The organism is Micromonospora saelicesensis, assembly GCF_900091575.1.
Lineage (GTDB): Bacteria > Actinomycetota > Actinomycetes > Mycobacteriales > Micromonosporaceae > Micromonospora > Micromonospora saelicesensis.
Map to the genome: position 1 here is coordinate 625,202 of NZ_FMCR01000003.1, position 56,743 is coordinate 681,944.

The following is a 56,743-nucleotide window of genomic DNA, read 5'->3' on the forward strand; positions in this document are numbered from 1 at the left end:
GAGCGTCCGGGTCGGTCACCAGGCCGGTGCGCTCGTCGACGTGTTGCGGGCGCTCGACGCCGTGAACGTCCCGGTGGCGGACGTCGCGCTGCGCCGCCCAACCCTGGACGACGTGTTCCTGCATCTCACCGGGCACCGGGCGGCGACCGCCGAGGTGGCGGCATGAGCGCGGCGAGCATGTCGGCCCCGCCGGTGGATCTGACGCCCGGCCGGCCCGCCCTCCTGGCCGACAGCGGCACGCTGATCTGGCGCGGCCTGGCCCGGTGGCGACGCGATCCTGGCCCACTGATCGCCTCGCTCGGCTTCAACATCCTGATCGTGTTGATGTTCGCGTACCTGTTCGGTGGCGCGTTGCAGGTGCCCGGCGGTGGCAGCTACCGAGAGTTCCTGATGCCCGGCATGTTCGTGATGACCATGGTCTTCGGCATCAGCCTCACCACTATCGCCGTTGCCGAGGACCTGGAGCGCGGGGTGACCGACCGGCTCCGGTCGATGCCCGTCTCACCGCTGGCGCCGCTGGCGGCCCGGGCGGTGGCCGACATGCTGTTCGCGGTGGTCACCCTCGGGGTCCTGCTGCTGACCGGCCTCGCAATCGGGTGGCGGGCACACGGTGGGGTCGGTGCAACGCTGGCGGCGCTGGGATTGATCCTGCTGCTGCGCTTCGCCCTGATCTGGGTCGGCATCTTCCTCGGGTTGGTCGCCCGTGGACAGACCGCCGTGGTGGCCGTGCAGACCCTGGAGTTTCCGCTCGGCTTCCTCTCCAACGCGTTCGTCGCACCGTCCACCATGCCCGCCTGGCTCGGGGCGGTGGCCGCGTGGAACCCGCTGTCGGCGACCGTCGGCGCCACCCGTGAGCTGTTCGGTAACCCCGGTTGGGGCGGCGACTCCTGGGCGGCGCAGCACTACCCGTTGCTGGCGGTGCTCTGGCCACTCGTCCTGGTCGCGGTCTTCCTGCCGCTCTCGGTCGCCCGGTACCGACGACTGGCCGGCTGAGCCCGCGCGGAGGCGAGGTTCGACTCTCTGGGCCCGATCGGTGTCGGTGGTCGCCGTTAGGCTCACCGGCGTGGGTGTGCACCGACTCGATCGGGCCCAGGCGCGGCGGATCGCCATCCGGGCCCAGCTGCTGGCCGCTCCGCGGCCGACCGACCTGCTGACAGTGGTCCGCCAGTTGACCCTGGTGCAGATCGACCCGACCGCCGCCGTCGCGCCCAGCGCCGACCTCGTCTGCTGGAGCCGGCTCGGCTCGTCGTACCAGCCCCCGCAGATGCGCGAGGCCCTCGAACGGGACCGGACGCTCTTCGAGCACCAGGCGATGGTGCGACCGATGGACGACCTGGGGCTCTTCTTCGCGGCGATGGCGGCGTCACCGGGTCATGAGCGCCACCGCGAGTGGCTGCGCGCCAACGACTCGTTCCGGCGAGACGTCCTCGACCTGCTCGGCCGTTCCGGTCCTTTGCTCTCCCGCGACATCCCGGACACGAGCGCCGTGCCCTGGCCGTCGTCGGGCTGGACCAACAACCGCAACGTCACCCAGATGCTGGAGTTCCTGGTCCTGCGCGGCGAGGTCGCGATCGCCGGCCGCCAGGGCCGACAGCGGCTCTGGGACGTGGCCGAGCGGGTCTACCCGGCCGACGTCCCCGTCATCGAGCTGGAGCAGGCGCGCCGACTTCGCAACGAGCGACGGCTGCGGGCGCTGGGCATCGCTCGGGAGAAGGCGGTGGTCGTGCCCGGCGAGCCGGCCGAGGTCGGTGACGCCGGCGAGCCAGCGGTCATCGAGGGCGTCGCGGGGGAGTGGCGCGTGGACCCGACCGCGCTCGGTCAGCCCTTCACCGGGCGTACGGCGCTGTTGTCGCCGTTCGACCGGCTGGTGCACGACCGGGTCCGCCTCGCCGACCTCTTCGAGTACGAGTACGTGCTGGAGATGTACAAGCCCAGGGCGAGTCGGCGGTGGGGCTACTTCGCGCTGCCGATCCTGCACGGGGATCGGCTGGTCGGAAAGGTGGACGCCACGGCCGAGCGCCGGCGCGGCACGCTCACCGTGCACGCCGTCCACGAGGACGTGCCCTTCACCCCCGAGGTGACCCGGGCCGTGCACGAGGAGCTGCACGACCTTGCGTCCTGGCTCACGCTGACCGTCGAGCGCCCACGCTGACGGGTGATCGCCGAGGCCCCCGCTCCCCGACGAGCACCCGTCGCCCAGCTAGGCGATCCGGCGGACCCGACGCACAGCCAGGTAGACCAGGAGCAGGGCGAGGGCGACGAAGATGCCCGTCTCGATGCCCTGGAACAGCCAGAACCGATCCGCCGGCTGGTACAGCTCCCAGTTGTACGCGCCCGGCTTGAGGCCCAGTTCGGCGCCGCAGGCACGGCCGTCCGGGCCCTTGCCACCCGGCGGGCACTGGATCCGGGTGTCCTCCGCCACCATCGCCCCGTCGGCGTTGCGGATGCCCACGGAGAGGACCCAGTCGCCCCGGTCCCCCTCCGGTATCCCGCCCCCGTCGATCGGGAATGTCTGGGTGAGGGCCGGCTGGTAGTGCGGTCGGGCCAGGACCGCGATCGCCGCCCGAACGCCGATGAACCCGGCGAGGGTGATGCCCATGGCAGGCAGCATCCGTTTCCACACGGTGCCGGCGAAGATGCCGAGCGCCACGGCGAAGAGGGTGTAACCGATCGGGACGACACCCTGCAGGTCGAAGACGATCAGACCGAACCGGCCCTCGCGCGCGGTCTGGGTGAGCGGCTCGACCCACCAGGACATGCCCAGCCCGTAGCCGACCGCGAGGACCAGCACGCCCGCGCCGACCAGGCCGAACTTCACAAGGGCCCACTGGTTCCGGCCGACACCCTGGGTCCAGACGAACCGGTGCGTGCCCTGCTCGACCTCGCGGGCGACCAGCGGGGCTCCCCAGAACAGACCGACAAGCACCGGCAGGGTGATCAGGAGTACGGCCAGCAGGTTGAGGCTGCCGTACTGGTTGGTGAAGCGGTGGAAGCCCGCATCGCACGTCTCGCGGGTCGTCTGCGCCACGTCGGCACGGGCGAGCTGGTTGACGCAGTCCGTCAGCCCGAGGTCGGCGAAGGTGGTCCGCATCGACAAACCGATCGGCACCAGCACGGCGGCCAGCACCGCGAACCCCAGCAGGGTGTAGAGCGCCTGCTTGCGGTGTTGCCGCCAGGTCAACCAGATCATGCCGCTACCCCCCACTCGCTGTGATTGGTCTTCGTGGTGCCGTCGGCCAGATAGGCCAGCACGACGTCCTCCAGGCTGACCTCGCGGACCGTCCAGGCCGGATCGGTGACCGGCCCGTCGGTGCGGACCAGCAACGTGGACTGCCGATCGGTGTGGCTGGCCCGGACCACTGCGGCGACGCCCCCGATTGCGCCGCCGTCGTGGCGCGGCCCGACGAGTTGCCGGTGCTCGGCGACCAGGTCGTCGACCGCGCCGGTGAGCTGCACCTGGGAGGCGTTCAGCACGATCAGGTAGTCGCAGACGCGCTCCAGGTCGGCCAGCAGGTGCGAGGAGAGCAGAACGGTGGTGCCCGACTCAGCGACGCTGCCCATCAACGACTGGAGGAACTCCCGCCGAGCCAGCGGGTCGAGGCTGGCGACCGGTTCGTCGAGCAGCAGCAGCCGCGGCTGCTTGGCCAGTGCCAGAGCAAGCGCGACCTGGGCCCGTTGACCGCCGGAGAGCTTGCCGACCGGCTTGTCTGGCGGTATGCCGAGCTGGGCCAGCCGCTGGCGGGCCAACGCCGCGTCCCACCGCTTGTTCAGCTTGCCGCCGGCGATGACCAACTCGGACGCCGTGAAATCCCGGTACAGCGGGGTGTCCTGGGCGACGAACCCGATGTCGGCCAGGCCCTCCGTGTCGCCGTACGGAGACCGACCGAACACCCGGACCGTGCCCGCATCGGGTTTGAGCAGCCCGACGGCCAGGTGCAACAGCGTGCTCTTGCCCGCGCCGTTCGGCCCGACCAGCGCGGCGATCCGGCCGGCCGGCAGATGCAGCGAGCAGTCCCGCAACGCCCAGGTGCTGCCGTACCGCTTGCCGAGCCGGTCTGCTTCCAAGACCATGTCCATCCGTTGTCCTCTCGTTCCGCTCATGCGTGCTCCTTGTGCGGGGCGTCGTCGGTGAGGGTGGCGCGCAGCGTCGTCTCCACCAGGGCGATGACGTCCTCGGCCGTGAGGCCGGCAGCTTGCGCCCGGTGCAGCCAGGCGACCAGGTCGTCGCGTAGCTCGGCCTGGTTGGGCAGGGACGCGCCGGCCAGGGTGCGCTGGACGAACGTGCCCACCCCGGGTCGGCCGCCGACCAGACCCTCGATCTCCAACTCCCGGTACGCCTTCAGCACCGTGTTCGGGTTGATCGCCAGGGATTGCGCGACGTCCCGGACCTTCGGCAACTGGTCGCCCGGCGTCAGCAGGCCAACCCGCAGCGCCTGTTTCACCTGCTGCACGAGCTGCATGTAGGTGTTCACCTTCGACCGGCTGTCCAGTACAAACTCGATCACTCCCGATGATCCTTCCTGTTGTCCTACGACAGTAGGACTAATAGACAGCTTCATCGGTGGTCCACCGGCTGTCAAGCCCGACGCGGCAGGTTCTGTTCGGGTGCGGCGCGTCTCGTCCGGCGCGCCGCTTCCTGGTCGGCGGGCGCATCGGGACGGGTCCGGCGGCGGTGACCCTGGTGGCACCGGCAGGCCACCGCTTGGCACCCAAGGGTCAGCCCGCGGGGAAGGGACCGGCAGCGATCCGCGTGGACGGGGAGGTGTTCGGTGGTCACCAACGAACTGACGACGTCGAGGGCGACTCCACTACAAGCCGCTCGCGCCCGGGGCCGCGTACGTGGGCGGTTGATCCTGCTCGGCCCGGCGTTCGTCGCCGCCGTCGCGTACGTCGACCCCGGCAACTTCGCCACCAACTCCGCTGCCGGCGCCCGCTACGGCTACCTGCTGGTCTGGGTCGTGGTGGTGGCCAACCTGATGGCGATGCTGGTGCAGACGCTCACCGCGAAGCTGGGTCTGGCCACCGGGCGCAGCCTGCCCGAGTTGTGCCGGGAACGCCTACCCCGGCCGGTGAACCGGGTGATGTGGGTGCAGGCCGAGTTGGTCGCCATGGCCACCGACCTGGCCGAGGTGATCGGTGGTGCGGTCGCCCTGTACCTGCTCTTCGGCATCCCTCTACTGCCCGGCGGGATCATCATCGGCACGGCCGCGTTCGCCGTGCTCGCCCTGCGCTCGCGCGGGTACCGCGCCTTCGAGGTTGTCATCGCCGTCCTGCTCGGGGTGATCGTGCTGGCCTTCGCCGCAAACCTGCTCGCCTCCGGCTCCGACCCTGCCTCGGCCATGGCCGGTCTGGTGCCCCGCCTACAGGGCACGGACAGCGTGCTGTTGGCCGCCGGAATTCTCGGCGCGACCGTCATGCCGCACGTCATCTACGTGCACTCCGCGCTCACCCGCGACCGCATTCCCGCCGCCGACGACACCGAGCGTCGGATCCTGTTCCGCGGCCAGCGCACCGACGTGCTGCTCGCCCTGAGCGCGGCCGGCGCGGTCAACCTCGCCATGCTGCTGATCGCCGCGGCCAGCTTCCGGGGCGGCGGCCCGGGCGGTGCGGACAGCCTGGAGGGGGTGCACGCAGGGCTCGGGCAGACCATCGGGACCGCCGCCGCGTTCGGGTTCGCCGTCGCCCTGCTGGTCTCCGGGCTCGCCTCCACGAGCGTCGGCACCTACGCCGGAGAGGTGATCATGCAGGGCTTCCTGCGTCGGCGGGTACCGCTGCTGCTGCGTCGGCTGGTCACCCTGCTGCCCGCCCTGGCCGTGCTCGCCATCGGCCTCGACCCAACCCGGGCGCTCGTGCTGTCCCAGGTCATCCTCAGCTTCGGCATCCCGTTCGCGCTGATCCCGGTGGTCGCCTTCACCCGCCGACGCGACCTGATGGGCAACCTGGTCAACCACCCGCTCACCACCGCCGCCGCGTCCCTGGTGGCCGTGCTGGTGGTCGCGCTCAACGCGTTCCTCCTCTGGCAGGTCGTCGCCAGCTGAGCTGGCTGGTCGGCGTCGCTGGCTGAGCTGGCTGGTCGGCGTCGCTGGCTGAGCTGGCTGGTCGGCGTCGCTGGCTGAGCTGGCTGGTCGGCGTCGTCGGCTGAGCCGGGCAGGCTGCCTGGGACCGGACACTCTCGCGAACGTTATACCTGTGAGTCATAAAAATGACTCACAGGTATAACTCATTGAGGACCATGCCGGCCCGGAGCCCGCGTGGGTAGCCCGGATCCGTGTAAGTGGTGGCAGCTGTGTGGGTGGCCGGACCCATGTGTGGGTGACCGGACCCGCGTGGGTGGGCCGGACCCGGGTGGGTGGGCCGGGCCCTGCGGGTGGCCGGGCCCGTTCTGAGGGCAGCCGCGCCTTGGCGGCGGAGCCGCTTGGCGGCCGAAGCCGGCTTCGGCCAGGCCGGTTGGGGCGGGTGTGGTCAGGTGCGACGCCCCTCGTCTCGGGCCGGGATCTCCTGACGTTGTTCGAGGGCGTCCGCCGGGTTGGCGTCGGCCGGCAGGGACGTCACCTCCTCGAGCGTGCCCGCCGGGAAAGCGCCCTGCTCGGCCAGGTCGGCCTCGGCGGCCTCCGGGTCCACGTCACCCGACACCCGGTCCGGCGGCCCGACGTCGAACGCGTCCTGCCGTTGTTCCAGGGCGTCCGCCTCCGGCGGAGGGAACGTGCCGCCCTGTTCGTCCCGGTACGTGCTCATCGGAGCCTCCCACCCGGCGGGTGTCGACATGCCGCCGGGCCGCTGCCTACCCGCCAGCGCAGCACTCACGCCGCCACGCTGGTCGAGATCTGGGCAGTTCCCGGGACGTGCTGCCTCCGCGGTGGCGGTAGCGGCACGTCCCGGTAGTTGCGCCGATCTTGAGGCTGATCGTCATGCCGTCGGCGGCATGACGCGACGGCAGTGGGCCGCCGTCGGATTCCGCACCGTGGTGGGTGCCCCCAGGTCGACCGGGGTCGGGCCGCCGGAGCAGGCCAACGCGCCCACCTGGCCGCCGGCGAGGATGGGCGCCGATGCGGTATCGGCCAGCGCCAACGGCCCGGCCACCCGGGCCCCCACCATCGTGACGTGGTCGGTGGTGCCGGTCAGCGCCACCGCGCCGCGTACCTCGGTGTTCAGCACCTCGACGGCCGTGGCACGGGACGCCGTCAGGTTCCCCGCGATCGAGGAGCCCTGGGCGACCAGGGCCGCGCCGGCCGCGACGGTGACCGGCCCGGTCACGGTGGCCGCGCGCAGGCAGGTGACACCGGCGGTGACGGTCAGCGGGCCGGCGTGTCGGCCGCTGACCACTGTGGTGCAGGCCGGTGGCGGCGGGATCAGCGTGGCCACGAACGCGCGGGCCGACCCGATGTTGCCGACGGCGTCGATGCCCCGGTACTCGACGCGGTGCCGGCCGTACCCGGGAGACCGCTCAGCGAACGGGGACACGGACAGGCCGCCCGAGCCGAGGTTGCCGTAGACCAGGCCGTCCACGTCGGTGCCTGTGGCGGTGAACAGGAACGGCGATCGGGCATCGGTGGGCCAGCCGTAGTAGTTGTGCCACCCGTCGCCGTCGAGCCGGAACTCCGAGGTGACCTGACCGGTGCCGTCGTCGGTGCCGGTCAACCCCATGGTGAACGGGCCGTTGTACACGTACTCGGTGGGTCGGCCGGGCCGGGTGACGGTGAGCAGCGGCTCGGAGAGGTCGTACGCCACGTCGGGCCGCGTCGCGTCGACCGTCCAGGTGCGGGTCACCGCCCTCCCGGTGCCCGGCTCGTCCACCCGGGCGGTCAGCCGGTGGGTACCCCGCGACAAGCGCAGCGTGCCCAGGTCCACGTCCCGGTCGTTGCCGGTGTCGGCCACCGGCCTGCCGTCGAGCGTCCAGCGCACGCGTGGCGCCCGATCGGTGGGCTGGCTGGTCCGCACGTACACCACATCGTGCGCGCCGACCGGCCGGTCGGTCGTGGTGGACGCGGTGATCGCCAGCGGCGACTCCACAACCGGGGTACGCACCGCGGTGTCCACGGTCCAGGCGCGGGTCTGGGTCAGCGCCGGTGAGCTGCGGACCGCCGGGTCGCGGACGAACTCCGTCGGGTCGGTCACCGTGGCGGTCACCGTGTGCCGGCCGGGAGAGAGCCGTAGTTTCCGCAGGTCCAGGTGGCGGGCATTGCCGGTACGCGGCACCGCCCTGCCGTCCACCGACCACGTCACGGTCAGCGCGTGGCTCACCGGGTGCAGGGTGTCCACCCAGAGCAACCGGTCCGCGCCAACCGCCTGATCGGTGGCCGTGCCGCCCTGCACGATGCCGACCCGGGCGGCAATCCGTTGGGTCATCCGCTCCCGGCCGACCTGGTCGAAGTAGAAGCCCAGCGACTTCATCATCGAGTGCCGGCTCGGTCGCCACACCCCACGCTGGAGGTACAGGCCGCCCTCGTAGCGGCCGATCGTTCCGCCCGCCTCGCTCGGCTCACCCAGCCAGCGCCACCACTTGGCCCGGGTGTCGCGCATCTGCCGCTCGGTCAGCACGGTGTGGTGCACCGAGTCCGGTTCCGGCCCGCTGTAGGTGTCGCCCGGCACCCCACGGCCGTAGTAGTCGTACTCGTCCTGCAAGCCGCCGAGCGAGTGCCCCAGCTCGTGCGGGCTGATCAGCGCGGAGAGCGCGTTGCCGCCGGAGGCGGTGGCGTTGCTGCCACCGGCCCCACCGTAGGTGCCGCTGTTGGCCAGCGCGACCAACTGACGGTTGCCGGGGTTGGTGCCGACGGCCAGGTCGGCGTACGCGTTCGCGGCGGTGCCGTCGACAGTGAGCAGACGTTGCACGCTCGCCGGGTTGCAACCACCCCAGAAGCCCATGCCCAGCGCGGTGTCGCGTCGCGGTGCGGACAGGCCGGGGTCGCAGTCCACCCCGGACTCCGCCGAGACGATCTCCACGGCGTAGACGTTGAAGTAGCTGCGGTAGGACTTGAACGGCTCGATCGTCCACAGGGTGTTGAGGTGCCGGTCCACGTGTGCTCGGAAGGTGGGCAGGTCGGCCTCGGTGTAACCGTCGCCCAGCAGCACCAGGTTGAATCGCGTCGCCGGGTCACCGGTGACCTGGATCGGCACCACTGTGGCGCCGGCCACCGGGACGGCGGCCGGCGTGGCGGCGGCCGGTGTGCCGACCGTCAGTCCCGCCGCGACGAGCGCCGCGACACACAACCCCACTCTGATCCGCACCCTGCGCCCCTTCCATGGCCGGTCGGCCTGGCGGTGCCGGGCGCCGGGCCCGGCGGGGGCGCCGTCGTCCGGACCTGCCGTGACAGTGGACAACTCGGACCGTACCGGTCCGTGCACCGACAGGTAACCCTCGATGGGCGTCGAGGCCGGTCACACCCCCAGGAGTGCGGCCACCGCCGCGGCGGTTTCGGGGTGCCCGTTCAACAGGGCTGACAACGCGGACCGGTCGGCGGGCGGATCGGGCAACGGTTGCCACCCGCCCGGACAGCCGAGCAGCGCGGCGACAGCGTCGACCGCCTCCGGGTGGGCGGCCAGCAGTACGCCCACCGGTCGCAGCGGCGCGGCGACGTCGACCGTCCGGGCGGGTGACGAGGGTGCCATCCACGGCGGCACCCAGGAATCCAACTCGGGCAGCGCAGTCGGGAAGGTGCGCCCCGCCTCGCGGACCAGCAGTGGGACCAGCTCCGGCCCTTGATCCCGCAGGGTCGAGATCAGGGTGGGCAGCCAGGGCAGCAGGACCGGGTCGGGCAGCCGGGCGAAGGCGTTCGACATCGTCTCGACGACGAACGGCGCCAGCCCGGGCACCGGCTCCAGCGCGTGCACGAACCCGGCCAGATACTGCGGGAAGGCCGGCAGCACCAGCGGATTGCCCAACAGTTCGGCGCACCGGGCCCGCAGCTCGGCCAGCGGCAGCAGACCGAGCTGGTGCTGGCCCGCCCAGAGCAGGGCGACCTTCGCCGGCGCCGTCGGGTGCGCCTGTGCCACTGCCAGCTCCAACTGGGACCGGTCGCAACCCAGCGACAGGGCGAGGCCCTCCATGGAGAACAGGAAGCCGAGCATCGCGGCGACCTGCCGGACCTCCGTCTCCTCGGCGGCGATGGCGGTCGGCAGCAGGGTGCAGTAGTGGGCGTATCCGGTCGTCACGAACGCCTCGCACCAGGCCGGCAGGGTCGGCGAGGTGGCCCGGTAGTGGGCCAGCAGGCGGCGGACGCGGCGCAGCACGTCCGGGGCGTCGTCGACGGTGCGCTCGGCGGCGAGCAGGTCGACCGCCCGGGCACCCAACTCGTCGACCAGCCGCGGGCTGTCGAGCAGCCGGATGGCGTCCTCGACGGCGGCTAGGGCAGCGGCGGCGGTGGCGTCGGGGCCGCGTACCGCCCGGCGCAGCCGCTGCTCCAGGACCTGCTCGACGGTCACCCCCTCGTAGCCCAGCTCGATCAGCGCGCGCTGGTTGCGGCCGAGTGCCAGGTCCCAGCTCTCCTGGATCGAGCGGTGCCCGAGCCGACGCTCACCCATGATCGGACGGACCGCGTCCGGGGGCAGCAGGTGCCGAAGGATCCACAGAAGGTCCGAGCAGCGGGCCAGCTCCGGCTGGCCGGTCAGATCCAGCAACGCCCGCTGGACGGTTCGCTTCTCCAGGGCCAGGCCGAGCGGCTGAAGCCGGTCGAGCACGTCGCGGGCCAACGGCGGAAGGGCGTCGTAGCCGACCTGACCGAGCCGGTCGCCGCCCAGCAGGATCTCGCAGAGCCGCCGGACGTCGCGCCGGCCTGGTACCACGTCCTTCTCGATGCAGGTGACCGCCGCGTCGGCGAAGTCGTAGGGGGTGGGTCGGGCCCGGTTGCGCAGCCCGGCCAGCAGGACCGAGGTCTCGAAGACGGCGATGGCGTCGGCGGTGCTGGCCAGGTACCCGTTGCGCCGGGCCAACCGGACGATGTCGACGCACCAACCGCGCAGCTCCGCCTCGTCGAGGCCGTTCAGATCGGGCGGCGCGGCGAGGAAGCCGGTGAGCCGGTCACTGACCGGCCCGGCGGCGCGGGAGGGTGCCGTCGGGGCCTGGCCCCGCCACCTCTGGGTGGTCGAGGTGCGCTGGCCGTCCAGCCGGTACGGGGACAGCCCGTGCCGGCTCACCGCCTTCGTCCAGGTCGCCGCCGCGATCGACACAGAGCCGGGCGCCAGGCCGAACTGTGTTTCGATCGCGGAATGGCTGGACGGGATGAGCCCGTACCGCCAACGGGTGCCGGTGCGCGGGGTGATCTCGAAATCGTCGGCCGTGGAGCCCAACCCGAACTGCTCGACCCGGCTGGCGGCATGGAACGCGCCGCAGACGTAGAGGCAGTCGGTCGGATCGACGCCGGAGGTGGCCAGGTGCTGACGCATCCGCGTCCACATGTACCGCTCGCGGTCCTCGTCACGGTCCAGCCGGTCGGAGCCGGTCGGGCGCAGCCGCCGGAACAGGCTGCCGATCAGCACCATCACCTGCCGGTAGGTGTCGTGGTCGGCGTCAGCCAGCGGGCGTTCGATGTACTGGTCCCACCATTCCGACCAGTGCCGCACCTTGCCGTGGTGCAGCAGGTACGCCTCCAACTCCGCGAACCGGGGTCGCAGGTCACCGATCTCCACCCCGACGGCGTCGCCGTGCAGCGCGGACTCCTCGCCGGTGACCGCGGCCGTCCCGACGTCCCCGCCCTCGGCGGCTGGGCCTGCGTCGGAGGTCGGCTGGTCCCTCGGTGACCACTGGAAGACGTGGTCGGTGGAGCGGTCCACCAGCACCAGCTCCACGCCGGGGGTCTCCAGCGCGTACGCGATGGCCTGGTATTCCGCCGACGCCTCGGTCACCGGCGCGACGACGCTGAGCGGCCCCCAGTCGGCGGGGAAGCCGGACAGCTCGGAGGCGAACGCCTGCACCGCTACCGGCAGGCGGCAGTTGCGCAGCTCCCCGAGCAGCGGCTGGAGATCCTCGCACAACTCCAGGTAGATCACCCGGGGCTGCTTGGCTCGCAGCCGGCGCACCATGGCGAGCGCGGAGGCCGGCGAGTGGTGGCAGACCGGAAATATCTCCAGCCGCTCGCCGAGTGCGCGGTCGACGTCCTCGACCATCCCGGAGAGGATCGCGCCGAGCGCGTCGGGGCTGCCCGCGAAGGCGGCGGCCGCGTCGGTCAGCTGCTCGCGCAGCGCACCGAAGGCGCCGGCGACGGTGGGTGCGGTCACGACAGGGACGCGATCGCCTGGCGACCGCCGTCGAGGAAGCCCGCCCACCCGTCGTCGTCCTTGCGCGCCCGCGGCTCGACCACGCCGTGCAGGTACTTGTTGAGGATCGCCAGGTCCTCCGGGCTGCGGCGGGCCAGCGAGCCGACCAGCGACCCGGCGAGGGTCGCGGCGCGCAGGGTGCGGTCGCCGAAGAACTGGCTGTGCAGGATGGCGTCCTCCAGGACACCGATCTGCTCAGCGGTGGACAGCGCCGATTCCAGCTTCTCGTCGTCACTGGTCGCCGAGGCTGCGCCGGCTCGCAGGTCGGCGAAGCTCTGCAACAGGATGTCCAGCAGGGTGGGCGGCACGTCCAGCTCGATGCGGTGCCGGCGCAGCAGCTCCTCGGTGCGGAAGCGGACGATCTCGGCCTCGCTGCGCTTGTTGGTCACCACCGGTATGCGGACGAAGTTGAACCGTCGCTTGAGCGCCGAGGAGAGGTCGTTGACGCCCCGGTCGCGGCTGTTCGCCGTCGCGATGATCGAGAAGCCGGGCTGGGCGAAGACGATGTTGTCCTGGTCCAGCTCGGGGATGGCGACGTACTTTTCGGACAGGATCGAGATCAGCGCGTCCTGGACGTCGCTGGTGGAGCGGGTCAGCTCCTCGAAGCGGCCGACCACGCCGCGCTCCATCGCCGTCATGATCGGCGATGGGATCATCGACTCCCGGGACTGCCCCTTGGCGATCACCATGGACACGTTCCACGAGTACTTGATGTGGTCCTCGGTCGTGCCGGCGGTGCCCTGCACGACCAGGGTCGAGTTGCGGCAGATCGCGGCGGCCAGCAGCTCGGCCAGCCAACTCTTGCCGGTACCAGGGTCGCCGATCAGCAGCAGGCCACGGTCCGAGGCAAGGGTGACGATGGCGCGTTCGACGAAACTGCGGTCGCCGAACCACTTCTGCGGGATCTCCCGGGACAGGCCGTCGGCCCGTTCCGAGCCGAGGACGAACAGCCGGACCATGCGCGGACTCAGGCGCCACGAGAACGGCTTCGGGCCGGTGTCGACCGACTCGAGGAAGTCCAGTTCGTCGGCGTACGTGACCTCGGCGGGGGCGCGCAGCATCTCGGACATGAGGGATGGGTCTCCTAGGTGAGGAAGTTCTTCAGCTCGACGACGAGCTTGCGGATGTGGCCGGAGATGACCGGCGTGCCCTGGTCTTTGAGGCGCTGCCGGAACCAGGGGTTGACGCTCTGCTGCCCGGAACTGCTGACCGAGCCGACCGGGATGACCCGTGCACCGGAGCGGTGGACGGCCTGCAGACCGTCGAAGACCGCCTGGTGGTTGGCCTCGTAGAAGTCGGAGATCCACACCAGCACGGTGTTCTTCGGCTCGGCGATCTTCGGCCGGGCCAGCGCCAGCGCTGCCGTGCCGTCGGTGCCGCCCCCCAACCGGGTACGCAGCAAGACCTCGAACGGGTCGTGCACCCACGGGGTGAGATCCAGTGCCCGGGTGTCGTAAGCCACCAGATGCACGTCGACTTTCGGCAGCCCGGCGAAGATCGACGCGAGGATCGTGCAGTTGACCATCGAGTCGACCATGGAGCCGGACTGGTCGACCACGACGATGAGCCGAGCCGGCGTGGTGCGGCGGGCGGTGTGTCGGTAGTAGAGCCGGTCGACGTAGAGGCGCTCGTCCTCCGGGCTCCAGTTGGTCAGGTTCTGCCAGATGGTGCGGTCGAGGTCCAGGTTGCGGAACACCCGCTTGGGTGGCACCGAGCGGTCCAGAGCCCCCACGCTGGTTTGCTGCACCTGCGTCCGGAGCGCTTCGGCAACCTCGTCGACGAAGCGCCGGATCAGCGCCTTGGCGTTGGCCAGGGCCACCCCGGAGAGGTTGGCCTTGTCGCGCAGCAGTTGCTCGATCAGTGACATGCTCGGGGTCAGCCTGCTGGCCAGCGCCGGGTTGGCCAGCACCTCCCGCAGGTGCATCCGCCGGACCAGGTCGCCCTCCAGCCCTCCCAGGGTGGCAGCCAGTTCGCCGCCCTGGCGGCGTAGGTCGCCGGGCTCGCACCCGAGGGCCTGCTCGAACCAGCCGGCGTCGGACTGCCAACGGGCCAGTTGGGTGGCGCTGACCGGACCGGAGCCGGTGGCGAACACGTTGAGGAGCACTTTCGACACCAACGCGGCCCGGCGCACCTCGGCCGCACCGGGTCGGTAGGCCGTGCCGTCGTCATCCGGCCCGTCGTCATCCGGCCGGGCGTCGTCGGGGGTGAGCAGCCCGCGTAGCTCGGCGGTGAGCGCCGGGAACCGTTGCACGATGGTGTCCACCGAGACCGCCGGGTCCAGCAGCGCGGCCGGCAGACCGAGGTCGTCGACCACGGCCATGCTCGCCGACTCCAGGCTGGGTTGCTCGTCGCTGTCGAACAGGCGGGACAGCAATCGCCAGTAGAGGACCTGGCGGCGATTGGCGTCAGCGAGCCCGCTGGTGGGGATGGGCGCGTTCATCGGCGCAGCAACCGTCCCGCGCGTTCGCGCAGCACGGCCACGGCGTCACCCGTCCGGGCCTCCTCCTTGGCGATCTTCGGATCCGTGACGCCGCACGCCCAGTCGCCGTTGTGCGCCTGCACGACCCGCCGCTTCACGGTGGCGGACACCGCCAACGGCTGGAGCTGCCACTGACCGTCGTCCCAGCGCAGCAGGCCCAGCAGGGCCGAAGCGGCACCGAGCAGGTCGGCGTTGAGCGGACCGGCGGCCGGCAATCGGTCGACGGCCAGCGAAATCCGTTCGCCGTCCACCTCGACGGCGAGCCTGCCGTCGTCGAGGCGGACCGGGGTGCCCTCGACGAGTACCGGCTCGGCGATGCCCGCGGGGTGCCGGTCCAGCGGAGCGGTCGCCGCCGCACTCGCTGCGGGCAACACCACCCGCGCGGTGGCAAACGGGTCGGCAGGCTCGTCGAGGCGGACCCGGTCGTCGGCCCAGCCCAGGTCGCCGCCGTACAGCGGCAGGTCGGTGACGGTCAGTGCCCGCCGCTCGGCCAACGCGGTGAGTAGCGATGGGTGCCCCGACAGCAGTCGCCAGACCGCCGGGCCGATGATGGTGTCGACCTTCGCGGCGGCGACCGCGGTGCGCACCAGCCGCGTCGGTCCGCCGCCTGCCGGTTCCAGGATGGCGTGCAACTGGACCTGCACGGCCGTGTCGTGGGTGTGCACGTCCACGCCGAGCGGCAGCAGCCGCCCGGACACTCGTGGCGCTTCCTCGGGCGGCGGCACGCCCTCGGTGAGCAGCACGCCCCGGGCCCAGAGATCGGCCCAACGGCGGGCCGGCACCTGGGTCATGGTGGCGATCGGCAGGCAGGCCCGCAGCTCCGCGGCGAAACCGTCGAGCAGTACCGCGACGCGGCGAAGCTCCGGAACGGCCAGGGTGGCCTCGATCACCGTGGCGGCGGCGGAGAGCAGCTCGTCGTCGACGCCGTGCCAGCCAGTGACCGCCACCTCGTGCCACCACGCCCGCGCCCCGGCCAGGGCGGACGGCGTCTCGGCGGGCCGGATGCCCGGCGCCGTCCAAGGTGACCGGGCCCGGCCCAGCGCGGTGTCGAGCTGCCCGAGCAGGGCGTCGTGCGCCGCGCCGAACAACGCCGAACGTGCCCCGGCGAGCGCGGCGATGTGCTCCGGGGTGACCGACCCGGCGATGACCGCGTCGACCGCGGCGGCCACCGGGGCGGCGAGCGGGGTGCCGGCCAGCGCGCCGGCGAACGCGGCCAGCGTCGTCGCGCCCCGCTCGCCGACTCGGCCGAAGCCGCCTACGAGGGCGTCGTCGAAGCCGGCGACCACCTCGAGCGCGTCGACCAACCCGGCCGGAACCTCGCGCAGCTGTGCGATCTGAACGCCGCGCATCAGCGGCCCGCCCCGGTGGCCGGGAACCAGTGCAGCTCGGGCAGCGTGGCCGCAGCGCCCGGTAGCTCCAGATAGGACAGATGACGCAGGAAGCGACTGAACACCACCGCCGCCGAGGCCGGCTCGGGCTGACCGTTCAGCCGGGCCAGCAGTTCGCTGCCGCCGGACACCCCGTCGCCGACGTCGACCCGGAGGTAGCGGGCGACCCGGTCGACGCCGTACTGGAGCAGGGCCTCATCGGCGAGCGCCTGCAGGTGCTTGCACGGGTGGCCGCGCAGACCGCCGCAGGGCCGGTTGTTGTTGGTGCTGCACTGGTAGGCGTGGGTGCCGGCGGCGACCGACGAGACGTAGACCCGCTCGACGTCCGACCCGCTGGAAACCACGCCCTGCAACCGCCCGTCGGCCAGCTCGACAAAGGGCACCTTGGTCAGCTTGCGAGGCCGGGCGGGTGGCACCACCGCCAGCACGCTGCGCCGTCGCCATCCGGCGCCGTCGGCGTCCGTCACGTCACGCCCTCCCACCATCGAATCCCCAGGGTGATGCGCATGTCGGCCCCTCCGGGCGCCGCTGCGACGACACGATCATGGACCACGGGTACGACAGGTTCGGAGGCGGTGCGCCGCGGAGCGGGAACCCCTGGACCGCTCGGCGCAACCAGTCCGACGTTCGGCTCGCGCTCGTGCCGGAATCGGCCCAGCCAGAGCTGCTCATCGCTCAGCATCAATGGGTGTGTCCGGGTGTGGTAGTCGTTTTCGGCGGACGGCGTTGCCACCGACGGTCCCGGACGACCTTCGAGGAGAGGGATCAACCATGCGATGGAACGCACGACGGGCTGCCGCCGGGGCCTTCGGGCTCGTCCTCGGCGCCGTGCTGGCGCTGGCCCAGGTCGCACCCGCCCAGGCCGAGTCGAACGGTGGCGTACGCGTGATGCCACTCGGAGACTCGATCACCGACGGGTTCAACGTGCCCGGCGGGTACCGGATCAACCTGTGGCAGCGGCTGGCTGGCGGCGGCTACACAGTCGACTTCGTCGGCTCCGGGTTCAACGGGCCGGCCAGCCTCGGTGACCACGACCACGAGGGCCACTCCGGTTGGCGCATCGATCAGCTCGACGCCAACATCGTCACCTGGTTGCGGGCTACCGACCCGCGTTCGGTGCTGCTGCACATCGGCACCAACGACGTGAACCAGAACTACAACCTCGCCAGCGCTCCGGCCCGGCTCTCCGGTCTCATCGACAAGATCAGGTCGACGGCTCCGGAGGCGGATGTCTTCGTCGCCACCATCACCCCGGAGTCCGACCCGAACCTGGAGGCGCGGGTGCAGGCGTACAACGCGGCGATCCCCGGGATCGTGGCGCAGAAGGGCAGCCGGGTGCACCTGGTCGACATGCACGCCGCGCTCACCACCGCCGACCTCGCCGACGGCGTCCACCCCAACGCCGGCGGGTACGACAAGATGGCGGCCCGCTGGTACGCCGCGCTGCAGTCGGTGCCCGGCAGCCTCGTCCCGGCGGGCGGGCCGCCGGTGGGCACCGCCGTCGGCCTGCTCAACCCGGCTTCCGGGCGTTGCCTGGACGTCTCCGGCGCCAGCACCACCACCGGCACCCCCACGATCATCTGGGACTGCCACGGTGGCACCAACCAGCGCTGGACCCGCACCGCCGCAGGGGAGCTGCGGGTCTACGGCGATCGGTGCCTGGACGTGAACGGCGGGGCGAGCGCCGACGGCACGAAGGTGCAGATCTGGACCTGCAACGGCACCGCCGCGCAGCGTTTCACGTTCCGTACGGACGGCTCGATCGTGCTCACCTCCGCCGGCAAGTGCGTCGACGTGACCTCCGCCGGCACGGCCAACGGCACGACCACGCGGCTCTGGACGTGCAACAGCACCGGCGCACAGCGCTGGTCCGTCCGCTGACAGGCGCCCAGGGCCGGTCCACGTCCACCCGACGGGCCGGCCCTGGGCGGGCCGCGACCGGTCCGCCGGCGGTCAGTCGGCCGTCGCCTCGGGCGTGGCGTTCCGGCGGGTTCCGGCGGCCAGCGCCAGCGCCAGCAGCGCGCACACCGCGCCCACCAGGAAGAGCAGCGAGGCGGCCGGCTGGCCCAGCCACTCCCAGTACGGGTGCCAGGCCGGGTGTGGCTCGCCGAGGTGGTGGTGCAGCAACTGCGGTGCGGCCAGCAACACCGGCAGCCACCACAGCACCGTGGCCACACCGATCAGGCCGTTCACAGTGCCGCGGCTACGGCGTCCCTCGGTGCGTCGGCTGACCCAGCCGAAGACCAGCCAACCGGCCGCCGCGCCCAGCACCGTGCCGAGCACTCCGGCGGGGACCACCAGGAGCGGTGGCGCGCGGTGCAACTCGACCGAGAGGTAACTGGCGTCGACGGCTGTCTGCGAGGAGATCGAGGCGTTCAGGATGGTGTCGCCACGTCGGGCGGTCAGCGCGGTGTCGGTGATCGCCCGCGGGGTGGCGCACATCTTGTCCGCGCAGCTGACGCGATCGGACACCTGTGGGTCGTACACCCGCCAGCCGCCACCGGTCAGGCGCTCCCGGGCCACCGTGACGATCTGTGCGACGGGCGCCGGTGGCGCGCCGAGGGCGAAGGCGCCGGTGGCGCCCTCCTGATACTCACCGCCGTCACCGAACACCAGGGTCTTGACGGTCCCCAGGCGCAGCGCGTGCCCGTAGACGACGAAGAGCGCCGGCGGGGTGTCGATCTCGCCGAGGTCGTGGCCGGGAAAGACCTCGCTCAGGATGGCGGCGGCCTCGGCCCGGTCGGGTTGCGGTGGGGACGTCTCCCAGGCGGCCCGGCTGGCCAGCGCGCCGGTGAAGAGGCCGCAGACGACCGCGGCGAGCGGCACCCACGCGACGGCGGGGCCACCGGCCGGGCGGCCGAGGCGGCGCAGCAGCCGCCGACCGAACCGGGTGGCCGGCGCGGTGTCGCTCACGGACATGTCCACCCTCCGGCTTGAAGATCAGGCGGAGCGACAGTACATCGGCCGGGGCTCCCGGCGCGTCCCCCCGATGACCGCCGACCGTGGCCGGGATCGGCCAGGATGGGCGGGTGGCCGGTCACGGCCGCGACGAGGAGGGTGGGCGATGCGGGGACGTGGACGGTTGACCTGGGGGCGGCGTGCTCGTGCGGGGGCGGTGGTGACCGCGTTGCTCGCGGGCGTGGTGCCGCCGGCCGTGGTGCTGGTGCCGGGCGCTGCCACGGCGGGCGCGGCGGCGGCGGGGACGCCGGTCTGCCAGGTGCGCGACGACCGGCTGCGCGAGATCTCCGGGATGGTCGCCACCGACGACGGGTACGTGGTGATCAACGACGGGGCCGACGACGAGGCCCGCCGCCGGATCTTCTTCCTCGACCAGCGCTGCGCGGTGGTGCGCACCGTCTCCTTCCCGTCCCGTCCCCGCGACACGGAGGACCTGGCCATCGGCCGGGACGGCACGGTCTGGGTCGCCGACATCGGTGACAACGACCGCTCCCGGCCGACGGTCGGCGTATGGCGGCTGGCGCCCGGGGCGAAGCAGCCGGTGCTGCACCGGATGACCTACCCGGATCGTCCGCACGACGCCGAGGCGCTGCTGCTCGACGCGTCCGGTCGGCCGCTGATCGTCACCAAGGGCGGCAGTGGCACGGTCTTCCTGTACGCGCCGGCCACCGCGCTGCGGTCGGACGCGACGACGCCGCTGACCGCACTCGGCCAGGTGACGGTGCCCTCGACCACTACCAGCAACCCGTTCTCTTTTCTGGGGCGCGGGGTGATCACCGGCGCGGCGAGCGCGCCGGACGGACGGCGGGTGGTGCTGCGCAGCTACGCCGACGCCTTCGAGTACGACGTGCCCGACGGCGACGTGGTCCGCGCGTTGACAACCGGCACCCCGCGGATCACCCCGCTGCCGGACGAGCCCCAGGGCGAGTCGATCACCTACAGTCGCGACGGCCGGTCGTTGCTCACCGTTTCCGAGTCCGCCGGTCAACCAGCAGGCACCCGCTCGACGATCCTGCGCTACCCGGCCACCGCCAGCACGGCCACCGCTGCGCCCTCCACGGAGTCCGTCGACCCGGTGTCGCCCACGGCGGTCCGTCCGGCTGCCGGGGAGATCGGCGGCGGGGCTGGGCGGACCTGGCCGCTGGCCCTCGGCGCGGGAACACTGCTTGTCCTGCTCGGGTTGGCCGGCGTGCTGTGGTGGAGGCACACCGCGCGCCGGTGAGCGGGCCGGGCCTGCGGCAGGATGGGGGGATGTCCGTCCTGTCCACGTTGCGCCACCCGATCATCGCCGCCCCGATGGCTGGTGGCCCGTCCACACCCGCGCTGGTGGCCGCCGTGTCCGCCGCGGGTGGGCTGGGCTTCCTCGCCGCCGGGATGATCGACACCGGCCGGCTGGTCGCCGACGTCGCCGAGGTCCGTGCGCGTACCGATCGGCCGTTCGGTGTGAACCTCTTCCTGCCCGACCCCGGCGGCGTCGACGAGGCCGCCGTCCGGGCGTACGCCGAACGGCTCGCCCCGCAGGCCGCGCAGCACGGCGTGAGCCTGGGCGAGCCGGTGGGCGGCGACGACGCGTACCCGGAGAAGCTGGCCGCACTGCTCGCGGACCCGGTCCCGGTCGTGTCCTTCGTGTTCGGGCTGCCCGACCGGGCGGCGGTGACCGCCCTGCGCGAGCGGGGCACCGAGGTATGGGCCACCGTCACCCGTCCGGACGCCGCGACCGCCGCCGCCGACCTGGGTGTGGACGCGGTGGTGGTACAGGGCACCGAGGCCGGCGGGCACCGCGGCGGCCTGCCGGACGACGACGACTACGGGTTGCTGCCGCTGCTCCGGCTGACCGCCGCCCGCTGTGACCGGCCGTTGGTGGCCGCGGGTGGCCTCGTCGACGGCCCCTCGGTGGCCGCCGTGCTGGCTGCCGGCGCTGCCGCCGCGCAACTCGGCACGGCCTTCCTGCGCTGCCCGGAGGCGGGCAGTTCGCCGATGCACCGGGCGGCGGTGGCCAGTGCCGCGCCGACAGCGTTGACCCGGGCGTACACCGGTAAGCGGGCCCGTGGCGTGGCCAACGACTTCCTGCGCCAGCACGACGCGGTGGCACCGAGCGGTTACCCCCAGGTGCTGCACCTGACGCGTCCACTGCTCGCCGCCGCCCGGCGCGACGCGGACGCATCGGTGGCCAACCTGTGGGCCGGGCAGGCGCACCCGCTGGCCCGGGACGTGCCGGCGGCGCAGGTGGTCGCCGAGGTGAGCGCCGAGGCTCGGACCGCGCTGGCCACAGTGGTCGAGCGGTCCAGCCGCTGGGGCTGAGCAGGACACCGGCAACCGGCTCGGGCGGGTGGGACAGGGCCAGGCGGGCACCCGTTAGAGTCTCGCCGTGATCGAGATCGGTGCGCAGGTCGACCTGTCCCACCCGGCTGAGCGGGTCTGGCGCGCTCTGACCGATCGGGAGTTGCTCGGCCGGTGGTTCGCCGAGGCCGAGATGGTCGAGGGCGTACCGGACCGGATGCTGCTGCACACCGCCGGCCTGCCCGGCTTCGAGGCCAACGTCGAGGTCGAGGTGACCGAGCGGCAGGAGCCGGACCTCCTCGTGCTGGCGTGCGACGAGGCCGGGCGGCTCAGCGAGCTGACCTGCGCGGTCACGACCACGAAGCAGGGCTGCCGACTGGAGCTACGGGAGGTCAGCACGCACGGCGCGTGGTCCGCCGAGCAGCACGAGCCGCGCGAGCAACAGCTCCGACAGGCGCTGACGGTACGGCTGCCGGCCATCCTGGACTGGCTCGCCTTCCAGCAGGTGGACCTGCGCCGGGCCGACGGTGGGATGACCGCGGAACTGCCGCTGATCGGCGTACGCGGCCGGGCCGGCCGCAAACCCCGCCGGCGTCGTACCGTGGTCGCCGTGGTCGCCGGGGCCGTCCTGCTGGCGGGGACGGCGGCATGGGTGACGTTGCCGCCCGACTCGAAGCCGGCCGCCGTGCCCGCACCGACCGCGACCGCGTCGCCGACAGTGACGGCCGGCAGGACCACCGTCGCTCCCACGGCGACCGCCTCGGCGCGTCCCTCGCGGACCACCGCGTCGGCGACCACCCGGCCGAGCCGGACCCCGTCGGCAAAGCCCTCGCGGACGCCCGCGTCGGCTGCCCCACCGCCGCCATCGGCGCCGTCCATCACGGCCCGCTACCAGACCGAATCCGACCGACTGTTCGGCTACACCGGCGAGATCGTGGTCGGCAACCCCGGCGGCGTACCGGTGGCGGACTGGGCCGTGGTGGTCACCCTCGCCGAAGGCACCACCGTCGACGACGTCGACGGCGCGAACTGGCGACAGGACAGACGGGTGATCACCTTTACCGGAGCCGCGGTGGCGGCCGGGGGATCCCAGACGATCACCTTCGACGTCCGCGACAGCCGGCCGAAGGCCCGGGAGCCGGAGAGCTGCACCATCGGCGGGCAACAGTGCGCGGGCCTCTGACTAGGCTGCCGTCATGGCACTGCTGCACAGGGCGACCCTGCACCCCACGAAGCTGGACCTGCTGACGGCCTGGCTGCCCGACCGACAGTGGTTCGCCGGACCGACCGGCGTCGAGGTGGTGAGCCGGGGCGCCTACCGCTTCGACGACCCGGCCGGCGAGGTCGGCATCGAGACGATGCTGGTCGGCGCCCCGGACGGGCCGGTCCACCATGTTCCGCTCACCTACCGCGCCGCACCCCTCGACGGTGCGGACGCCTGGCTGGTCGGCACCACCGAGCACTCGGTGCTCGGCCGGCGCTGGGTGTACGACGGCTGCGCCGACCCGGTGTACGCGGCCGCGCTCGCCCACGCGATCCTCACCGGCAGCGGCCAGGCGGAGCAGTACTTCGAGGTCGACGGCCGGCGCGAGGTGCGTGAGCCGACCATGACGGTCGTCGTCGACGGCGTCGCGGATGCCCAGGCACCGACCGTCGGCGCGGTGCGACGGGTGGTCGACGAGGACCGCACGCTCATCGACACCGACACCGTCGAGCTGGTCGTCGTGCGTCGGCCGGGGGCCGGAGCCGACGGGCCGGCCGGGGGCACGCTGAGCGGCAGATGGGACGGTCGGTCCACGGCCGTGCCGCTGGCGTACGCCAGGACGCGCTGATCTGTGCGGTGGGCGGCCCGATCGCTCGGGCCGCCCACCGCTGTCACCACTGCGCCGGAGGCGGGGGCGGCGACACGGGCGGCCGGTCGTCGCAGGTGATGGTGTTGGGCAGCAGCCACGGCGCGAGCCACCCGCCGTCGTTACCGCCGAGGTCGGTCAGCGTGAACTCCGAACCGGCCGGGGTGAAGTGGAACGATCCGCAGTTGTTGACACCGACCGCGCCGACGTTGCGGGCGTCCACATTGGCGAACGAGGCGGACCCGGCCGCGCGGGCACTGACCACCGAGGTGCCGGTGCCGTCGACCCGGACGTCCCGGAACCGCGCATCGGAGATCGAGTAGAGATCCTTCACCGGCCAGTCGCTGACCAGCATGATCGCGTTGTACGTGTTGTCCAGGTACGCGTCGCCGGTCACCTCGATGGGCGCCTCGATGCTGCGATCCAGGGCGAAGACCCAGATCGCGCCCAGCCCGATGTTCCAGTTCAGCTCGTACGTGCCGGCGCGGGCGGTGGTGTTGTTGGTGAACCGCAGGTGCCCGGTGAACGGCTCCGCGCCGAATCGGGCACCGGCGTGCAGGCCGCTGCCCTCGCGTACCGGGTCGGCGACCAGGTTGTGCGAGACCGTGGTGTCGGTGCCGCCGTAGATGGCGATGCCGTTGGCCAGGGTCGGTGACTGAACGGTGTTGTGGTCGAACGTGTTCCGTGCGTTGGCCGTCTTCTCCGACCACATCGCCAGGCCGTCGTCGCCGGTGTTGCGGACGAAGTTGTGCGACACGAGGGAGTCGGTCACGCCGGTGTGGAAGTTGAGCGCGTCGGCGATCTGGTCGACGATGATGTTGTTGGTGACCCGGACGTTGCGCATCGGGCCGTCGAACCACAGGCCCGCCTTGGTGTGGTGCAGGTAGAGCCCGTCGATGGTGGAGTCGCTCATCGCCCCACCGATCGCGTTGACCTGGTCGGTGTCGATGCGCTCCCGCACGTCGCCCTCGATGGCGAAGCCGGAGAGGTGAACCTTACGGCTTCCGCCGTCGGCGGCGTCCCGCCCGTAGAACCCGACGCCGGTGTGCACCGAGCCGTCCGGCGCGGGCGTCGGCAGGGCGACCTCGCGGCCCTTGATGGTGGTGTACCAGTTGCCGGCGCCCTCGATGGTCACGTCGTCGACGATGATGTGCCGGTTGACCTGGTAGGCGCCCGGTGGGATGTACACCTTGAGGTGGGCGCGCCGAGCGAAGGCGATGGCCCGGTCCAGCGCGTCGGCGGAATCCCGCCGGCCGGTGGGGTCGGCGCCGAACGCGAGCACGTTCGCGACGAGCAGCCGGACGTGCGGCGGCGCGACCAACTCGGAGTCGAGAAGGTCGATGACGGTCCAGGCGGCGGCGCTACCGGGCGGCGCGGTGAGCCGGACCTTGTCGCCGGCCCGGTAGGTACGTCCGAGCAGCAGCCGCTGCTCGTCGTAGAAGTGGGTGGGCCGGAACGGCTTGTCGATGCTCGGGTACGGCGTGGTGGCCGACGGCACGCACTGGCACTCGGTGATCCACCAGTCCGGGTGCAGCAGCCCGGCCTGCGGGTCGTTGGTGAACGGGTACTGGTTGTAGAGCCACGAGTACTGCGACGTGAGCGTCATGGTGCGCAGGTGCTTGCCGTTGACGGCGACCCGCAGCGGCGCGGTGATCCCACCACCCTGCGGCGCGTCCGGGATGCTGTACCGCACGGTGATCCCGTTCGCCGCGCTGGGCAGGACGAACTCCACGTACTCCCCGGGAGTGAGCCGGACCGCCCGGCGGCCGGAAGCCTCCGCGGGCAACGTGTAGGCGGTCCGGTCGGGCCCGATGATCTCGCCGTTGGTACGGGCGTTCTCCGCTTCCTGCTCGAGAAAGTCGACGTCCGCGCCGCGTCCGGCAACCAGCGCCGGATCGAGGGCGGCCCGGGTGACCACCGGCTGCGCGCCGGCGGACGCGGGTGGACTGGCGGCGGCCGCGGTGGGCCCGGCGACCAGCACGGCGAGACCGGCCGCGAGCGCGACGACGGTGCCGCTGGGCCGGCCGGGGCGTCCCCGCGCCGGCGTGAGGCTGCGAAACATCGGTGACCCTCCTGGGTGGGTGGTGGTGGAGGTCCGCCCGGCGTTCCCCCGACGCCTGACATTGATCGTCATGATGCAGCACCAGACAGGGCACTGCAAGACACCTATCGAACAACGAAAATAAACGACTATCAGGCCGCAAGAAATGGACGGTCGTCGAGTTGAGGTGTCGCGCGTCGCCCGCCCCGAGCAGCTCACGCCCGGCGTAGGCTGGTCCGCGTGGATCAAGAAGACCGGATTGCCCTCTTCCTCGACTACGAGAACCTCGCGTTGGGCGCGCGCGACCATCGCGGCGGCGCGGCCTTCGACTTCCGGCCCATCGCCGACGCGCTGGCCGAACGAGGCCGGGTGGTGGTCCGCCGGGCGTACGCCGACTGGTCCTACTTCGACGAGGACCGCCGAATGCTCACCCGGTCCCACGTCGAGCTGATCGAGATCCCGCAGCGGATGGGCGCGTCCCGTAAGAACGCCGCGGACATCAAGATGGCCGTCGACGCGATCGAGTTGGCGTTCGAACGCGACTACATCTCCACCTTCGTGATCTGTAGTGGTGACAGCGACTTCACCCCGCTGGTGCACAAGCTGCGCGAGCTGAACAAGCGGGTCATCGGCGTCGGGGTCGAGGGGTCCACCTCGGGGCTGCTTCCCCCGGCGTGCGACGAGTTCCTGTACTACGACCGCTTGGAGGGCGTGGACATCCCGCCGGCGCGTGGCCGGCGCGCTCGTCCCACCACCCGGCAGGCCGGCGCGGAGCAACGCCCACCCGAGCCGGAGCGGGAGCACGAGCCGGAGGTGGACCGTCGGCCGACGGGGGAGGAGCCCGGCCGCGACGTGGACGCCCTCGCCGTGTTCGTCGCCCAGTCGGTCGCCGGGTTGCAGGGCAGCGCCAACGGTGAGGTCACCGCCTCCCGGCTCAAGCGCACCCTGCTGCGCAAGGACCCCACGTTCAGTGAGTCCGACTACGGCTTCCGTACCTTCGGCGAACTGCTGCGCCACCTCGCCGAGCGCAACGTGATCGAGCTGGGCGAGGGCCCGGCGAAGGGTGACCCCGAGGTCTCGCTGCCCGAGCACGGCGACCGCGAGGTGGCGTTCGGCCTACTCCGGGGCGTCGTGGCGGACCTGGGTAGCGGCGGGAACCCGGTGGCGTTGTCCGGGTTGAAGAACCAGGTGCGCCGGGCCCGTCCCGACTTCAGCGAGAAGAAGCTCGGCTACCGCAGCTTCCTGCAGTTCTGCAAGGCGGCCGCGACCGCAGGCGTACTGGACCTGCGCTGGAGCCCTGAAGCCGACGACTACCTCCTGACAACCCAGACCTGACCGCCCCGCCCCGCCTCGTGTGTCCCACGCGTTGATCAAGAGGTTTGCGTCACCGGGAACGCGATTCGTGACGCGAACCTCTTGATCAACATCGGCTGGGGGTGGGAGTTGCGGGGAGGGTGCAGAGTGGGGCGGGGTTCCTGATTCGCAAGTCAGGAGCGGGAGAACCGCCCGTTATGGTTTCGAACCGTCAACGGTTGGCCCGAAATGCGCCTGGATTGTCGCCCTTGCCCCGGTCCGGGCATACCTGCGCCGTACCCTCGGCGCGGGAATTGCTATACGGTCGGCGAATGAAGGTGGAGGAGCACTGGTGGAACGGAGACACGACCCCGCGCGGGCGCCGGGACGTGTACATCCGTACTGACGGGCAGGGTTGGGAGGTCCGCGCCCAGATCGGTGGGGCGTCGGGTCGTGAGCGGGTGCAGCAGTGCCCAAGCCGGGCCTCGGCGGCCATCCTCGCCGACGCCTGGCGCGGCACCCACCCATCCTGGCGCGAGCTAAAGCAGCGCTGATCCGGCACCGGGCCGGGTCGGCAACGCTCCCGGGCTCCAGCCCGGCGCGCCCGCCGACCGGCCCGGCGCTCGGTACGTCGGTCCGCCGAAAGCGCTCAGCGGTACAGCCGCCGAATCCGTCCAACTCGCACGTCACCGCTTCTGAAGCATGACGGAAGCAACGTCCGCCAGAAGCGCCAATGCCCAATCCAGTTGCGAGCAGTTGTCGCGACCTTGGCACTCAAGGCAGCCGCCAGCTCGCCGCTCGGATCAAGAGCGGCGAGTACGCGGCAGGGGAGCGTCTGCCCACCTACAGCGAACTATCGAACCTCTATGACGTCAGTGTGACCACCGTCTTGATCACTTGATGAAGGGCAGTTCCTGGCGGCTCGATTCAACTACTCCTCATCAAGTGATCAGGAGATATGACGGACCTTCGTGTCTCCGCCCTCAGGTCGGGTATACGTAGGGCTGCTGGTCGCGCCAGATGGAGGTCGCCCATGTCGCAGGGCCCTGACGAGGAGAACCCCAGGATCGACGATGAGGCCCGGGAGGCCGAGCGTCGGCTCGCCAACCTGCCCAGGACGGTGGACGACGCGCTGACCGACGACGACGCCCGGGTGCCGGACAAGGCCCCCTCCGAGCAGGACGCCGACTAGGGGCCTGCCCGGCGTCCTGCCGGACAGGCCCCGTTGGCGGGGGTCAGCGCTTCAGCGTGAAGGTGAAGTCCCCGGTGAGCTTGCCGCTCAACCGGAACGCCGAAACGATCTTCCCCTCCGCGATCAGTCGGTCGACCTCGCCCCGCGACACACCGCAACCCTCCGCGATCAGTCGAGTCGGCCGGACCGGGATCCGTGCCGCGTTGCGGACCGCGACGTCGATCACGTCGAGGTCCAGGTGATCCGATCCGCCGGTGTCGAGACGCCACGCGTCGGTCCAGTCCAGGGCGAGTCGGTTCTGGTGCTGGACGGCCGGATCCTGAAGCAGCTCGGCGATCAGGCCGGGATCGTTGGCATGGAGCCGGTCCAGCAGTTCGGGTGGGATGGAGCGCACCGTCATCCGCTCCAGGACGGTGAGCTTGGCCGTCTCCCCGCAGGCGCTGCAGAGCGCGAGCAGCCAGACGTCGAGGAGCTTGTGGTTGGCGTTGACACGGAACTTGCCGCTCGCCCGGAGGCGTTGGGACGGGCATGCGTGGCAACGGCGGCGAACGATGGGCAGGCAGGTAGGCACGACGGCCCAAATTATGAGCACAGAAGTACACCGGTTTCAGTGAGAAGTCCGCAGCAAAAAGGAGCGCGGCGCAACTGCGCAACGCGCGACAGATCAGCTCTCGGGAGGTCTCACAGGGTGTACAACGGCACGTCCTTGCCTAGACGACCTGGTTGCGCAGCACGGTAACGGCGCACGGCGGCGCCGCTCCACTGGTTTTCGCGTACGCGTCAGGAGCCCGGGTGGCGGGAGGTGCGACCGGTCGGGTGTCCGCCCCGGTCAGGCGGTCGGGACCGGCAGGACCACGCCCTCGGCCGCCGACCGGTGGGCCAGCTCGATCAACTCGACAGTGTGGACGGAGTCCCGGGGGTCCACCGGCATCGGCGCGCCGTCGCGCAGCGCAGCCGCCACCTGTGCGTAGAAGCTCTGGTAGGCGCCGGGTTCGGTCGGCACCGGCCGCAGGTCACCGTCGACGCCGAGCAGGCCGTAGCGGTCCGACGGGACCTCGCCCCAGCCCGGCTGGTCCGGTCGGCCACCGTCGTGCAGCGCCGCCTCCTGCACGTCCAGCCCGTAGCTGGTGTAGCCGGCCCGGTCGCCCAGCACCCGCAGGCGCGGCCCGAGCTGAGCGGTCACCGCACCCATCCACAGGTGCGAGTGCACCCCGTTGGCGTGGGTCAACGCCACGAAGGCATCGTCGTCGACGGCCGCGCCCGCGCGGCGACGGTCCACCTCCGCGTAGACCCGGTCGACAGGGCCGAACAGCTGCACCGCCTGGTCGACGAGGTGGGCGCCGAGGTCGAAGAGGGCGCCGCCGGCCTCCTCTGGACCGGCAAGTTCCCGCCAGCCCGGCTTGATCGTCGGACGGAACCGCTCGAACCGGGACTCGAAGCGCAGCACCTGCCCCAACTCGCCCTGCTCGACCAGGCGGCGGACGGTCAGGAAGTCGCCGTCCCAGCGCCGGTTCTGGAAGACCGTCAGCGGCACCCCACGCTCGGTCGCCTCGTCGACCAGCACGCGGCCCTCCGCGGCGGTCGGGGAGAGGGGCTTGTCGACGACGACCGGCAGGCCGGCGGCGAGCGCCGCGCGCGCCATCGGCACGTGCTGCCGGTTCGGCGTCGCCACCACGACCAGGTCCAGGGCGTCCGGGGTACGCCACAGCTCGTCGGCGTCGTCGACCAGGCGGGCGTCCGGGAAGTGCTGGCGGGCCTGCTCGCGTCGCTGCGGATCACGGGTCACGATGGCGTCGAGCCGCAGCCCGGGAGTCGCGGCGATCAGCGGCGCGTGGAACACCCGGCCCGCCAGCCCGTACCCCAGCAGACCAACCCGCAGCGCCTTCGCCATGCCGTTCCCCCGTCTCCCTGGTCCGCGCCCTGACCTGGCGCCGGTACCGCTGAGAAGAATCTACGCCGGGGGCGGTCGGGCCCGATCTCGGCCCGTCAGCTCACCGGGTCGGCGCGCAGGTAGGTGAGGACCGCGAGCACCCGACGGTTGGTGTCGTCGCTGGGCGGCAGGTCGAGCTTCAGCAGGATGTTGCCGACGTGCTTGCCGACCGCCGCCTCGCTGACGTGCAACCGGCCGGCGATCGACGCGTTGGACCGCCCCTCGGCGAGCAGCGCCAACACCTCGCGTTCGCGGGCGGAGAGCGCGGCGAGCGGGTCACGGGGGCGGTGCAGAAGTTGCCGGACCACGTCCGGGTCGATGGCGGTGCCGCCCCCGGCGACCCGGCGCAGCGTGTCGACGAACTCGGTGACCTCGGCGACCCGGTCCTTGAGCAGATAGCCGACGCGTTGGCCGTCGCCACTGTCCAGCAGCGCCGCCGCGTACCCGGTCTGCACGTACTGGCTGAGCACCACGACCGGGAGGTCAGGTCGCTCGGTGCGCAGCGTGACGGCCGCGCGCAGCCCGTCGTCGCGGCGACCCGGCGGCATCCGGATGTCGGTCAGCACCAGGTCCGGTCGGTGGTCGCGGGCCGCCGCCAGCAGGTCCGGTGCGGAGCCGACGGCCGCGCACACCGTGAAGTCGAAGCGGGTCAGCAGCGCGACCAGACCCTCCCGCAGCAGCACCTCGTCCTCGGCGAGCACCACCCGCGTCACCGACGACATGGCAGCTCCACCCGGACCACTGTAGGCCCGCCGGGCGGGCTGGACAGCAGCAGCCGGCCGTCCACGGCGGCGACCCGGTCGGCGAGCCCGGTCAGGCCGGTACCCCGGGCCGGATCGGCGCCGCCGTGACCGTCGTCGGTCACCTCGACGACGAGGTCGCCGCCGGCCCGGGTGAGGCGTACGTCGGCGCGGGTCGCCCGGGCGTGCCGGGCCACGTTGCCCAGCGCCTCGGAGACCACGAAGTAGGCAGTGGTCTCCACGATCTCCGGCAGCTCGTCGTGCAGGTCGGCATGCACGGCGACCGGGATGGTGGCGGCGTCGGCCAGCTCGCGCACGGCGCCGGCCAGGCCGAGGTCGGTGAGGCTCTGCGGGCGGATGCCGTGCACCAGTTGCCGCAGCATCACCATCAGACCCCGGGCCTGGTCGTGCGCCACGGCGAGCGGTCGGGAGGCGGGGGAGTCCTCGGGTACGTCCAGCCGGGCCAGCCCCAGCTGGAGGGTGAGGCTGGTGAGCCGGGGCTGTGCGCCGTCGTGCAGGTCGCGCTCGATGCGGCGGCGTTCGGCCTCGTACGCGCCGACCAGTCGGGTGCGGGAACGGGTGACCTCGCGCAGCGCCGCCGCGTCCACCGGGTGGGCCAGCAGCCACCGGGCCACGGCTGCCTGGACGGCGGCGAGCAGACCGATGGCGTACCAGAGCACCGGGATCAGCAGCACCCCCACGATCGCGTACGGAACGGCTTCGCCGGTGCTGTCGATCGGCTGCCAGATCACCACCGGCTGGTTGGCGTCGCCGGCCAGCCAGGGGCTGGAGATCATTCCGAGGTCGAGCAGTACCAGCACCAGGAACACCCAGTACGCGACCGGCGTGAACCCGCCCAGCCAGAACAGGTACGCCACCTCCCGCCAGGTCGCGGCGCTGCGGTAGCGGGCGACGAGGCCCGGCCACGGCGACGAGGCCAGCGGACGACCGTCGACGAGCCCGGCCCGCCACCGCTCGACGACGGCCACCGGGAAGCTCACGAGCGGGGCCAACGCCAACAGGGTGAGGCTGCCGGTCGCCAGGAACAGCATCAGCGCGATGCTCGGCGGTCGGCCGTGCTGTCGGAGCCCGTTGACGGCGGCCAGCAGGGGCGCGCCGATGACGAGCAGCCCGACGCCGAGGACGCCGGCGATCGGCACTGTGGTCACCAGGTAGGCCAGCGCGCGCCAGGGCCACGCGGAGATCAGCCAGCGGCGGCGGCGTAGCGCCTCGGCCAGGTGCGAAGGGTGTTCCGTGGTCATGCAGCAGACGCTAATCGGGAGCGACCTGGTGCCCCAGCCGTCCAGATCCACTCTTCGGGGTATGCCCAGCACTACCGGCGAACGGGTGTGCGGGGTTCGGAAACGGGAAGAACGCGCCGTCGCGCGGCCCGCGTGACCTGTGCTGTCAAGCGGCTGGAGAGACATGGGTGCCAGAACCTTCGTGGTGGTCGGCGGGACCAGCGGCCTCGGCCTCGCGGTGGCCCGACTGCTCGTCGACGAGCATCAGGTCGTGGTGTTCGGCAATGAGCGGGCCGAGGTCGCCGCCGTGACCGACGAGCTGGGTTGCGACGGCGCGGTCTGCGACATCTCCTCCTACGAGCAGGTCCGCGACGGGTTCGCCGAGGTGGTCGAGCGCTACGGCACCATCGACGGGGTGGCGGCCTGCGCCTCGATGTGGGCGGGCGGCGAGCTGGGGGACCTGTCGGTGGAGCACATCCGCCGGGCTGTGGAGATCAACGTCCTGGGCATCACGTACCTGCTGCGGGAGGCCGTGCAGCACCTGCACCGGCAGGGCCACGGGAACGTCGTGTACATCGGCGCGCTGGCGCTGGCGGCTCCCCGGCCCGGCATCCCCGTCTACCGGGCCACCAAGAGCTACGGCAACAGCCTTGTCGACTCGCTGGCCGAGGCCCAGCACAGCAATCGGGTCAAGGTGATGCAGCTGCACCCCGGGCCGATGCCGACGCGGCTACAGGAACGGGTGGGTGCCGAGTTCCTGGACGAGGTGTACGCCATGCCCGAACAGGTCGCCACCGAGGTCGTCCGGTTGCTGCTGCTCGCACCCGACGACCTCTACGTCTCCGGTGAGCGCGTGCTGCGCGCGGACGGGCGGTGGTGACGGCCGCAGCCGGACCGGCCGACCGTCCGGCCTCGGCGTGGGCGCCGCTGCGGACGGCGGTCTACCGCAACCTGTGGCTGGCCCTGCTCGCCGCCAACATCGGCACCTGGATGCAGACCGTCGGCGCGCAGTGGCTGCTGATCAACCATTCCAACGCCTCTACGCTTGTCGCGTTGGTGCAGACCGCCAGTCTGCTGCCGGTGCTTCTGCTGGCGTTGCCCGCCGGGGTGCTGGCCGACAGCTTCGACCGCCGGCACCTGCTGATCGCCGTGCAGCTGTTCCTGGTGGCGGTGGCGGTGGCGTTGACGCTGCTCACCCTGACCGGCCGGATGCCGCCGGCGCTGCTGCTGACCCTCACCTTCGCGTTCGGGGTCGGGCAGGCGCTGACCCTGCCGGCCTGGGCGGCGGTGATCCCGGAGCTGGTGCCGCAGGACCAACTGCGGTCGGCGTCCGCGCTCGGTTCGATAAGCGTGAACGTGGCGAGAGCGGTCGGGCCCGCGGTGGCCGGCGTGCTGATCGCCCGTACCGGCGTCGCCCCGGTCTTCGGCATCAACGCGGTCGCCTTCGGGATCTTCGCGTACGCGCTGTGGCGCTGGCGGCCCGGCAACGCCCGCGCGGTCGAGGTGCCCGAGCGGTTCACCGCCGCGCTGCGGGCCGGCAGCCGCTACGTACGCCACTCGCCGACGGTCCGCCGGCTGTTGCGCCGGGCGCTGGTCTTCGTGGTCCCGGCCAGCGCGCTCTGGGCGCTGCTGCCGTTGGTCGCGAACCGGCGGCTGGGGCTGGGCTCCGGCGGGTACGGGGTGCTGCTGGCCGCCCTCGGCGTGGGCGCCATCGCCGGTGGTGTGCTGCTGGCCGTGATCCGCACGCGACTGTCGGCGAACCAGTTGCTGCTGATCGCCGGGGCGCTGTTCACCGTGGCGCTGACAGTGGTCGGCACCGTGCGGGCGGTGCCGCTGGTGCTGCTCGCCCTGCTGCCCGCCGGGATGGCCTGGGTGACGGTGCTGGCCAACGTCAACGCCGAGATGCAGCTCTTCCTGCCCAGCTGGGTGCGGGCTCGGGGCCTGGCCGTCTACCAGGTGTGCTTCGCCGGTGGGCAGGCGGTCGGCGCGCTGCTCTGGGGGTTGGTGGCCGACATGGCCGGGCTGGTCCTCGCGTACCTGGCGGCGGCGGCGCTGATGCTGGTCGGCACCGTGACGAGTCGGATCTGGCCGCTGCCGGACCTGCGGTCGGTGGACCGGGAACCGGCGGCCTACTGGCCGCAACTGCACCTGGCGCACGAGCCGGACCCGGGGGTGGGGCCGGTGCTGGTGACAGTTCAGTACACCGTCCGGCCGGAGCTGACCCAACGGTTCCTGGCGGCGATGGACCTGGTGCGTGGTGCGCGGCAGCGGACCGGCGCGATGCGCTGGGGGCTGTTCCGCCCGGCCGAGACGGTGGACCGGTTCGTCGAGGTGTATCTGGTGCCGTCCTGGGGTGAGCACCTGCGCCAGCACGGTGGCCGGTTGACCGGTGAGGACCGCGCGGCCGAGCAACGGGCCCGGGAGCTGACCGACGGGGAGCCGGAGGTCCGACACCTGGTGCCCGCCGCCGCCGGTCCGACGCTGTCCGACGACCGCGAGGCGCTCTGACAGCGTGCGGGGGCGCGCGAGAGCCGGCCGGCGCGGTCGTACGGCGTACGGCCTCGTTGTTAGGATGGCCGCACCATGGCGAGTGAGCGCAAGGCGACCGCGGACCCGGCCCGCAGCCTGGCCCTTCTCTGGCGCACCCGGGAGCCGACCAGCCGCAGCGCCGGTCCGGCGCTCAGCGTCGACCGGATCGTCCGGGTCGCGATCGACATCGCCGACGCCGAGGGGCTCGACGCGCTGACCATGCGCCGGGTCGGTGAGGCGCTGGGGGTCGGCACGATGTCGGTCTACACCTACGTGCCGGGCAAGGCCGAACTCGTCGCCGTCATGATCGACACCGCGTACGGCGAGATGCCGCGCCCCGTCGTCGAGGGCGACTGGCGGACCAGGCTGGAACGGATCGCCCGCGACAATCTGGCGCTCTACCAGCGGCATCCCTGGATGCTGCGGGCCGAGACGACCCGACCGGTGCTCGGTCCGCACCTGATGGCCAAGTACGACTACGAGCTCGGCGCAATCGTCGACATCGGGCTCACCGACGTCGAGGTCGACGCGGTGCTCACCCTCGTGCTGGGTCACGTGAAGAGCGCCGCCCGGGCCGCCTCCGAGGTGGTCGACCTGGAGCGCGAGACCGGCATGACCGACGGTCAGTGGTGGCAGTCGCACGCGCCCTGGCTGGAGACCTTCCTGAAGCCCGGCGCCTACCCGACCGCGTCCCGGGTCGGCACCGCGGCCGGCCAGCAGCACGGTGCCGCGTACGGCCCGGAGTACGCGTTCGAGTTCGGCCTGCAACGCGTCCTCGACGGGATCGCGGTGGTGGTCGCCGAGCGGGCGGCCAGCCGATAGCCGGCCCGCGGTGACCTAGCGCGGTGCCGCCCGTCGGGCCAGCCGGGCCAGCGAGCGCGCCGACGGGCTGCCCGGCTCGGCGTGATAGACGACCAGCGACTGGGTGGTGCCGCTGATCGCGAGCTTCTCGTAGCGCAGCGCCAACTCGCCCAGCTCCGGGTGCTGGAACACCCGCACCCCGCCGCCCGCGCGGGCCGTGACGTCGTGCCGGGCCCACAACCGCCGGAACCGCTCGCTGCCGGCCGTCAGCTCCTCCACCAGCTCGATGAGGCGGGGGTCGTCCACCTCCGGCCCGACCTGTGCGCGCAGGCCGGCCACCGCGTTGGCCGCGACCGCCGTCAGAGCCGGGTAGAGCGCCGGCACGCTCGGGTCCAGGAAGACCGCGCGCAGCAGGTTCACCCCGGCGGTGAAGATCGGCGCCAGCGCGGTCGCGGCGGGGTTGGCGAAGAGCACGTCCAGGTGTCGACCGTGCACGAAGGCGGGCGTCTCGGCCCACGAACCGACCAACTGCCGGATGCCCACCGGCACCCGCTCCGAGGGTCGCGCCGCCCGGCGGGCCGGCACCGGCCGGGCCAGGCCGTGCAGGTGTGCCGCGGCGTCCGCGTCCAACCTCAGCGCGCGGGCCAGCGCCTCGACCACCTGCGTCGACGGGTGCCGGTCACGCCCCTGCTCCAACCGCAGGTAGTAGTCGGCGCTGATGCCGGCGAGCAGGGCCGCCTCCTCGCGTCGCAGGCCGGGCACCCGCCGACGGCCGTGCGCGGGCAGGCCGACGTCACCCGGCCCGATCAGCTCACGCCGGGCACGCAGGTATTCGCCCAGCGGGCCGGCCGTGCTCACCCGCCCATCGTAGGAGCCGCCACCGACCGCCCAGCCTGGTCCTGCCACTACCAGGAAAAACAGGGAACCGGCTAGCGCCTGCCACCGGGGTGACAGTGTCGGAGTAAGGGTGATCGAGAGACGGGACAGCAATGACAGAGCGCATCACGACCCCCTTCGGGTTCGCCTCGACCGCCGACGAGGTCATCGCCGGGGTGGACCTGAGCGGCAAGCGGGCCATCATCACCGGCGGTGCCGCCGGTATCGGCATCGAGACGGCCCGTTCGCTCGCCGCCGCCGGCGCCGAGGTCGTGCTCGGGGTCCGCCGGGTCGCGGCGGGTGAGCAGGCCGCCGCCGACATCGCGGCCAGCATCGGCGCGGAGCGGGTCACCGTCCGCGCGCTGGACCTGGCCGACCAGACCTCGGTACGCCAGTTCGTCGCCGGCTGGGACCAGCCGCTGCACATCCTCGTCAACAACGCGGGGATCATGGCGCTGCCCGAGCTGGAGCGCACCGCCGAGGGCTGGGAGATGCAGTTCGCCACCAACTTCATGGGCCACTTCGCGTTGACCGTCGGCCTGCACGACGCCCTCGCCGCGGCCGACGGCGCCCGGGTGGTGTCGGTCAGCTCCAGCGGCAACCTCTTCTCCCCGGTGATCTTCGACGACCTGCACTTCGCGTTCCGGCCCTACGACCCGCTGCTGGCCTACGGGCAGTCCAAGAGCGCCGAGGCCCTGCTCGCCGTGGAAGTCACCCGCCGCTGGGCCGACGAGGGGATCTACTCCAACGCGCTGAACCCGGGCGCGATCGCCACTGGGTTGCAGAAGCACACCGGTGGGCTCAAGTCGCCCAGGGAGATGCACAAGACCCCGCAACAGGGTGCGGCGACCTCGGTGCTGCTCGCGGGATCCCCGTTGCTGGACGGCATCGGCGGTCGCTACTTCGAGGACTGCGCCGAGGCCCCGGTCGTCACCGAGCGACCCGCCGACTACAGCGGCGTGGCCGCGTACGCGGTCGACCCGGGCAACGCCGAGCGGCTCTGGACCGTGGCGTCCGACCTGATCTCCTAGCGCGGCGTCACCGCCGGCCGCCGACCACAACCGCCCGGCTCGGCGGAACCGACCCGGGCCCGGTGGTCCGGGTGGTACGACTGGGGCGGCGATGGCCGCTGCGGGCCGGGGAAGGATGGCGATGGCCGGCGACCAGCCGCGACGACACGACGTGGTGGAGTTGCGGGTGCACGGCGTGTCCGGGGCGGACCCGACGGTCATCCTCGACCAGCCGCAGGTCCGGCAGGTCGCCGGCGACGGCAGCGGTGGCTTCCACCGTGCCACCCGGTCGGACGGCGACGGCCCGGACGGGCTGACGCTGGAGGCGTACCGCTGGGGTGACCTGCCCTCGGGCACCGTCGGACGGACCCTCGCCATGGTCTTCCTGCTGCCGTTCATGCTCAGCAACGTGGCCGTGTGGATGCGCCCCACCGGCCGCCGCCGCGCCGTCGCGGTCAGCGTGCTGTGTCGGCTCCTCGCGCTCAACCTGACAGTGCTGTACGTGGTGTCCATCGCCGGAGTCGCCCTCGACCTGCTCGCCTGGCGGTGTCTCGGTGCAGCCCGCTGCCGCCCGCCCTTCGACACCATGGCCGGGCTCGACGACCGGCACGTCGGGCTGCGGCTGGCCGTGCTGGCGCTCCTGCCGATCGCCGCCATAGGCCTCCTGCGCCTCCTCGGCACCCGTCGGTCCGGCCCGGCCGACAATCCATTGTGGGCAGTGGAGCCGCTGGTACACCGGCTGCGCGCGATCCACGTCGCCGCGGCTCTCGCCGTACTCGATGTCGTGCTGCTCACGGCCCGTCGCGCCGGCGGCGCGACGTTCTCCACGACACTGCTGCTGGCGCTCAGCGCGGCGGTGCTGCTGACCTGCGTCGGCCTGCTCGCCGCTCCGGGGATGATCGACCGGGCGGCGACCGCCCGAACGGCGACCTGGACCGCCCGCACGGCGGGCGCGGTGTCGGCCGTCCTGAGCGTGGCGACCCTCGTCACCGTGGCGGGCGATCGGCGCGCCTGGTCCTCGGCGGTCGGGCTGCCCGGCTACGGCGGGATCGCGGCTTGGGCGCTGTTCGGCCAGATGGTGTTGCTGGTGGTGCTCAGCGTGGTGGTGCTGTGGCAGCGCGGTCGGGTGGGCGGCCGGTCCGCGCTGCCGGGTGGCCTGGGCGCGGCGGTCCTCGCCGCCCTCGCGGTCGGCCTGACCGGCGCACTCTCCGCCGGCCTCGTCTACCAGACGGGGGAGTTGCTCGGCGGCTACCGCGGTGACGGCGGGCCACCGTCGCCGTACCGCTGGACGCTGCTGGCCTTCTTCCTGCACGTGGTCGCGGCGGTGCTGCTGTGCGGCGCGTTGACCGTCGTGTCGCGGCGGCGCCGGCTGCGTGCGGCGGCGGCGATCACCGCCCGTGACTTCCCGGTCGTGCCACCGGAGGCGGTCGGCAGGTTACGGCTGACGACGAAGACCATCGCCCGGGCGCGGTTCACCGAGTGGTTGGGTCTGCTGGCCGCCGCGTACGCGGCGCTCGCGGTGGTCGGGCTGGCCACGAGTCTGGTGGGGCGTACCGGGCGCGAACCGGAGGAGTTGACCCGACAACTGCTCGGGCTGCCGGCCGGAGCCGTCCAGATGGGGCTCAGCGGCGGCAGCTACCTTCTCGCCGCGTTGCTGCTCGCGCTGGTGACCGGCGGCGTGTTCGCCTATCGGACCGCGTGGTTTCGCCGGTACGTCGGCATCCTGTGGGACCTGGGCACCTTCTGGCCGCGGGCCGCGCATCCGTTCGCCCCGCCGAGCTACGCCGACCGCGCGGTGCCGGAACTGGCCGACCGGATCAGCCAACTGGCCGAGCGGCACGTCGGGGTTCTGCTCTGTGGGCACAGCCACGGGTCCGCGCTGCTCGCTCTCGCGGTGCTGCGGTTGCCCTCGCGCGTACGTCAACGGGTCGCGCTGCTCACCTACGGGTCACCGCTGGACCGCCTGTACGCCCGGCTCTTTCCGGCCTACCTCAACGAGGAGGTGCTGCGCCAGGTGGGGGAGCGGGTCGAGTGGAGGTGGCTCAACCTCTGGCGGGACACCGACCCGGTCGGCGGCTGGGTCTTCGCCGCACACCGCCCCGGCGACCCGGCCCCGGATCCGGCCGATCCGGCCGACCAGGTCGACAGGCGGTTGCGGGACCCGGCACACCTGCTGCCCGCACCGGGGGAGCGGTCCGCGCCGCCGCTACGGGGGCACCATCCGGGCGAAGCCGACCCCGAGTTCCGGGAGGCGGTGCGCGAACTCACCGAACGCCTCCGTGGTGCCGGCTGAGCCTGCCGGCCGTGCGGCGGGCAGTGCGGGGACCCGACGCCGGTCAACGGTCCATCTCGGGAATCCGGTCGGACTCCGCCACCGTCGCACGGACCTTGCGCAGGGTGGCGTCCGGGGCACGGATCGCGGCACGCCAGCGGTCCAGGGTCCGGGTGAGCACCCGGACCACGAACTGCAACTGGTTGACCTGCTCGCGGAGCATGCCCAGCTCGGACCGGGCGCTGAACGCCTCGCCCTCCAACTGGGTTATCCGCGTCTGCAACGGCTGCACGAGCGTGAGGGCGGCCTCGGTGAGCGTGTCGGCGGCATCGGCCTTGAACTTGCCCCGCTGCACCACGACGGTGGCGATAGCGGCGAGGCCGGTGCCTCCGCCGAGGATGCCGAGCACGCTGAGCGCCACCTGCACCCAGTGCGGGGCGGCTGGCGCGGGTGCGGTATTCACGCGACACCTGCCTCCAGTTGTTCGTAGGGCACCAATTCACACGCTCGGGCCAGGCGACGCAGGTCGATGCCGATCTGCGCGGCCCGCCAGAGCGACCCGACCGTCACCGCCATCACGAACGACGTGGCGACGATGGAAGTGCGGCCCGACATGACCAACACGGCTACCGCGTACATGCCGGTGATCGTGCCGAGTACCAGCACCGACGCGAGTTCGAGGCCGAGCCCGGTGGAGAGCCGGCCGGGCCAGAGGATGCCCAGTAGTCCACCCACGCCCACCGCGATCAGCCCCAGTTCCCAGGCGACCTGAATGGGCCCCGGCATCGACGTCTGAACGGACGTCGGCCGGACATTCAGAGTCATCATCAGAATGCCGCAGAGCGGCGCTGCGGCCAGGACAGCGATCTCGTACGGCTGGTGGCGGGACCGGATTCGTAGGTTTCCCACGGCAACTCCTTGATCGAGGACCGGCGTCCGGCAGCGCCCGGTGGACCAGTGCCGTTCGGTGGGTCGCGACTGTCGAGCTGCGGTCCGTGCGGCGGAGCCCAGTGGTGCGTTGCCTGTGGACGTGGTGGGCGAGAGGGTGGAGCGACTCGACGTCGTTGGCTGCCGTTATCTGCCTGTGTATCACCGCTGACCGGTTGACGTCCACCTGGTGTAACGTCGCGTTCCCGCAGGTCAAAGCCCGTTACTGGCTGGTTTCCGGGCCCTGGAAGGGGTGGAGCGCGGCGACCCGGCCCTGCGGCCATCCGTGACAAACAGTGTCGGATATCTTGCCCAGGGCGACGGTGGGCCGGGTCGCCGATCGATCAACGGGCGAGCAGGGCGCGCAGCGCCCGGAGCACCTCGGCCGGGGCCTCCTCCGCCATGAAGTGCCCGCAGGTGACCGTCTGGTGGTCCAGATCGGGTGCCCAGGCCCGCCACACCGCCGCCGCGTCGTAGCCCAGCGCCGCGCCCCAGTCCTGCTGGAGCACAGTCACCGGCATCCGCAGCCGGTTGCCGGCCGCCCGGTCAGCGGCATCGTGGGCCACGTCGATCCCGGCGGACGCCCGATAGTCGGCGACGATCGAGGGAACGGCGTCGCAGGACGCGCGCAGGTACGCGGCCCGCACCTCCGCCGGCAGGGCCTCCGGATCACGGGTCCAGACGTCCAGGAAGTGACCGAAGAAGGCGTCCGGGCTGCCGGCGATCAGCTCCTCGGGCAGGCCGGGCGGCTGCGCCATCAGGTACAGGTGGAACGCCACAGCGGCGCTGGCGCCGTGCAGCACGTCCCACATGTCGAGGGTGGGTAGCACGTCGAGCAGTGCCAGTTGACTGACCGCCGTCGGATGGTCGAGGCCGGCGCGGAACGCGACCAGGGCGCCCCGGTCGTGCCCGGCCAACGCGAACCGATCGTGACCGAGCGCGCCGGCCAGCGCCACGATGTCGGCGGCCATGGTGCGCTTGGCGTACCCGGTGCCGTCGGTGTCGAGGGGCTTGTCGCTGTCGCCGTAACCGCGCAGGTCGGGGCAGATGACCGTGTGGTCGGCGGCCAGATCGGCGGCGACGTGCCGCCACATCAGGTGGGTCTGCGGAAAGCCGTGCAACAGCACGATCGCCGGCCCGGAACCGCCCACGGCGGCGTTGAGCGTCACCCCGTCGGCGACGGTGACGCGTCGGTAGTCGAATCCGTTGATCTTCGGGTCCACGGGGAACCTTCCTGGTGAGCAGTGCCGGCGGGGGCGGTGGCCCGTCGCCGTCGTACCTCACCGAGCCTGCCCGGCGGTGATCAGCAGCCGGTCAGCGTCGGATCAGTGCCGGTCGGGCCACGGGCCTAGATTGGTGCCATGACCAGGCAGCTGACGGCACCCGTCGCGGTGACCTTCGGCGTACTCGGGCCGGTGATCGCCGCGACCGAGCGCGGCCCGGTCCTCCTGCGGGGACACCGGCAGCGCCTGGTGCTGGGCCGGCTGTTGATCGCCCACGGTCGGGTGGTGCCGGTGGATCGTCTCGTCGACGACCTGTGGGAGGTCGCACCGGACGGCGCGGTGGGCGCTATCCGGACCTTCGTCGCCGACCTGCGCCGGGCCCTGGAGCCCGACAGACCACCCCGGCAGCCGCCCCGGATCCTGGTCACCGAGCCGCCCGGGTACGCGCTGAAGGCCGCCCCGGACGCGGTCGACGCCGGACAGTTCGAGGCGGCCGTCGGCGAGGCGGGCCGGCTGCTGGCGGCCGGGCGTCCCGCGCCGGCCCTGGCCGCACTGGAGTCGGCGCTCGGGCTCTGGCGCGGGCCCGCGTACGCCGACTGCGCCAACGAGTCCTGGGCGGTCGCGGAGATCAACCGGCTGGACGAGCTGCGGATGCTTGCCGTCGAGCGGCGGGCCGAGGCGCTCCTGGCGGTGGGCCGACCGGACGAGGCCGCCGCGGACCTACCGGCACACCTGGCCAGCCATCCGCTGCGCGAGGACGCCTGGCGGCTGCTCGCGACGGCCCGGTACCGCGCCGGCCGGCAGGGCGACGCGCTGGCAGCGCTGCGGGAGGCCCGCCACGTCCTGGTGACCGAGTTGGGCGTGGACCCGGGGCCCGAGCTGCGACGGCTGGAAGCCGACATCCTGGCCCAGGCGCCGCACCTCGCCCCGGCCCTCGACCGGGCCGCCACCCCCGGCCTCGCGGAACCCGTTCGACAGGTCCAGGCAGAGCAGCGCCCGTTCGTCGGCCGCGACGCGGAGCTGGAGCGGCTGCGGCGCGCCGCCGAGGCCGCGTCCCGCCGCCGCCAGCCCACACTCGCCCTGCTCAGCGGCGACCCGGGCGCCGGCAAGACGGCACTGGCCGAGGCCCTGACCCGGCGACTCGCCGCCGATGGCTGGACCACGGCGTGGGGACGCAGCCCGGAGTACGAGGGCGCTCCGCCAGCGTGGCCGTGGACCCAGATCACCGACGCGCTTGCCGGGCCGGCCGCCCCCGTCGTCGCCCCCGCCCCCGCCGACGCCGACCCGGAAGACGGCGCGGCTGACGACTCGGCTGACCCCGCCACCGTGCGGTTCCGTCGACACCGCGCGGTGGCCTCGCTGATCTCGGCGGCCGCCGACCGGGAGCCGGTCCTGCTGGTACTCGACGACCTGCACCGCGCCGACGGCGACACCCTGGACCTGCTGACCGCACTGCTCACCGGCCCGCAGCCGGCCGGCGGACCGGTGCTGATCCTCGGCACCTACCGGGCCACCGAGATCAGCCCGGAGCTGACCGCCACCCTGGCCCGTGCCGCCGGGCTGGAGCCGGTCCGGGAGTATCTTGCCGGCCTGCCCGCGCCGGCGACCGGTGAGCTGGCCGGCGCCATCGTCGGTGCGGAACTGGACCAGGCCACCGCCCGGTCGATCCACCAGCGCAGCGGCGGTAACCCGTTCTTCGTCCGCGAACTGGCCCAGCTGTACGCGAGCACGGGGCAGGCGGGGTTGGCCGCCGTGCCGCCCGGGGTACGCGACGTGATCCGGCACCGGTTGGCGCAGCTGCCGGCCTCGACCCGTACCGTGCTGCGGCAGGCGGCCGTGCTCGGCCGGGACCTCGACCCGGACGTGCTGGGCGTGTTGGCCGGTGACCCGACGACAGCGCTGGACGCCGTGGACCGCGCCCTGGCGGCCGGGTTCCTCACCGAACGGGAGTCCGACGGGCGGCTGCGCTTCACCCACATCCTGGTCCGCGACACGCTCTACGCCGACCTGTCCGCGCCGCGCCGCGCCGCCTGGCACGCGGCCGTCGCCGAGGTGCTGCGACAGCGGGAACCCGTCGAACCGGCGGCCCTCGCGTACCACCTGCTGCGCGCCGGCGGGCCGGTCCACGCCGCCGAGGCGTCGACGTACGCCCGGGTGGCGGCGGAGTGGGCCGAACGGGGCGGCAACCCCCACGAGGCGGCCCGCCTGTGGGGCCAGGCGATCGACGCGTACGACCGCGCCGGCGGGGTCGAGCCGCGTGGGCGCGTGACCGCGCTGCTCGGCCTGGGGCGGGCGCTGGCCGTGACGGGCCGGCTGGCCGAGGCGCGGCTACGGCGTGCCGAGGCGATCACCGTCGCCGAGTCCACCGGCGACCCCCTGCTGATCCAGGAGGCCCTGGCTGGCTTCGACGTGCCCGCCAGTTGGACGCGCAACGACGACGACCTGCTCTCCGGGCACATCGTCCGAGCCGCCGAACACGCCCTGACCGCGCTCGGCCCCATCGCCTCGACGCAGCGCAGTCGGCTGCTGAGCACCCTCGCGCTGGAGCTGCGCGGCACCACCACCGATCGTGGCCGCCGCGCCGCCGTCGAGGCCGAGACGATCGCCCGCGACATCGGCGATCCCGGGCTGTTGGCCTTCGCTCTCAACGCCCGCTTCATGCACGCCTTCCACCGCGTCGGTCTGGCCGACACGCGGGCCCGGATCGGCGAGGAACTGGTCGAGCTGGCCGCCCGGCACCACCTGGTGACCTTCGAGGTGCTCGGCCATCTCATCCTGGTCCAGGCCAACTGCGCGCTGGCCGACCGGCCCGCCGCCGACGCGCACGCCCGCGCCGCCGACCGGCTCGCCGAACGGTACGAGCTGCCGTTGGTCGGTGTCTTCACCCGGTGGTACGCCGCACTGCGCCTGGCCCTCGACGGCGAGTCGGACGCGGCGGCGCGGGCGTACCGCTCGGCGGCCGAGGGCGTGAGCGCCGACGGCATGCCGGGGCTGACCCAGGGGTTGCTCCCGCTGGCCCTGCTCGGCCTGCGGCTGGCCGACACCATTGGCGCCGACCGGCCGACCAACGGGCTCGGAGCTGGCGACCGACTGACCACCGGGCTCGGCGTTGCCGACTGGACGGACCTGGACTGGGGTCCGCACGAGCCGTGGGTCCGACCGGTGCTGCTGGTCGCCGCCGACGACCGGGACGCCGCCGCGACCGCGCTGCGGGCGCTTCCCGAGGGGCCGCACGATCTGCTGCGTGAGGTGCGGCTCTGCCTCGTCGGTCGGGCGGCGCGCGCCCTCGACGACCGGGCCACGATGACCCGGGTCCACGCCGAGCTGCTGCCGGCCGCCGACGAGCTGGCCGCCGGCAGCGGGGTGCTCACCGTCGGCCCGGTGGCCGGGCACCTCGCCGACCTGGCCGCCGCGCTGGGCCGGCCCGAGGAGGCGGCCGAACACCGTCGTACGGCCCGTGCGGTGACAGCGCGCGCCCGCGCCACCGCCTGACCCTCGCTCGCGGGCACCGCGACTTGCCGGTTTCCGCCGGAACCCACCGGCCGGTGGGGTCAGATGGAACCACCGGCGCGTGCACCGTCGGCCATGGTCCGAGGGGGGTGTACGCGTGGAGGCGCTCATCCTGATCGTGGTGCTCGGCGTCACCGTCCTGGTCGGCACCACCGTCGGCGGTCGGTACCGGGTCGCCCCGCCGGTCCTGCTCATCGCGTTGGGCGTGCTGCTCGGGCTCACGCCGCCACTGTCCGAGGTCACCCTGGAACCTGACCTGGTCCTGCTGATCTTCCTGCCGGCGATCCTGTACCGGGAGAGCCTCACCATCAGCCTGCGGGAGATCCGGGCCAACCTGCCGGTGATCGGGCTGCTCGCCGTGGTGCTGGTGGTGCTCACCATGGTCACGGTGTCGTTCGCCGCGCAGGCGCTCGGGGTGAACCCCGCCGCCGCCTGGGTGCTCGGCGCGGTCCTCGCGCCGACCGACGCCGCCGCGGTCACCGGCCTGGCCAAGCGGCTGCCCCGGAAGCTGCTCACCACCCTGCACGCGGAGAGCCTGGTCAACGACGGCACCGCGCTGGTGATCTTTGCGGTGGCAGTGGCTCTGCTCAGCCACAGCGCCGAGCCGGGCGTCCTGGGCATCGGCGAGGAGTTCGTCGGCGCCAGTGTGGGCGGCGTGGTCGCCGGTCTGCTGGTGGGGGCCGCCGTGGTGCTGATCCGCAAGCGGCTCGACGATCCGCTGCGCGAGGGCGCGCTCAGCGTGCTGACCCCGTTCGGCGCCTTCCTGCTCGCCGACTCGGTGCACGCCAGCGGTGTGCTGGCGGTGGTGGTCGCCGGCCTGGTGCTGGCCTACGCCGGCCCACGGGTGATCCGTGCCCGGTCCCGGGTGCTGGCGTACGCGTTCTGGGACCTCACCACGTTCCTGATCAACGGCGGGTTGTTCGTCCTGCTCGGTACGCAGATTCCCCGCTCGGTGCGGAGCATCACCAGCACCTCGCCCGAGCGGGCGCTGCTGATCGTGCTGGTGGTCACAGTGGTCGTGATCGGCACCCGCCTGCTCTTCGTCTACCTGACCGCGCAGTCGGCGCGGCTGCGGCGCCGCCGGATAACGGACCCGAGCCAGGGGCCGTCCGCCTGGCGGGTGGGGACCGTCGCGGGCTGGTCCGGTTTCCGGGGCGCGGTCTCGCTCGCCGCCGCCCTGGCCGTCCCGACGGTGATGGTCAACGGTCAACCGGTGGTCGAACGGGATCTGATCATCTTCGTCACCGCGCTGGTGATCGTGCTGATCATGCTGCTTCAGGGCACCACCCTGCCGTTGGTCGTCCGCTGGGCCGGGCTGAGCGGGGACCCGGAGCGCGTCGACGAGGCCCGCAACGCCCGGCGGCGGGCCACCGAGGTGGGCCTGGCGGCTCTTCCCCAGGTCGCCGCAGAGATCGGCGCCCAGGATGAATCGGTGCGTCGGCTGGAAGCCGAGTACCGGCGGCATCTGGAGGACCTCGACGAGAGCGGTGGGAACACCGCCGAGGAGCGCCGGCTGGAACGCCGACTGCGCCTCGGCGTTCTCGCCCACAAGAGGCGGGAGGTCACCCGGCTGCGCGACAACCGGGAGATCGACGACCTGGTGCTCCAGGAACTTCAATCCGCGCTGGACAACGAGGAGATCCGGCTGCTGGGGCGCGGGCCCAACGAGTGATTCCCGGTGGCCGTCCGACCGTCCGGCTCAGAGCACCTGGTCGAGGAAACGGCGAAGCCGCGGATGCTCGGCCCGCTCGAAGATCGCCTCGGGTGGGCCGGCCTCCAGCACCACGCCCCGGTCCATGAAGGCGACGGTGTCGGCGACCTGCCGGGCGAAGCCCATCTCGTGGGTCACCACCACCATGGTCTTGCCGGCGGCGGACAGGTCGGCCATCACCCCGAGGACGCCCTTGACCAACTCCGGGTCGAGCGCCGAGGTGGCCTCGTCGAAGAGCATCACCTCGGGCCGCAGCGCCAGCGCGCGGGCGATCGCCACCCGCTGCTGCTGGCCACCGGAGAGCTGCGCCGGCCGGGAGTTCGCCTTGCCGGCCAGCCCCACCAGCTCCAACTGGGCCCGGGCGACGGTCTCCGCCTCGTCCGCACCGAGCTTGCGCAGCCGCCGCAGCGCCAGCGTGACGTTGCGCAGCACGCTCATGTGCGGAAACAGGTTGAACTGCTGGAACACCATGCCCACCCGCTGCCGCAGCGCGTCCGGGTCGTCGCCCAGCACGCTGCGCCCGTCCAGCAGCACGTCGCCCCGGTCCGGTTCGATCAGCCGGTTGATGGTGCGCAGCAGGGTGGACTTGCCCGACCCGGACGGCCCGATGACGCAGGCCGTCGCGCCCCGCGGCACCGAGAGGTCGACGCCGCGCAGCACCCGGTTCGGTCCGAAGGCGAGGTGCACGTCGCGTACGTCGAGGCTGACCGAGGTCGTCGTGGCGGTGGTCATCGCCGATCTCCTTCCGTCGCGGCGTACGACGCGATGTCGTCGTCGTCCTCTTCGGTCGACGCAGTGGCCGGCCGGCCGTTGCGCAGCCGCCTGTCGATCCAGTTGACGACGTGCGTCAGCGGTACGGTCAACGCCAGATAGCAGAGCCCCGCCAGCAGCAGCGCCGACTCGTTGCCGGTGGTGGCCGCGTAGTCCTGCCCGATCCGGAACAGCTCCCGCTGGCTGGCCACCAGGCCGAGGAAGTAGACCAGGCTGGAGTCCTTGATCAGTGCGATGAGCTGGTTCACCCAGGCCGGCAGCACCCGCCGGATGCCCTGCGGAATGATCACCAGCCGCATCGCGTCGGCCCAGGAGAAGCCGAGCGCCCGGGCGCCCTCCAACTGGGCGGCCTCCACGGACTGGATGCCCGAGCGGAAGATCTCCCCGATGTACGCGGCGGCGATGAGCGACAGCGCCAGGATGCCCAACGGGTAGGGATCCGGCCCCCAGACCTGCATGCCCAGCGGGGCCAGCCCGACGCCGATCAGCAGGATCGTCGCCGCGGCCGGCAGCCCCCGGAACACGTCGGTGTAGACCCGCGCCGGCCAGCGCAGCCAGCGGCTGCGGGAGATCCCGGCAACGGCCAGCAGCAGGCCCAGCACCGAGCCGAGCAGGGCGGCGGAGACCGCCAGGATCAGCGTGTTGGGCAACCCGACGGTCAGCATCTCGGGCAGCGCCTCGCGCATCGCGTCCCAGTCGAAGAAGGTCTCCCACAGGGTGCTCAACGGATCCATCGGTCGCTCCTCCTACCGCCCTGCTCGCTCGTCACCGGCTCAGGACGCCGTCGACGCGGACGCCGACGGCACGGCCGTAGCGGACGCCGACGGCGCGGCCGACGCGGACGGGGCCTTCACCGTGCCGCTGCCCGGCGTGAAGTCCGCCGGGATCGGCCGGCCCGGGTAGTACTGCGCCTGCAACCGGCTCCAGGTGCCATCGGCGATGACCTCGTCGAGGCCCTTGTTCAGTGCCTCGCGCAGCTTGTCGTTCCCCTTGGCCACGGCGTACGCGGTAGGTGCCGGGCTGAGCTGCTTGGCCGCCACGGTGATCTTGCCGTTGCTGTCGGTGGCCGACTTCTCGCCGATCTCCGCCGGGGCGATCCAGGCGTCGGCGGTGCCCGCCTTGAGCTGGTTGATCGCGCCGTTGTAGTCGGGCACCCGCACCGGGTTGAGCTGCTTGCCGGTGGCGTAGTCGTCCTGGACGGTGCCCTGCACCACCACGACCCGCTTGCCGGCGAGCTGGTCGAAGCCGGTGATCGGCGAGCCGGCCGGGACGTCCAGGCCGAAGTAGCCGAAGTCGTAGCCGTTGCCGAAGTCGACGGTCTTCCTGCGGGCCTCGGTGATGGTGATCGAGGAGCTGCCCACGTCGAACTTGCGGTTGTTGACCTGGCTGAGCAGCGCGGAGAAGTCGGTGCCGACGAACTCGACAGTCAGACCGAGCTTGCCGGCCACGGCGGTCAGCAGGTCGTTGTCGAAGCCGGTGAACTTGCCGTCCTTGAGGTACACGTTCGGCGGGGCGTCGGTCAGCGTTCCGGCGCGCAGCACGCCCGACTGAGCGAGGCCGTACGGGTTGGCGGTGGCGTCGGACGAGCTGTCGTCGCCGCAGGCGGTGAGGGCGGTGGCGGCCAGGATCGTGGCCGCGCCCAGGGCAGCGGCGCGGGTCAGGGCAGGAAGGAATCGCACGGGTGTCTCCGAAGGGTGGTGTCTCGGCGCGCACGGACGTGCGCCACCGACGGCGCGCCCGATGGGCGTGCCGGTGGGAAAGGAGCTCGGGAAGGTGGTGCTAGAGCGCGATGCCGCGACGACAGGCGGCGCTGCACATTCGCATCATGTCCACGTGCCGTCGCCGGATCAGTGCGGGCGAGGGTCGGCCGGTGCGGGAGTCCGCGACGTCGGTCGGTGGGGTGGTGCTGAGGATGCGCATGGTTCTCCCGGGTCTGTGCTGACCTGGGTGCCAGGCCACGCTTGCACCGACGTGCTGCCGGTGCCTGGTCTTCACCCGGGGCACCCCACCGCGGAGGAGGGTTGCCGGCCAGCGAGCCGGGGCTTCGCGCTGGCACTCATGACCTGCGCCGAGGCTAGCAGCAGGAGCGGGTGGATCGTCCAGTCGTTATGACCACGCTCACGGTGCGCGACGGACTGTCGGCTCGCAGGTCAGCCGGCGTGCACGTGCGGCCGGCGGTGCGGGTCGGGCTCCTGGCGGCGCAGGATCTCCCGGGTCACCGAGGCGATGGCGCCCTGTCCGAACGCCAGGTAGCGCAGGAAGTTGCGGGTCGGGCCGCCCTCGGACCACTCGAAGTAGATGTGGGGGCGCCGACGGCTGCGGTCGCGGATCTCCAGCAACAGGGCGGCCAGCGCGGTGGGCACCGACGAACTGGCCAGGCTGAGCACCGGGAAGCGGCCGTCGACCACCCCGCCGCGGACCAGCAGCTCCGTCTCGAAGTCGGAGGGGTCGGTGACAGTGACCTCGACGAAGATGACGTCGTCGTCGTCGGGAAAGTCGTTGTCCGCCATGGTCTGCGCCAGCTTGGCGCGGTACTCCGCCTCGTCGCGCCGGTCGGGTTCGTGCGCGATGAGGCGGATCCGTCGTCCGGCGCGTTCGTCGATCATCCGGGCCGCGACGTGATCCAGTTCGACGTGGTCGACGCGCAGCTCGTAGGCCCGCATCAGCCGGGACAGCACCGACACCAGGATGATCCCGCCGATGAAACAGGCCGCGATCTTGACGCCGCTCGGGCGCTCCACCACGTTGGCCACTGTGGTGTAGACGAAGATCACCGCGATGATTCCGAATGCGATGGTGCGACCGCGCTGACGCTGCCGGAGCGCCGCGAGCGTCACCGCCGTCGCGGCCGAGGTGATCAACACCAGGACCCCGGTGGCGTACGCGCCGCCCTGCGCGTCCACGCTGGCCTCGAAGACGATCGTGATCAGGAACGCCACGGCGGTGAAGACCAGCACCAGCGGCCGGACGGCTCGCGCCCAGGTCGGCGCCATGCCGTAGCGGGGCAGGTAGCGCGGCACGAGGTTGAGCAGACCAGCCATCGCCGATGCCCCGGCGAACCAGAGGATTCCGATGGTGGACAGGTCGTAGACGGTGCCGAACACCTCGCCGAGGTGGGCGTGCGCCAGGTAGGCCAGCGCGCGCCCGTTCGCCGGCCCGCCCGGTTGGAAGGCCTCCGGCGGGATGAGCACGGTGGTCGTCACGCTGCTGGTGATCAGGAAGACGCTCATGATCACCGCTGCGGTGGTGAGCAGCCGGCGGGCGCCACGGATCCGGCCCAGCGGTCGTGCCTCCGAGTCCTGCGGGTCACCCCGTACGCTCGGCATGACCGCCACCCCCGTCTCGAAGCCGGACAGCCCCAACGCCAGCTTCGGAAAGACCAGCAGCGACAGCCCGACCACCAGCCACGGATCGCCGTGCCCGGTGGTCAGCGTGGTGGTCCAGTCGCCGACCGCGCTCGGATGCGTCGCCACCCGCCACAGCGCGTCGGCCACCACCACGGCGTTCAGCGTCAGATAGACCGCGACCAGGACGACGGCGATCCCGATGGCCTCGGTGAATCCCTTGAGGAACACCGCGCCCAGCAGCGACACCAGCAGCAGCGTGACCAGCACCTCGCGACCCTTGAGCCCGCTCGGCCAGAACGGGTTCTCGTCGATGTGCGCCGTCGCGTCGGCGGCCGAGAGGGTGATGGTGATGATGAAGTCGGTGGCCGCGAAACCGAGCAGCACCAGCACCAGCAACTTGCCCGGCCAGTAGCTCAGCAGGCGTACCAACATTGCGATGGAACCCTCACCGTGCGGGCTCTCCACCGCCACCCGCCGGTAGACCGGCAGCGCACCCAGCAGGGTCACCAGCACCAGCACCAGGGTCGCCACCGGTGAGAGCGCCCCGGCGGCCAGCGCCGCGATGCCCGGCTGATAACCCAGCGTGGAGAAGTAGTCGACCCCGGTCAGGCACATCACCTTCCACCACGGGTGGTGCCGGTCCTCCGGCGGGCGCCCGTGCGGCCCCGGGTGCTGCACGGCCTGGTCCGAGCCGGCGTCGAGCAGCCACCCCCGCAACCGGCCGGCGAGTCTGTCGACAGTCACCGGCGCGTCCCCCGTCATCCCGCTCACGGTCACCGTGAGTATCCGCCCGACGGGCCGGCCCCGTCCGCCGGTGCGCGGAACCCAGCCGACGCCACGGCGGGTTTCAGGGCCCAGGACAGGGGGGAAGCAGCGCCCCGGGCTGGATGGGCGGCACCGGGGGAGGGGACAGGGCATGGTCGGCGGCCGTCGCTTCCGCCCGGGTGGTGGCTTCGGCCGCCAACTCGACGAGTACGAGACGAGGGTCGGTGTGGCGCCGTCCACGGAGTCGCCCGCCGCCTCCCACGGCGGCCTGGTGGACAGCGCGGTCTACATCCGGGGGCACCGGTTCGCCTCGCCGTCCGGCCTCGCCGAGACGTACCGCTGCCTCCAGGAGCAGGATGGCGCGATGGCCTGGATCGGGTTGTACCGGCCGGACATCGAGCAGATCACCTCGCTGGCCCGGGAGTTCCGGCTGCACGACCTGGCGGTCGAGGACGCGATCAACGCTCACCAGCGTCCCAAACTGGAGCGGTACGGGCACACACTGTTCGTGGTGCTGCGCGCCGCCCGCTACAACGACCTCCGGGAGGAGGTCGAGTTCTCCGAACTGCACCTGTTCATCGGGCCGGGCTTCGTGGTCACCGTCCGACACGGCGAGGCGCCCGACCTGGCCGCGGTGCGGCGGCGGCTGGAGACCGAGGCGCAGATGCTCGCCCGGGGGCCGGAGGCGGTCCTGTACGCGATCCTCGACCAGGTCGTCGACGGGTACGCGCCGGTGGTGGCCGGACTGGAGAACGACATCGACGAGATCGAGACCCAGGTGTTCGGTGGCGACCCGAACGCCAGCCGCCGCATCTACGGGCTCAGCCGCGAGGTCATCCAGTTCCAGCGGGCCGCCCGCCCGCTGCTCAGCGTGCTCGACGCGCTGGCCGACGGCGCCGGCAGCGCCAGCGCCGACGAGGAGCTGCGCCGCTACCTGCGCGACGTGACCGACCACCTGACCCAGGTGGTGGAGCGGGTGGACGGTTTCCGGCACCTGTTGCAGAACATCCTCACCGTCAACGCCACCCTCGTCTCACAGCAGCAGAACGAGGAGATGCGCAGCCTCACCGCGGCCAGCTACAGCCAGAACGAGGAGCTGAAGAAGGTCTCCTCCTGGGCGGCGATCCTCTTCGCTCCCACGCTCATCGGCACCGTGTACGGCATGAACTTCGTCCACATGCCGGAGCTGAACTGGCGCTTCGGCTACCTCTTCGCGCTGCTGTTGATGCTGCTGGTCTGCGGCACCCTCTATGTGATCTTCAAGCGGCGCGGCTGGCTCTGAGCCGCGCGGCCGAGATTCACTCGATGCCGCGCAGGATGTGCCGTTCGTCCTCGACGTCGTCGTCGCCGGCACCGATCCGGCCGAGCAGTACGGCGGCCGCCCAGATCGTCAGTGGCGTGGCCGCCCCGGTCATTCCGCCGCCGGTCCGGTCGTCCCGGGTCTGGCTCCGCTCCGTGCGCGGTGGCCTGCGCTGAGCCTGCATGGGCCCTGCCTCTCCTCGTCGAAGCCGCCGTGGGTGGCGCGGGGTGACCCCGCGCCACACCGGGTCGGGCGGACCGCCTGTGAGCAGCCCACCACCGGTACGACAGCCACTCGAACCTTCCCACGCCCGGCCGCATCCGCACCGCTTGTTTTCGGGTTTCCGACTGTCGCCCGCCAAACCGGACATTACGCCTCGACGGTCGAGGCGCGGTCAAGGCAGCGGGTGGGCGATGCCGCGCGCGTGGTCGGTGAGCGCCGCGCCGACCACTGTCGCGGCCAGCGGCAACACCTCCAGGCAGCGGCGCACCGCGGCGGCCATCAGCGTGTTCGGCACCCGCATGGAGAGCGTGCAGTGCGGCACCCACCGCCCCGGCTGGTAGTGCTCGGCGAGGGCGATGCCGGCGGCGGTGAGCCGGTCGTGCACCAGCCGGTGGTGCGCCAGCAACTCCGGGGTGGGCGCCGGGCCGAGCCAGAGCACCCGACCGACGAACTGGCCGACGTGCTGGAAGTCGAGCCGCAGCGGGGCGGCCACCACCGTCCCCTGTAGCGCCTCGGCGACCTGCTCCCTGTCGAAACGGGGTGCCACCATGAGCGAGACGTGCGGACGGTGGCGCTGCTCCAGCAGCGAGCGCATGCTCTGCACCCCCTCGGCCTCCAGCGCGTCCCAGAGCACCCGGATCCGGCGGGTGGCGTCCGGATCCAGGTACAACTCCACCGCGGCGACCATTCGATCACCGTAGCCGCCGAGGTTTGCGCGCCCTGGTCCGGCGGTACCTGTTCGGAAACCGACCAGGAAGGCGTACCCGTGGACGTGAGTGACCTGCTGACCGAGGCGTACGACCGGCTGCCCGACCTCGTCCGCGCTGCCGTCGACGGCCTCAGCCCCGAGCAACTGCGCCACCAGCCCGGGCCGGGCGCCAACTCGGTCGGCTGGCTGGTCTGGCACCTCACCCGGGTGCAGGACCACCACGTCGCCGACCTGCTCGACGCCGAGCAGATCTGGGTGAGCGGCGACTGGGCGGGTCGGTTCGGGCTCGCCGCCGACCCCGACAACACCGGCTACGGGCACTCGCCCGCTCAGGTCGCCGCGGTGCGGCCGGAGAGCGCGCAGGCGCTGATCGACTACTACCAGGCGGTCGCGGCGCGTACCGGAAGGTTCCTGGCCGGCCTGGCCCCGGCGGACCTGGACCGCGTGGTCGACGAGGGGTGGGACCCGCCGGTCACCCTCGGCGTCCGGTTGGTCAGCATCGTCGACGACGACCTGCAACACGCGGGCCAGGCCGCCTACGTGCGCGGCCTCATCGCGGCCGACTGAACGACGGGCTCACGGCACGATCACCGCCCGGCCCTCCAGGGTGCCGTCGCGCATCTGGCGGTACGCGTCCAGCGCGTCTTCCAGCGCGAAGGTGGTGGTCTTCGGACGGACCAGGCCCCGGGCACCCAGGTCGAGCACCTCCACCAGCTCGGGCCGGCTGCCCCAGTAGGTGGTCGCGATACTCACCTCGTACGGCACGGAGAAGAACGAGACTCCCACGGTGCCGCCGCCGATCCCCACGATGGTCAGGTCGCCCACCGTGCGCGCCGTCGCCACGCCCAGCGCCAGGGTGGCGTCCGTGCCCACGAAGTCCAGCACCACGTCGGCACCTCGACCGCCGGTGGCATCCCGGATCTCCTCGGCGGCGGTCGGACCCGAGAGCACGGCGTGCTCGGCGCCGCACTCCTCGGCCAGCCGCAGCGCCTCAGCTCGGGTGTCCACCGCGATCACTCGCGCGGCTGTGGTGGCCTTGAGGATCTGCACACCCACATGCCCCAGCCCGCCCACCCCGATCACCACGGCCGTGCTGCCCGGTGGCAGCTTTGGCCAGGAGCGTCGGATGGCGTGGTACGGGGTAAGTCCCGCGTCGGTCAGCGGTGCGGCGTCCACCGGATCCAGCCCTTCCGGAAGGGGCACGACGTGCCGCGCGTCCGGGACCAGCTCGAACTCGGCCATGCCGCCGTCCAGTCCGAGCCCGCCGCCTCCGCTCGGTACCGGCGCAGCGGACGGGTTCTCGCAGTACGGGTCGATCCCGACCCGACATCGGGCGCAGGTGCCACAACCCCATGCGCCGAACACAGCGACCGGTTGCCCGACGGACAGTCCGGTCACACCGTCGCCGAGGGCGTGCACCCAGCCGGCGTTCTCGTGCCCGAGGGTGAACGGTGGGTTCCAGGGCATGGTGCCGGGCTCGAACTCGTCCATCAGGTGCAGGTCGGAATGGCAGGCACCGGCACCGCCGATCCGGACCACCACCTGACCTGGCCCCGGCGTCGGATCGGGAACCTCGACCAACTCCGGTTCCGACTTCCACTCCTTCAACCGCAGCGCGCGCATACCGGTGCTCCCGTCCGTCTCGGCTGAACCACTGGGGCCTGCCCACCTCGTCCCGGAGCAAACGGCCGAGGCCACGGCAGATCTGGCACCTCACCTGTTTCGGGTGAACCGCGCTCACCCCGGCGCGGGTGATCCTGCGGGAAAGCGTGGGGAGGGGACCTGATGGGCGCGACGGTGGAGCAGTATCTGCGACAGCTGGACACCGGTCGGCGGCCCGACCTGCCGGAGACCACTGCGGGGACGCTGCGGCTGGACGTCCGCGACGACGGCAGCACCGATCACTGGTACCTGACCATCGCCGACCAGCACGTCCGGGTGACCCGCTCGGCCGACGACGCCGAGCTGGTGCTGCGGGCCGATCGGGCGGTCTTCGACCGGATGGCCCGCGGCGAGCTGCACCCGGGCGCGGGCCTGCTGCGCAACGAGCTGACCGTGCAGGGCAACATGCAACTGCTGATGCTGCTGCGGCGGATCTTCTCCGGGCCGGACGGCGCCCGCCATCCGCACGAGCTGGGCCGAGCCGCGCTGGTTGGCCGGACCGCGAGGACCGCTCGGAATGAGACGACCGCTCGGAATGAGCGGCCGTGAAGCAGGAACTGGTGCACGTCATCGCCGGCAACCTGTTCGCGATCAGCGACGCCCAGGGCGACATCGAGGTCGACCCGCAGACCCCGGTCGGACTCTTCGCGTACGACACCCGGTTTTTGTCCCACTGGGTGCTCAGGATCGACGGCGAGCGGATCAACGCACTCGCCCGCGACGACCTCACGTACTTCGAGACCCGGTTCTTCCTGGTCCCCGGTGCGGCGAGCCACTACGTCGACGCCGACATGTCGATCATCAGGCACCGCTCGGTGCACGACTGCTTCCACGAGAACATCACAGTGCTCAACCACTCGTCGCAGCCCGCCGAGTACACCGTCCGGATGGAGATGGCCAGCGACTTCACCGACATCGTCGAGGTCGGGCAGCTCCGGCAGCGGGCCGTCGAGGTCAGCGCCGACTCGGCGGACCAGCAGCTCGTGCTGCGCTACCAGCGGGACCGGTTCGTCCGCAAGACCACCGTGCGCAGTACCGTCCCCGCCGAGGTGGACGAGAAGGGAATGACGTTCCGGATCCGGATCGCACCCGAGGGGAAATGGGAGACCGACCTGCACGTCAGCGTGACCATGGGCGGCGAGGAAGGCCGGGATCTCCGCGCCGACCTCCAGTCGCACCAGCAGATTGTGCGGACAGGGATGCGCGAGGACCTGGTGCGGTGGCTGGACCGGGCACCGCAGCTGGTGGCCGAACGCAAGGGCCTGGAGGAGCTCTACCAGGGCAGCCTCGCGGACCTGGCGGCGCTGCGCTACAGGCCGCTGTCGCACCGCGAGCGGGTGCCGATCGGTGGTCTGCCGTGGGCGATGGGGTTGTGTGGACGGGACGCCCTGATCACCTGCCTCCAGACGATGGCCTTCACCCCCGAACTTGCTCCGGCGACGCTACGGATGCTGGCGCTCATGCAGG

At 72.2% G+C, this 56,743-nt stretch carries 52 protein-coding genes and 1 riboswitch (2 of these 53 cut by a window edge); of the genes, 24 read left to right on the forward strand and 28 right to left on the reverse strand.

All coding sequences use genetic code 11. The features are described from left to right. The 3 genes from GA0070561_RS15920 to GA0070561_RS15930 form a co-directional block, all read left to right on the forward strand. On the forward strand, positions 1-166 hold the final stretch of the coding sequence (locus GA0070561_RS15920) for an ATP-binding cassette domain-containing protein (RefSeq protein ID WP_091401246.1). 800 nt of this gene lie to the left of the window's left edge; the window shows 166 of its 966 coding nt (coding positions 801-966); its start codon lies beyond the left edge, outside the window; the stop codon is at positions 164-166. Continuing rightward, positions 163-993 carry an ABC transporter permease gene (locus GA0070561_RS15925; RefSeq protein WP_091401248.1) on the forward strand — a complete coding sequence of 277 codons (831 nt, stop codon included), beginning with the start codon at positions 163-165 and terminating at the stop codon, positions 991-993. The genes GA0070561_RS15920 and GA0070561_RS15925 overlap by 4 nt, the downstream gene beginning before the upstream one ends. A 70-nt stretch (positions 994-1,063) precedes the next feature. Continuing rightward, positions 1,064-2,152 (forward strand): DNA glycosylase AlkZ-like family protein, encoded by a 1,089-nt coding sequence (locus GA0070561_RS15930; protein WP_091401250.1) that lies wholly within the window; start codon positions 1,064-1,066, stop codon positions 2,150-2,152. A 48-nt stretch (positions 2,153-2,200) separates the two neighbouring features. Here GA0070561_RS15930 and GA0070561_RS15935 read toward each other — a convergent pair whose 3' ends face one another. Genes GA0070561_RS15935 through GA0070561_RS15945 form a run of 3 tightly spaced genes read right to left on the reverse strand, consistent with a single transcriptional unit; the run spans position 2,201 to position 4,505 of the window. Then, a complete protein-coding gene (locus GA0070561_RS15935; protein WP_091401252.1) occupies positions 2,201-3,190 on the reverse strand; it encodes an ABC transporter permease in 990 nt (329 codons plus the stop codon). Then, positions 3,187-4,077, reverse strand: coding sequence for an ABC transporter ATP-binding protein (locus tag GA0070561_RS15940; protein ID WP_091401255.1), 891 nt, complete (start codon positions 4,075-4,077; stop codon positions 3,187-3,189). Before GA0070561_RS15940 ends, GA0070561_RS15935 begins: the two co-directional genes overlap by 4 nt. 20 nt (positions 4,078-4,097) lie before the next feature. Further along, positions 4,098-4,505 (reverse strand): GntR family transcriptional regulator, encoded by a 408-nt coding sequence (locus GA0070561_RS15945; RefSeq protein WP_091401257.1) that lies wholly within the window; start codon positions 4,503-4,505, stop codon positions 4,098-4,100. Positions 4,506-4,769: 264 nt separating this feature from the next. Here GA0070561_RS15945 and GA0070561_RS15950 point away from each other — a divergent pair, with 264 nt between their 5' ends. After that, complete coding sequence (locus GA0070561_RS15950) at positions 4,770-6,038, forward strand: Nramp family divalent metal transporter (RefSeq protein WP_091401259.1); 1,269 nt, start codon at positions 4,770-4,772, stop codon at positions 6,036-6,038. A gap of 424 nt (positions 6,039-6,462) precedes the next feature. On the opposite strand, the gene GA0070561_RS15955 is transcribed toward GA0070561_RS15950, so the two are convergent. From GA0070561_RS15955 to GA0070561_RS15985, 7 genes are all read right to left on the reverse strand, one after another. Next, positions 6,463-6,735 carry a hypothetical protein gene (locus GA0070561_RS15955; protein ID WP_091401262.1) on the reverse strand — a complete coding sequence of 91 codons (273 nt, stop codon included), beginning with the start codon at positions 6,733-6,735 and terminating at the stop codon, positions 6,463-6,465. Between the two features lie 171 nt (positions 6,736-6,906). Then, entirely contained in the window at positions 6,907-9,225 is a 2,319-nt protein-coding gene (locus GA0070561_RS15960; protein ID WP_091401264.1) for a M64 family metallopeptidase, read from the reverse strand. A 150-nt stretch (positions 9,226-9,375) separates the two neighbouring features. Next, a complete protein-coding gene (locus tag GA0070561_RS15965; RefSeq protein WP_091401266.1) occupies positions 9,376-12,210 on the reverse strand; it encodes a DUF5682 family protein in 2,835 nt (944 codons plus the stop codon). Further along, the gene (locus tag GA0070561_RS15970) at positions 12,207-13,319 is read right to left on the reverse strand and encodes an ATP-binding protein (RefSeq protein WP_091401268.1); all 1,113 of its coding nucleotides are present in this window, start codon (positions 13,317-13,319) and stop codon (positions 12,207-12,209) included. Before GA0070561_RS15970 ends, GA0070561_RS15965 begins: the two co-directional genes overlap by 4 nt. Positions 13,320-13,333: 14 nt before the next feature. After that, positions 13,334-14,689: a VWA domain-containing protein gene (locus tag GA0070561_RS15975; protein WP_091401270.1), complete on the reverse strand. Its 1,356-nt coding sequence runs from the start codon at positions 14,687-14,689 to the stop codon at positions 13,334-13,336. Continuing rightward, positions 14,686-16,077 (reverse strand): hypothetical protein, encoded by a 1,392-nt coding sequence (locus GA0070561_RS15980; protein ID WP_091401272.1) that lies wholly within the window; start codon positions 16,075-16,077, stop codon positions 14,686-14,688. Before GA0070561_RS15980 ends, GA0070561_RS15975 begins: the two co-directional genes overlap by 4 nt. Continuing rightward, positions 16,077-16,544: a hypothetical protein gene (locus GA0070561_RS15985; RefSeq protein WP_181539427.1), complete on the reverse strand. Its 468-nt coding sequence runs from the start codon at positions 16,542-16,544 to the stop codon at positions 16,077-16,079. Before GA0070561_RS15985 ends, GA0070561_RS15980 begins: the two co-directional genes overlap by 1 nt. Positions 16,545-16,887: 343 nt before the next feature. On the opposite strand from GA0070561_RS15985, the gene GA0070561_RS15990 reads away from it, so the two are divergent. Next, the gene (locus GA0070561_RS15990; RefSeq protein WP_091401276.1) at positions 16,888-17,997 is read left to right on the forward strand and encodes an RICIN domain-containing protein; all 1,110 of its coding nucleotides are present in this window, start codon (positions 16,888-16,890) and stop codon (positions 17,995-17,997) included. A gap of 72 nt (positions 17,998-18,069) precedes the next feature. Here GA0070561_RS15990 and GA0070561_RS15995 read toward each other — a convergent pair whose 3' ends face one another. After that, complete coding sequence (locus tag GA0070561_RS15995; RefSeq protein WP_141710384.1) at positions 18,070-19,029, reverse strand: hypothetical protein; 960 nt, start codon at positions 19,027-19,029, stop codon at positions 18,070-18,072. A 151-nt stretch (positions 19,030-19,180) separates the two neighbouring features. Between GA0070561_RS15995 and GA0070561_RS16000 the strand changes: the two genes are divergently transcribed. The 4 genes from GA0070561_RS16000 to GA0070561_RS16015 all read left to right on the forward strand — a co-directional run bounded on the left by GA0070561_RS16000 (position 19,181) and on the right by GA0070561_RS16015 (position 23,186). Beyond that, positions 19,181-20,296: an NHL repeat-containing protein gene (locus GA0070561_RS16000; protein WP_244166260.1), complete on the forward strand. Its 1,116-nt coding sequence runs from the start codon at positions 19,181-19,183 to the stop codon at positions 20,294-20,296. Positions 20,297-20,325: 29 nt separating this feature from the next. Beyond that, positions 20,326-21,375: an NAD(P)H-dependent flavin oxidoreductase gene (locus GA0070561_RS16005; RefSeq protein ID WP_091401281.1), complete on the forward strand. Its 1,050-nt coding sequence runs from the start codon at positions 20,326-20,328 to the stop codon at positions 21,373-21,375. Positions 21,376-21,442: 67 nt separating this feature from the next. Beyond that, positions 21,443-22,537 carry an SRPBCC domain-containing protein gene (locus tag GA0070561_RS16010; protein WP_091401283.1) on the forward strand — a complete coding sequence of 365 codons (1,095 nt, stop codon included), beginning with the start codon at positions 21,443-21,445 and terminating at the stop codon, positions 22,535-22,537. A 13-nt stretch (positions 22,538-22,550) separates the two neighbouring features. Beyond that, the gene (locus GA0070561_RS16015) at positions 22,551-23,186 is read left to right on the forward strand and encodes a CG0192-related protein (RefSeq protein ID WP_091401286.1); all 636 of its coding nucleotides are present in this window, start codon (positions 22,551-22,553) and stop codon (positions 23,184-23,186) included. 43 nt (positions 23,187-23,229) lie between these two features. On the opposite strand, the gene GA0070561_RS16020 is transcribed toward GA0070561_RS16015, so the two are convergent. Then, positions 23,230-25,266, reverse strand: a complete 2,037-nt coding sequence (locus GA0070561_RS16020; protein ID WP_091401288.1) for a glycosyl hydrolase family 28-related protein — start codon at positions 25,264-25,266, stop codon at positions 23,230-23,232. A gap of 219 nt (positions 25,267-25,485) precedes the next feature. On the opposite strand from GA0070561_RS16020, the gene GA0070561_RS16025 reads away from it, so the two are divergent. The 4 genes from GA0070561_RS16025 to GA0070561_RS33610 all read left to right on the forward strand — a co-directional run bounded on the left by GA0070561_RS16025 (position 25,486) and on the right by GA0070561_RS33610 (position 27,730). Then, positions 25,486-26,580, forward strand: coding sequence for a PIN domain-containing protein (locus tag GA0070561_RS16025; protein ID WP_091401290.1), 1,095 nt, complete (start codon positions 25,486-25,488; stop codon positions 26,578-26,580). Between the two features lie 290 nt (positions 26,581-26,870). Beyond that, positions 26,871-27,092: a hypothetical protein gene (locus GA0070561_RS16030; RefSeq protein ID WP_030335934.1), complete on the forward strand. Its 222-nt coding sequence runs from the start codon at positions 26,871-26,873 to the stop codon at positions 27,090-27,092. Between the two features lie 179 nt (positions 27,093-27,271). Continuing rightward, complete coding sequence (locus tag GA0070561_RS16035; protein WP_091401292.1) at positions 27,272-27,439, forward strand: GntR family transcriptional regulator; 168 nt, start codon at positions 27,272-27,274, stop codon at positions 27,437-27,439. A gap of 132 nt (positions 27,440-27,571) precedes the next feature. Continuing rightward, positions 27,572-27,730, forward strand: a complete 159-nt coding sequence (locus GA0070561_RS33610; protein WP_167362418.1) for a hypothetical protein — start codon at positions 27,572-27,574, stop codon at positions 27,728-27,730. Positions 27,731-27,773: 43 nt separating this feature from the next. Here GA0070561_RS33610 and GA0070561_RS16040 read toward each other — a convergent pair whose 3' ends face one another. The 4 genes from GA0070561_RS16040 to GA0070561_RS16055 all read right to left on the reverse strand — a co-directional run bounded on the left by GA0070561_RS16040 (position 27,774) and on the right by GA0070561_RS16055 (position 31,662). Beyond that, positions 27,774-28,301: a DUF1062 domain-containing protein gene (locus GA0070561_RS16040; RefSeq protein WP_244166261.1), complete on the reverse strand. Its 528-nt coding sequence runs from the start codon at positions 28,299-28,301 to the stop codon at positions 27,774-27,776. Between the two features lie 258 nt (positions 28,302-28,559). Further along, positions 28,560-29,621 carry a Gfo/Idh/MocA family oxidoreductase gene (locus GA0070561_RS16045; RefSeq protein ID WP_091401297.1) on the reverse strand — a complete coding sequence of 354 codons (1,062 nt, stop codon included), beginning with the start codon at positions 29,619-29,621 and terminating at the stop codon, positions 28,560-28,562. 95 nt (positions 29,622-29,716) lie between these two features. After that, a complete protein-coding gene (locus GA0070561_RS16050; protein WP_091401299.1) occupies positions 29,717-30,382 on the reverse strand; it encodes a response regulator transcription factor in 666 nt (221 codons plus the stop codon). Next, on the reverse strand, positions 30,370-31,662 hold the full coding sequence (locus tag GA0070561_RS16055; protein ID WP_091401302.1) for a sensor histidine kinase: 1,293 nt from the start codon (positions 31,660-31,662) through the stop codon (positions 30,370-30,372). The genes GA0070561_RS16050 and GA0070561_RS16055 overlap by 13 nt, the downstream gene beginning before the upstream one ends. A gap of 163 nt (positions 31,663-31,825) precedes the next feature. Here GA0070561_RS16055 and GA0070561_RS16060 point away from each other — a divergent pair, with 163 nt between their 5' ends. From GA0070561_RS16060 to GA0070561_RS16070, 3 genes are all read left to right on the forward strand, one after another. Continuing rightward, positions 31,826-32,521, forward strand: coding sequence for an SDR family NAD(P)-dependent oxidoreductase (locus GA0070561_RS16060; RefSeq protein WP_091401304.1), 696 nt, complete (start codon positions 31,826-31,828; stop codon positions 32,519-32,521). Next, a complete protein-coding gene (locus GA0070561_RS16065; RefSeq protein WP_091401307.1) occupies positions 32,515-34,149 on the forward strand; it encodes an MFS transporter in 1,635 nt (544 codons plus the stop codon). Before GA0070561_RS16060 ends, GA0070561_RS16065 begins: the two co-directional genes overlap by 7 nt. A 75-nt stretch (positions 34,150-34,224) precedes the next feature. Then, positions 34,225-34,992 (forward strand): TetR/AcrR family transcriptional regulator, encoded by a 768-nt coding sequence (locus GA0070561_RS16070; RefSeq protein ID WP_091401310.1) that lies wholly within the window; start codon positions 34,225-34,227, stop codon positions 34,990-34,992. A 15-nt stretch (positions 34,993-35,007) separates the two neighbouring features. Here GA0070561_RS16070 and GA0070561_RS16075 read toward each other — a convergent pair whose 3' ends face one another. Beyond that, positions 35,008-35,829: a helix-turn-helix transcriptional regulator gene (locus GA0070561_RS16075; RefSeq protein WP_091401313.1), complete on the reverse strand. Its 822-nt coding sequence runs from the start codon at positions 35,827-35,829 to the stop codon at positions 35,008-35,010. Positions 35,830-35,960: 131 nt separating this feature from the next. On the opposite strand from GA0070561_RS16075, the gene GA0070561_RS16080 reads away from it, so the two are divergent. Next, a complete protein-coding gene (locus GA0070561_RS16080) occupies positions 35,961-36,878 on the forward strand; it encodes an SDR family NAD(P)-dependent oxidoreductase (protein WP_091401315.1) in 918 nt (305 codons plus the stop codon). A 121-nt stretch (positions 36,879-36,999) separates the two neighbouring features. Next, positions 37,000-39,150 carry a hypothetical protein gene (locus tag GA0070561_RS16085; protein WP_244166263.1) on the forward strand — a complete coding sequence of 717 codons (2,151 nt, stop codon included), beginning with the start codon at positions 37,000-37,002 and terminating at the stop codon, positions 39,148-39,150. A 43-nt stretch (positions 39,151-39,193) separates the two neighbouring features. Here the strand turns inward: GA0070561_RS16085 and GA0070561_RS16090 are convergent, their stop codons facing one another. The 3 genes from GA0070561_RS16090 to GA0070561_RS16100 all read right to left on the reverse strand — a co-directional run bounded on the left by GA0070561_RS16090 (position 39,194) and on the right by GA0070561_RS16100 (position 41,279). Next, a complete protein-coding gene (locus GA0070561_RS16090; protein WP_091401320.1) occupies positions 39,194-39,592 on the reverse strand; it encodes a hypothetical protein in 399 nt (132 codons plus the stop codon). Continuing rightward, the gene (locus GA0070561_RS16095) at positions 39,589-40,038 is read right to left on the reverse strand and encodes a hypothetical protein (protein ID WP_091401323.1); all 450 of its coding nucleotides are present in this window, start codon (positions 40,036-40,038) and stop codon (positions 39,589-39,591) included. Before GA0070561_RS16095 ends, GA0070561_RS16090 begins: the two co-directional genes overlap by 4 nt. A 362-nt stretch (positions 40,039-40,400) precedes the next feature. Beyond that, a complete protein-coding gene (locus tag GA0070561_RS16100) occupies positions 40,401-41,279 on the reverse strand; it encodes an alpha/beta fold hydrolase (protein ID WP_091401325.1) in 879 nt (292 codons plus the stop codon). A 138-nt stretch (positions 41,280-41,417) separates the two neighbouring features. On the opposite strand from GA0070561_RS16100, the gene GA0070561_RS34530 reads away from it, so the two are divergent. Together GA0070561_RS34530 and GA0070561_RS16110 are read left to right on the forward strand one after the other, a co-directional pair. Then, a complete protein-coding gene (locus GA0070561_RS34530; protein WP_208603777.1) occupies positions 41,418-44,771 on the forward strand; it encodes an ATP-binding protein in 3,354 nt (1,117 codons plus the stop codon). 115 nt (positions 44,772-44,886) lie between these two features. Further along, complete coding sequence (locus GA0070561_RS16110) at positions 44,887-46,461, forward strand: Na+/H+ antiporter (protein WP_181541053.1); 1,575 nt, start codon at positions 44,887-44,889, stop codon at positions 46,459-46,461. Positions 46,462-46,488: 27 nt separating this feature from the next. On the opposite strand, the gene GA0070561_RS16115 is transcribed toward GA0070561_RS16110, so the two are convergent. The 5 genes from GA0070561_RS16115 to GA0070561_RS16130 form a co-directional block, all read right to left on the reverse strand. Beyond that, positions 46,489-47,232 carry an amino acid ABC transporter ATP-binding protein gene (locus GA0070561_RS16115; protein ID WP_091401328.1) on the reverse strand — a complete coding sequence of 248 codons (744 nt, stop codon included), beginning with the start codon at positions 47,230-47,232 and terminating at the stop codon, positions 46,489-46,491. Next, entirely contained in the window at positions 47,229-48,005 is a 777-nt protein-coding gene (locus GA0070561_RS16120) for an amino acid ABC transporter permease (protein ID WP_091401330.1), read from the reverse strand. Before GA0070561_RS16120 ends, GA0070561_RS16115 begins: the two co-directional genes overlap by 4 nt. A 39-nt stretch (positions 48,006-48,044) precedes the next feature. Continuing rightward, positions 48,045-48,950, reverse strand: a complete 906-nt coding sequence (locus GA0070561_RS16125; RefSeq protein WP_091401332.1) for an ABC transporter substrate-binding protein — start codon at positions 48,948-48,950, stop codon at positions 48,045-48,047. A gap of 100 nt (positions 48,951-49,050) precedes the next feature. Continuing rightward, positions 49,051-49,191 (reverse strand): hypothetical protein, encoded by a 141-nt coding sequence (locus GA0070561_RS33615; RefSeq protein ID WP_167362419.1) that lies wholly within the window; start codon positions 49,189-49,191, stop codon positions 49,051-49,053. Between the two features lie 32 nt (positions 49,192-49,223). After that, a riboswitch (SAM riboswitch) is annotated at positions 49,224-49,335 on the reverse strand. A gap of 86 nt (positions 49,336-49,421) precedes the next feature. Continuing rightward, on the reverse strand, positions 49,422-51,362 hold the full coding sequence (locus GA0070561_RS16130; protein WP_482194120.1) for an amino acid transporter: 1,941 nt from the start codon (positions 51,360-51,362) through the stop codon (positions 49,422-49,424). Between the two features lie 172 nt (positions 51,363-51,534). Between GA0070561_RS16130 and corA the strand changes: the two genes are divergently transcribed. Further along, a complete protein-coding gene (gene corA, locus GA0070561_RS16135) occupies positions 51,535-52,665 on the forward strand; it encodes a magnesium/cobalt transporter CorA (protein ID WP_091401334.1) in 1,131 nt (376 codons plus the stop codon). Positions 52,666-52,681: 16 nt separating this feature from the next. Here the strand turns inward: corA and GA0070561_RS16140 are convergent, their stop codons facing one another. Together GA0070561_RS16140 and GA0070561_RS16145 are read right to left on the reverse strand one after the other, a co-directional pair. Beyond that, on the reverse strand, positions 52,682-52,867 hold the full coding sequence (locus GA0070561_RS16140) for a hypothetical protein (RefSeq protein ID WP_091401337.1): 186 nt from the start codon (positions 52,865-52,867) through the stop codon (positions 52,682-52,684). 210 nt (positions 52,868-53,077) lie between these two features. Then, a complete protein-coding gene (locus tag GA0070561_RS16145; RefSeq protein ID WP_091401339.1) occupies positions 53,078-53,593 on the reverse strand; it encodes a 2'-5' RNA ligase family protein in 516 nt (171 codons plus the stop codon). A gap of 78 nt (positions 53,594-53,671) precedes the next feature. Here GA0070561_RS16145 and GA0070561_RS16150 point away from each other — a divergent pair, with 78 nt between their 5' ends. Beyond that, positions 53,672-54,181: a mycothiol transferase gene (locus GA0070561_RS16150; RefSeq protein WP_091401341.1), complete on the forward strand. Its 510-nt coding sequence runs from the start codon at positions 53,672-53,674 to the stop codon at positions 54,179-54,181. 9 nt (positions 54,182-54,190) lie between these two features. On the opposite strand, the gene GA0070561_RS16155 is transcribed toward GA0070561_RS16150, so the two are convergent. Next, on the reverse strand, positions 54,191-55,237 hold the full coding sequence (locus GA0070561_RS16155) for an NAD(P)-dependent alcohol dehydrogenase (protein ID WP_091401343.1): 1,047 nt from the start codon (positions 55,235-55,237) through the stop codon (positions 54,191-54,193). Between the two features lie 162 nt (positions 55,238-55,399). On the opposite strand from GA0070561_RS16155, the gene GA0070561_RS16160 reads away from it, so the two are divergent. Further along, positions 55,400-55,825, forward strand: coding sequence for an SCP2 sterol-binding domain-containing protein (locus GA0070561_RS16160; RefSeq protein WP_091401345.1), 426 nt, complete (start codon positions 55,400-55,402; stop codon positions 55,823-55,825). Beyond that, a protein-coding gene (locus tag GA0070561_RS16165) for an amylo-alpha-1,6-glucosidase (RefSeq protein ID WP_091401348.1) crosses the window boundary here: on the forward strand, positions 55,822-56,743 show its start. It continues 1,136 nt past the right edge of the window; 922 of the gene's 2,058 nt are visible here — the first part of the coding sequence; its start codon is at positions 55,822-55,824; the stop codon falls past the right edge of the window. Before GA0070561_RS16160 ends, GA0070561_RS16165 begins: the two co-directional genes overlap by 4 nt.

Bases quoted from the DNA above. Each gene is read 5' to 3' on its own strand.
- GA0070561_RS16035 (WP_091401292.1), top strand. From the start codon at position 27,272: ATGCCCAATCCAGTTGCGAGCAGTTGTCGCGACCTTGGCACTCAAGGC.
- GA0070561_RS16155 (WP_091401343.1), bottom strand. From the start codon at position 55,237: ATGCGCGCGCTGCGGTTGAAGGAGTGGAAGTCGGAACCGGAGTTGGTC.
- GA0070561_RS16015 (WP_091401286.1), top strand. From the start codon at position 22,551: ATGGCACTGCTGCACAGGGCGACCCTGCACCCCACGAAGCTGGACCTG.
- GA0070561_RS16070 (WP_091401310.1), top strand. From the start codon at position 34,225: ATGGCGAGTGAGCGCAAGGCGACCGCGGACCCGGCCCGCAGCCTGGCC.
- GA0070561_RS16060 (WP_091401304.1), top strand. From the start codon at position 31,826: ATGGGTGCCAGAACCTTCGTGGTGGTCGGCGGGACCAGCGGCCTCGGC.
- GA0070561_RS16085 (WP_244166263.1), top strand. From the start codon at position 37,000: ATGGCCGGCGACCAGCCGCGACGACACGACGTGGTGGAGTTGCGGGTG.
- GA0070561_RS16115 (WP_091401328.1), bottom strand. From the start codon at position 47,232: ATGACCACCGCCACGACGACCTCGGTCAGCCTCGACGTACGCGACGTG.
- GA0070561_RS16080 (WP_091401315.1), top strand. From the start codon at position 35,961: ATGACAGAGCGCATCACGACCCCCTTCGGGTTCGCCTCGACCGCCGAC.
- GA0070561_RS16000 (WP_244166260.1), top strand. From the start codon at position 19,181: ATGCGGGGACGTGGACGGTTGACCTGGGGGCGGCGTGCTCGTGCGGGG.
- corA (WP_091401334.1), top strand. From the start codon at position 51,535: ATGGTCGGCGGCCGTCGCTTCCGCCCGGGTGGTGGCTTCGGCCGCCAA.
- GA0070561_RS15990 (WP_091401276.1), top strand. From the start codon at position 16,888: ATGCGATGGAACGCACGACGGGCTGCCGCCGGGGCCTTCGGGCTCGTC.
- GA0070561_RS16140 (WP_091401337.1), bottom strand. From the start codon at position 52,867: ATGCAGGCTCAGCGCAGGCCACCGCGCACGGAGCGGAGCCAGACCCGG.
- GA0070561_RS16005 (WP_091401281.1), top strand. From the start codon at position 20,326: ATGTCCGTCCTGTCCACGTTGCGCCACCCGATCATCGCCGCCCCGATG.
- GA0070561_RS16050 (WP_091401299.1), bottom strand. From the start codon at position 30,382: ATGTCGTCGGTGACGCGGGTGGTGCTCGCCGAGGACGAGGTGCTGCTG.
- GA0070561_RS16030 (WP_030335934.1), top strand. From the start codon at position 26,871: ATGAAGGTGGAGGAGCACTGGTGGAACGGAGACACGACCCCGCGCGGG.
- GA0070561_RS16045 (WP_091401297.1), bottom strand. From the start codon at position 29,621: ATGGCGAAGGCGCTGCGGGTTGGTCTGCTGGGGTACGGGCTGGCGGGC.
- GA0070561_RS16160 (WP_091401345.1), top strand. From the start codon at position 55,400: ATGGGCGCGACGGTGGAGCAGTATCTGCGACAGCTGGACACCGGTCGG.
- GA0070561_RS33610 (WP_167362418.1), top strand. From the start codon at position 27,572: ATGTCGCAGGGCCCTGACGAGGAGAACCCCAGGATCGACGATGAGGCC.
- GA0070561_RS16145 (WP_091401339.1), bottom strand. From the start codon at position 53,593: ATGGTCGCCGCGGTGGAGTTGTACCTGGATCCGGACGCCACCCGCCGG.
- GA0070561_RS34530 (WP_208603777.1), top strand. From the start codon at position 41,418: ATGACCAGGCAGCTGACGGCACCCGTCGCGGTGACCTTCGGCGTACTC.
- GA0070561_RS33615 (WP_167362419.1), bottom strand. From the start codon at position 49,191: ATGCGCATCCTCAGCACCACCCCACCGACCGACGTCGCGGACTCCCGC.
- GA0070561_RS15975 (WP_091401270.1), bottom strand. From the start codon at position 14,689: ATGAACGCGCCCATCCCCACCAGCGGGCTCGCTGACGCCAATCGCCGC.
- GA0070561_RS15935 (WP_091401252.1), bottom strand. From the start codon at position 3,190: ATGATCTGGTTGACCTGGCGGCAACACCGCAAGCAGGCGCTCTACACC.
- GA0070561_RS15970 (WP_091401268.1), bottom strand. From the start codon at position 13,319: ATGTCCGAGATGCTGCGCGCCCCCGCCGAGGTCACGTACGCCGACGAA.
- GA0070561_RS15955 (WP_091401262.1), bottom strand. From the start codon at position 6,735: ATGAGCACGTACCGGGACGAACAGGGCGGCACGTTCCCTCCGCCGGAG.
- GA0070561_RS16120 (WP_091401330.1), bottom strand. From the start codon at position 48,005: ATGGATCCGTTGAGCACCCTGTGGGAGACCTTCTTCGACTGGGACGCG.
- GA0070561_RS15940 (WP_091401255.1), bottom strand. From the start codon at position 4,077: ATGGACATGGTCTTGGAAGCAGACCGGCTCGGCAAGCGGTACGGCAGC.
- GA0070561_RS15980 (WP_091401272.1), bottom strand. From the start codon at position 16,077: ATGCGCGGCGTTCAGATCGCACAGCTGCGCGAGGTTCCGGCCGGGTTG.
- GA0070561_RS16055 (WP_091401302.1), bottom strand. From the start codon at position 31,662: ATGACCACGGAACACCCTTCGCACCTGGCCGAGGCGCTACGCCGCCGC.
- GA0070561_RS16020 (WP_091401288.1), bottom strand. From the start codon at position 25,266: ATGTTTCGCAGCCTCACGCCGGCGCGGGGACGCCCCGGCCGGCCCAGC.
- GA0070561_RS15925 (WP_091401248.1), top strand. From the start codon at position 163: ATGAGCGCGGCGAGCATGTCGGCCCCGCCGGTGGATCTGACGCCCGGC.